Here is a 55,323-nt window from a genome sequence, read left to right as displayed (position 1 = left end):
GCCCAAATCAAGACGGGCGGTTAGGCCCAGGGCTCGGTACTTCACGGACAGACAAACGGTGTTCAACGTCCGGGCGGTGTCTGCGTAGCTGGCGAGCGAGGAGGCAGGGGCAGTGCGGGTGCGCGGGGAACGCGTGTTCGGACGTAAGCCACTGAACTCACGCATATGGATTGTTTTCGATTTTACAGATGCCTATCCATTGGGCCGAGAGACGTCTCCATACGACGAGTGAGCGCGGTAAGTGGCGTGGCATTTGCTTTTTCTCATTGAGTCCTGCCAGTAACTACTAATAAAAGGCGTGGAGCGATGCGTAATATTCCTAAATGGCGACAAGCTAGCTTGGTTGTATTTATCGTTGCGATGGTACTCATCCTTCCGAACCTGACGCGTTTGGTAGGGTGACAACGCAGTACCTCCCCAAAGTCTCATTCGTTCTTGCTTCTCTCGGCCCAGCTGGCGGCTGCCACTCGTGTCGTGTCCGGCAGCATTCCTGACTCTGCGGAACTATCAATCCGCCTCTATTTACAGACGTAGGGTATGCCCGCTTGTGCGGTCGATTTGGCAATGCGTCGAGAGGAGGAGTGATGGACTACGATTGGTCTTTCTGGCTGAACCGAGAATTATGGGTCAATGTCGGCGTCGTGCTGGGCGTTACCGTCATTTGTTACCTGATACTGCGTACCGCTATCGGGGCCATTCAGCGACGTCTGAACGCGTGGTCTGAAGGTAAGCACGGCCGTTTCTACCGACTGGCTGCAGTCGTCGTTGCGAATACCAGCCGTTTGCTTTTGCTGACGTTCTCACTGATGGTCGGCCTGCGTCTGGTTGAGTTGTCGCCGCGCTGGGAAGGCGCGATGGCGCACGCGTGGTTCATCGTTCTGGCGCTGCAGATCGCATTCTGGCTGGACACTGGCGTCCGGCTGTGGACGTCGAGCACCGTGTTCGGAGAGGGGAGCATTCCACGAAATCCCGTCACGACGGTCATCATTGCCACCATGGCGCGGATCATGGTTTGGTCCGTGATGCTGCTGTCGATTCTTGCAAACCTAGGCGTGAACATCACCGCATTAGTGGCAAGTCTTGGTGTGGGCGGTATTGCCGTCGCGCTCGCGGTGCAAACGCTGCTCAGCGATATCATTGCCTCGCTGTCGATCGGTGTGGACAAGCCGTTCGAGACGGGTGACTTCGTCGTTTTCGGTGCGGTCGCGGGGACAATCGAACATATTGGGCTGAAGACGACACGCATCCGCAGCCTCAGCGGCGAGCAAGTCGTTTGCTCGAATACTGATCTTCTTCGACAAACGCTGCACAACTACAAGCGTATGGACACCCGCCGAATCGTGTTCAAGTTCGGCATCACCCAATCCACGCCAGTCGATAAGGTGCGCGAAGTTTCGACGCTCGTACGCACAATTATTGAAGGCATCGACAAGGTGCGCTTCGACCGCGCTCATTTTCTGGCTTTCGATGACAGCCAGCTGACGTTTGAAGTCGTCTACATCGTGCTGAGCTCCGATTACAACGCATATATGGACATTCAGCAGGAGATCAATCTGCAGCTGCTCGATGGCTTGCGCAAGTTGAATGTGCACATCGCGCGACCGGCACGCAGCCTCGAATTCATTGGCGGGCGTTTCCCGGAGATCAGCGTCGCGGGCTTGCCGCAGTCCGATGAGGCCGCCAACAGTGAACGTGCCGCGCGTAGCCAGTCGCGCTGACCATGGGCGTGGTCCGTGCTGAACCCTCGGCACGGGCCGACGTTCTATAGCCATGAATGCCAGCGAACACCGTTGGTGCCATAGCTTGCAGGAGACCGATCATGGAGCTACCGAACAAAGACCTAGGAACCCTTTTCGAGCAGCTAGGGCTGCCTGCGGAGCCTGCTGATATCGATGCCTTCATCGCCCAGCATTACCCCTTGCCGGATGATGTGAAGGTGTCGGAGGCTCCCTTCTGGAATGCAAGCCAGGCTGCGCTATTGAAAGAAGAAATCCTGGAAGACGCGGAGTGGGCGCCCGTTGTTGATGAGCTCAACGTACGTTTGCACATGAACAAGCCGTAGTTACCTACGCTATGCAAAAAGCCGCCGAATCGGCGGCTTTTACCGTTGGGTTATCTCGATGCAGTAAAACCGACCCCTCATACTGATCGCTGGCGCTATCGTTAATTGCCTATTTATATTGCAGCGAGGCTACAATCATGGCCTATCGCCGCATTATTTTCGTGCCCTGGTATCCGACAGCAAGCGGAACCGAACGTGGAACACTGGGTCATTCCCATTCTCGGTGAACGCGGCATGGCACACGCCGAGCGTCAGTAAGGTTGTCTGGAGACTCGATGAGCGAAAACGTATCCGTTGGCCTAGTGAGGCGTTTCGAACCCAATTTGCATGGACGCGACTTCACCGTCGGAGATGTCCACGGCCATTTCGAATTGCTCGAGGCATTGCTACGTCGCCTCCGGTTCAACACGAAGCGAGATCGACTTTTCCCGGTGGGCGACCTGATTGATCGGGGGCCTTATTCGTCGGGCGTTCTCGAGTGGTTGGGCAAGAGCTGGTTCCATCCCGTTCGGGGCAATCACGAGCAGATGCTGATCGACAGCGTGCTCCACGACGAAGACCCCAAGATGCATCGACGCAATGGCGGCGAATGGGCCTACGGCATGCATGAGGACCAACGCCGTGAGATTGCCGAACGGTTGCAGGAACTCCCCATCGCGATCGAAATTGGCTTGCCTGACGGGGGCGTGGTGGGTGTCATCCACGCTCAGGCCCCGTTTCTGAACAAGAATGCGCCATGGTCCATGGTGATGGAGTCACTCGAAGGGCAGCACGGGCGGGCGATCCAGCAGGTCGCGGTCACGGAATCGTTATGGAGCCGTAGCCGTATCCAGAGCCAGGACCGGACGCCGGTCGAAGGCGTTCGCACGGTGTATGTTGGTCACAGTAGCGTTCATGACGTCATGCAATTGGGCAATACCACCTACATCGATACTGGCTGCGGGTACGATGGCGGCAAGCTGAGTGTGGTGGAAATTGCCTCCAACGCGGTGGCGTCCGTCGAGGTCGAATGAGCCGGGATCGCTAGGCACCGTTGCCTTCAAACATCTCCGCAACCTTTACGTAATGCTGCAACGTGAATCCATGATCTTGCTATGGTCAGTGGTTCGTCCGTCGCGCGTTCACGGCCACGCCTCTCCCGTCTATCTCGTTAGGAGCCCTGCATGATCCATGAGTCAACTACTGCTGCGCCTTTAGATCTGAGCGCTCGCTACACGGCGGCCAAGTGTATCGCCCAAGAGGCGGCGAATCGGGGTATGGATTACTACCGCCGTCGAGAGGAGCTGACCGTTCTCAATAAGAGCGAGGACGCCACTGACGTTGTGAGTGTTGCGGATCGCGATCTCGAGGACTTCATCCGTCAAGCGCTGACCACGCTGTTTCCCGAAGACGGTTTGCTCGGTGAAGAGCGCGGGTCAGAAGGTCTCGACGCGCAATGTGTCTGGGTCATCGACCCTATCGATGGCACAGCGTGCTTCGTCAACGGTTTGCACAATTGGTGCGTGTCCATTGGGCTGCTGGTGGATGGGGAACCGGCCCTGGGCGTGATTGCCGACCCTAATCATCACGAGCTTTTCCACGCGCTGAAGGGGCAGGGCGCCTTCGTGAACGATTCACCGCTGAAGCCTCATAAAGCGACGCACGTACGCGAAGGCTTGGTGGGTGTCGGCACGACGCACCGCCCTGGCAAAGCGCATTTCCTGCCGTTTTTGACGAAGCTACTCGAAGAAGGCGGAATGTTCTTTCGCAGTGGCTCCGGTGCCTTGATGACGGCGTACGTCGCCGCTGGCCGCCTGTTGGGCTACCACGAAACGCGTCTCTACGCGTGGGATTGCCTAGCCGGAATCGTAATGCTGAACGAAGTAGGCGGGCGCACCAACGACTTCTTAAGGGGCAACGCCTTGCTCGAAGGCGGTCCGTTCCTCGCCGCTTGTCCGGGTGTTTATGAACAGCTCGAAGCCATGACCGGCAACTGGATTCACGAGGACGCCTGAGCCCGGTATGCCCGTGCGGCCCGCGTAGGGTGGATTGGCCACACCGTGGCGTAATCCACTGTTCACCTCGTTTGTGTATTCCCCTGTGGGAGCGGGCCATGCCCGCGATGCGCCTTTTGTACTCGCATTTCGCTGCCCACAAACGAAAAAGCCCATCATTCGATGGGCTCTTACCGGATCGGCTGCCGTAGCAGTGATCGGATCAGTCCTGGCGGCTAGTCACTTCCAGCAGGTGGTAACCGAACTGGGTCTTCACTGGCCCTTGGACTTCATTGACCGGCGCGCTGAACACGACTGTGTCGAATTCCTTGACCATCTGGCCTGGGCCGAAGCTGCCGAGGTTGCCGCCATCGCGGCTGGAAGGGCACGACGAATGTTGCTTGGCCAGCTCGGCGAAGTCGGCGCCGCCTTCGATGGCGGTTTTCAGTTCGTTGCACTTCTCTTCGCTGGAAACCAGGATGTGGCGGGCAGTGGCACGTGCCATGTCGAATACCTCTTTACGGGAAAGCTTGCGAGCCTACCTGAAGCGCCTTGCGAGTGGAACCAAGACGGCGCGAAGAAGCGGCCGGTCGCGTTGCCGGCGGCAGGTCCACGGATGCTTTACCCATCAATATAGGTGATCACTCACAGAGTTGGGTCATTGGGGGCATGACCTAATTGCACAGGCGTGCCAGAGCAGTTCTCTTCCGCACAATCTTTACAAGATGAAACATGGCACCGTTCGATACGCCAGGTTTCTGGGCGTCCGCGTCACGCAGAACCTTCATAAACTGAACATAGCCTGTCCGAATCGACATTTTTTACGCGTTGTCAGGGACTTAAACCGATAGCGTGTGTCACATCCGCTCGAACATCATTGGAGAGTACCCCCGTATGGATTGGTTACAGCTGGTCGTTTTGTCCATCATTCAAGGCATCACGGAATTTTTACCCGTTTCGTCCTCCGCTCACCTCATCCTGCCCAGCCAATTACTCGGTTGGGATGATCAGGGGCAGGCGTTCGACGTCGCCGTTCATATTGGGACATTGCTGGCTGTGGTCTATGCGTTCCGCCACGAGGTGCGTGCCGTCGTTTCAGGTTGGACGCGAAGCGTAGTGCGGCGCGAGCCCAATGCCGAAGCCCGTTTGGGTTGGCTCATCATCCTCGCGACGATCCCGGCCTGTATCGTGGGCCTCGTATTCGAACACCAAATCGAGCAATACACGCGTTCCATGCTGGTAATCGCATGTACCACGATCCTGTTCGGTGTAGTGCTTTGGTACGCGGACGAAAAAGGACGCCGTATCTTGCCGATGGAATCGATGACCTGGCGACAGGGGCTGCTAATTGGTCTGGCCCAAGCGTTAGCGTTGATCCCAGGAACATCGCGCTCCGGCATCACCATGACCGCCGCATTGCTGCTGGGCTTCAATCGTCAGGACGCGGCGCGTTTTTCATTCTTGCTTTCGATACCGCTGATTCTTGCCGCTGGTGGGTTGAAGACGATCGACCTGATCGCCACTGGCGCAGATGCGCATTGGAGCGACATGCTTTGGGGCATCGTGCTGTCGTTCGTGTCCGCATTTCTGTGCATCAAGCTGTTCCTCAGTGCGCTGGACAAGATCGGCATGCTGCCATTCGTGATCTATCGGTTGCTGCTGGGCGCCTTCCTATTGTTCGTCGCTCTGTAGGTTCGAGCGCACCGTTACGTTCGTCGGGTCGTTAAAACTTCGCGCTGACCAGCGGGATCACAATTACGTAACCCATTGGAAGTGAGGTGTTTCATGAGCAGCGCAAAAGACAAGATCAAGGGCCATGCGAATGAGGCTGTCGGCAAGGCGAAAGAAGGCCTTGGTCGTGCAACCGACAACGAGCGCCTCGAGGCCGAGGGTGATGCACAGCAAGTAAAAGGCAAAGCCCAACAGGTCAAAGGCGAAGCCAAAGACGCCGTCAAGAAAGGCATCGATCGGACCTGAGTCCCATCGAGTCGAAAAAGCCCGGATCTTTCCGGGCTTTTTTGTGGTCGTTGGTTTTCTTCCAAGACCTGGAGTGGATTTCATCGTAGACGTTTTTGCAGCGACATCCTCGGTGCTACTCGACCATTCGTCATCGTGTTAAAAAGATCTTTTGTGTGGGTTGTGAACTGAATTTTTGCACGCGTAGAATCGGCGCCGACCACGACCGCTCAAACCCTATTTACCCGCATTCAGACACCTACCTTGCTCCGCTCAGGACGCGAGGGATTTGTGCTTTGGATTCGTCAGTGAGGGGCTTCCAATAATTTCAAGAAGAGCGCGGGCCTCTTGTTTCGATGGCTTGCACACGGTCGCTTTTTGAAATTTCTCACGCGCGGGCCATCGCCATGACCACACAAACGCAATCACCCGAAGGCCGCTGGATCAGTGTCATTGCACTGGCCCTGGCCGCCTTCATCTTCAATACGACCGAATTCGTCCCGGTCGCGCTGCTGACGGACATCGGCAAGAGTTTCGCCATGCCAGCAGCGCAGGTTGGCCTGATGTTGACCATTTATGCCTGGGTGGTTGCGCTGGCCTCGTTGCCCATGATGTTGCTGACGCGCAACGTGGACCGACGCACCTTGCTCACTTGTGTGTTTGTCGTATTCATCGCCAGCCATGTGCTTTCCGGCATGGCCTGGAATTTCACCGTGCTGGTCATTAGCCGAATTGGAATTGCGCTGGCGCACGCTGTGTTTTGGGCGATTACCGCGTCGTTGGCCGTGAGGGTCGCGCCAGCGGGTAAGCAGACTCAGGCGTTAGGGCTTTTGGCCACGGGCAGTGCGCTGGCAATGGTCATGGGCATTCCCCTCGGGCGGGCCATTGGCGAACTACTAGGCTGGCGCACGACGTTTACGCTTATTGCGGTGATTGCGGGCCTGACGGTCTTGTGTCTACTAAAGACGCTGCCCCGGCTGCCAAGCCTGAACTCCGGGTCGCTCAAGAGCTTGCCGATGCTATTCAAACGTCCGGCACTCGTCGCCGTTTATGTGCTGACGATGCTACTGGTAACCGCACATTTTACCGCCTACAGCTATATCGAACCTTTTGCGTTGTCGATCGCAGGCCTGGATGGCGGGCAGATTACTGTGCTGCTGTTGTTGTTCGGCGGCGCCGGAATCATTGGTTCGATTCTGTTCGGTCGCTACAGCGGACGTTTCCCCAAGGGCTTCATCGTCACGGCGATAAGCGTGTTGACCTTGTGCCTTTTGTTGCTCTTGCCTGCCGCGATGGAAGACGCCTATCTGGGAACGCTGGCCGTCGTCTGGGGCGCTGCGATCATGTGCTTTGGCCTGATGATGCAGTCGAGGGTGCTGACCTTGGCCTCGGATGCCACCGATGTCGCAATGGCGCTGTACTCGGGAATTTTCAACATCGGTATCGGCGGCGGCGCGCTTCTGGGCAGCCTCGTCAGCGACCAGCTAGGCGTTGCGAACGTTGGCTTGGTCGGCGGTATGTTGGCATTTGCCGGCTTGGTGCTGTGCGTCTTTACCACCTACAACTTTGTCCGGCCGGTCCGCATCAAGCAGCACTGAGGCAAACGGCAGGCGCGCGATGAACCAAGGCAATGCGCGCCGTTGCCGACGTACGGCGCCCGCTCTTAGGCGATGTTCCGCCAGCGGGCGATGTCTCGCGCCGGCGGCGCACCGAACTGCCGTGCGTACTCCCGGCTAAACTGCGAAGGGCTTTCATATCCGACGCGGTATCCCGCGGCGGCGGCTTCCAGGCCGTCGTTGATCATGAGTCGGCGGGCTTCCTGCAAACGCAGTTGCTTTTGATATTGCAAAGGACTCATGGCCGTAAGTGCCTTGAAGCGGTGGTGCAATGACGACGGGCTGAGGTTCACCCGTTGTGCGAGCGCATCGATGCTTAAAGGCTCATCGAAGTGCCGGTTGATCCACTCGATCGCACGGCTGATGCGATGGGTCTGACTGTCGGCAATGGCGACGTTCCTCAGCAGGTAGCCATAGGCGCCGCGCAGCACTCGGTAGAAGATTTCACGGATGGCCAGCGGCGCGAGTACGTGTGCGTCGCGCGGGGAATCGATCAACCGCATCAACCGAACAACCGCATCGAGCAATGGCTCGCTGATGTCGTCGACGAATAAGCCGTGGGGGTCCTTTCCGGACGGGACGCTGATCGGTCCGCAGGTATCGATGAGACTGGCGATGGTCGCTGGGTCGATATCCAGCTTCAGACTAAGGTACGGATGCTCGGGAGAGGCGTCGATAACCTGGCCTGAAACCGGCAACGTTACGGAGGCGACCAGGTAATTGAGCGGGCCATAGACGTAGGTTTCTTCCCCTAGCCATACCTGTTTGCGCCCTTGCACCATCAAGCACAGGCAAGGCTGGTATAGGGCGGGCATAGGCAGGCTCGGGCCGGTGCAGCGCGACACGCTAAGTGAGCTGATGACAGTTTGATGGGTTCCATCCACGGGCGCGGCGCGTGCAATCATCGCGGACAATTCAGCCCTCAGTGCTTCGGTTTGCGTCATGGGGACAGTCGACATTGGGTGTCGCTCCTGTTGGTCGTTTCAAGCCACTGCACAGAGGTCGCAAGCGTGCTTTTGGGCAAGCGAAAAGCCATAGCCTGATCCTGCCATTCACTTGCCTGATCCTGCACGCATGACCGGCATGGGACAATTCATGTCAGTATGCGCTGGCCATTGAGTGGCGAATTGCGGCATGTCGTCTCAAGTAATCTTAATCTGAATGTTTATCAGTGCAGCTTTGGGCAATCGATCAGGAGTATCTGGCTAACCGGTATTCAGTGCGGCGTTTTAGCCTAGTGATGTGCAAATAAAGCGTGCTCTCGTCGTGAGACCGATGAAAGACGTTTCCTAAGCCGCTAGGGAGAACATGCATGAGTAGCTTGACCCTTTTACGACTTCAGCATGAGAGGCATCGCCGGCTTGTAAAGCCGTTTCCCAGTGTCCGAACCCAGTTTCATCCGCAAGGTGGTTCGGCCATGCCACCGGTGTTGTGCTATCGCTTCCATCTCCGGGCTCGGCGTCCTGTCGAGCTCGAGCGCCAACTGAAGCGGCTGGCGATGCGGCACCGCGATGTGATCGGCGTTACTTTTCACTATCGCCCAATGCCGGAGCAGCGTGACCAATGGCAGCTGCAGCTTATGTTTCGGGCATCGACCCCGCGCGAAATGCGCGCATCGCTCCTGGAAACCGTGACTCGCGAGTTGCTGCTGGACGGATGCCTGCGCGAGCTCGATATGCGCGTCTATGCCTGCATCGAGCAGGTATGTCGGCCCGAGCAGGTCGACAGCATGCTGCAAACATTCCACAAGCGTTCGGTTTCTTGCATGCAGCACGACGTTTAGTGTGCACGGGAGCATCGGGAAGCCGTTGCGTGGCAAGAGAAGAAGTAGCGGCTATCGCCGGAAGGCTGCGCAAAGATTGGCAGGCAGAGACGGAATGGAAAGGATCACGTGGGCAGGGTCATTGTGATCGTGCCCACGTGTGTATGTCAGCCCGGCTGACCGGTCAGAAGCGGGGCAGTACCTTTTCCGCTTGCAGGCGAGTAAAGAGATCGAGCAGCGCCGCTCGCGTATCTTGCGTGACCTGGAAGCCGAAATCGCGGCTCTTGTTCATGTCATTGACGCACTCAAGCTCGCGTCCGAGGTCCGCGTCGGTGTGCCACCAGGACACCAGCTTATCGACATCACTCTCTACTAGACCGTGCGCCTTCGCCAGGCTCGCCCAGCGTGTTTTCGCATCGGTCATGCGGGCATCGAGAGGCGCAGGCTCTTCCGGGCAACCGCCGTTTTCGATGCCGAAGAACTGAGCGATTTCGTCCCACATCCAACGCCAGCGGAAGGTGTCGCCGTTTACCGTATTGAACGCCTGATTGGCAGCACCGGGAGCGGTCGCAGCCCATTCGATCTGGCGGGCAAGTAACGTCGCATCGGTCATGTCGGTCAGCGCATTCCATTGGAGCCGTGAACCGGGAAACACGAACGGCTCGCCAGCGGCCTTGCACAACGATGCGTAGACGCCAAGCGTCACACCGATGTTCATCGCATTACCGCGGGCGTGGCCAATGACCGTATGTGGGCGATGAACGCTCCAGTTCAGGCCGCGCTGCTCGGCGATCCCATACAGAATGTCTTCGAGGCTGTAGTAGAAGTTAGCACCCGGCTGGCGAGGTTCGCTCTCACGGAAAGGCGTTTCTGCCTGGCCACTGCCGTAATTCTCGAAGGACCCTAGATAGTGCTTGGTCCCCGTGACGAGGGTGGCATGCACCAGCGGCGCATCGGTAAGCGCGGAAAACAGGTTGCGCATCATCGTGCTGTTCGCTTCCACGTTTTCCTGCTCGGTGTCGCGTCGGGTCCACGTGCAGAAGAACACATGCGTAACGGGCAGTCCGGAAAGCGCGCTTTCCAGCGATCGTGCATCGAACAAATCCGCTGCTACCGGAATGTACGATGCTTCGGTGGCAGGCCGTCGTGATAACCCGTACACGGTCCAGCCATTGGCAATGAGCTGATTGGAAAGATTGCTGCCGGTGATCCCGGTAGCGCCCACGACGAGTGCAACGCCTTTACGCATGATAGGGCTCCAAATGTAGAAGTGGGGACTAGCGTAAGAGCCTCGCTTTATTGTCACAATCGGCATACCCGCAAAACATTATTGCCGTGAGCGCAACATGGAACTGCTAGCACTACGTTTGTTCGACCACATCGCCGACACCGGGAGCTTCACGGCAGCAGCGACGCATTTTCGCCTCGCGGTCTCCACCGTGTCGCGGCAGATAGGAGCGCTGGAAGAGGAAATGGGCCAGCGGCTGTTGTTTCGACACACACGCGCCGTGACGCTGACCGAGGATGGTCGCCAGTTCCATGAGCAGGTGCGGGATATTCTCAACCGGCTCGATCAGGCGACTGAAGCGCTCACCAGCGTGGGAGCGTCGCCAGCAGGGATACTCAAAATTAACGGCCCCGTGGCGTTTGGGCGGCGCCACATCGTACCGCTGCTGAGCGAATTTCAGGCGGCTTACCCGGCATTGCGGGTGGAACTGACGCTATCGGATGCCTACGGTGATCCGGTGCAAGGCGGGACGGACGTGACCTTTCGCATTGGCAGCCTTTCGGATTCGAATCTCGTTGCACGCGAGTTGGCGCCGATGCGGTTTGTCGTGTGTGCGACACCCGCCTATCTGCAGCGCGCGGGCGTACCGTCGTCACCGGACGCGCTCAAGGACCACAACTGCCTCGTCTACCGCGGCGCTCGAGGGTTGCAGTACTGGTACTTTCGTGGAGCACAGGAGCGTGACTGGCATGAGCTGGCAGTGGCCGGTGATCTCTACTGCAATGACGCCGACGCGTTATTGGCCGTAGGCCTGCTTGACCGTGGCCTGATGTTGTTTCCTACGTGGCTTGTGCACGAAGAGCTGGCGGCCGGACGCCTATGTACGGTACTCGATAACTGGGAAGCGAGCATCGAGCCGACACGAACGGCCATTCACCTGGTCTTTCCCAGCAGCCGGTTGCGATCACCGAAGGTGTCGCTTTTCATCGACTACATTCGCGAGCGGGTGGGAAGCCAACCCTATTGGGATCAAGAGCGGCTCAACGCTGTCTAGCGGTGAGCGTGACTAGGCGGGTGACGACGAGCGCCACGTACATCACGCCTGCAAATTCCTCGAGCATCACGATCGAACGTGCGACCGGCTGTAATGGCATCACGTCACTTAGACCTACTCCCGAGAGAGTCGTAAAGCTCAGGAACAGCAGCTCCATCCAGCTGCGCGGCTGATCAGGGTTCAGCGCGGCAGTGAAGCTCTGCGGCACCATGATCTGGCAGGCGGCATAGGTGTGCGCGAATGCCCAAGCCAATAACGTGAAGGTTGCACCGACCGCGAACAGTTCGTCAGTCGTCGCGCGCATGTCTTCCATCATGTAGGCGATCAGGCTGGCCGCTGCGTAGAAGTAAAACAGCGAACTGAGCGCGTGAAGCATCAGGGTGATGGTCCGGCTTGGGTGCGTTTCGGCGGCAATGGTCAGGATCAAAATCAGCGCCGCATGGATAAAGGCCGCCCAGTGGATGGTTGGGCTTTGCCGCACCATGCGCAGCGCGGTTGCGAGCACCACGATACCGAAGGCGCCAACGATGGCGCGCCCGTGCTGGAGATGTTCAACAAAAGGGTAGAGGACGATGCCCAGTAACTGGATGAACAGCAGGTTTGCCGAAGGGTAGCGGATCAGGTAGGCAATGGGGCCGTTCATAGCGGTTCACTGGTAGCAAGGGGTTGCAGCGTAACCGCGACGGTAGCGAGAGGCTATCCCCAAGATGCGCCGCTTTCCGGCGGTCCAGCGTCTAGACGCAAAACCCGCTCACACCTCTATCGCACCGACCTGCATGTTCAACGCGAGGAATATCAACAAGCTGAACGCGACGAGTGCCAGATACCAGGCGGTATCGTCGTCCACGCGATGAAGCTCGCCATTCTTGCGCATGTAGATTCCACCCGTAATCGCGATGAGTATCGTCAGAGGCGCGCAGAGCGGTAACGTGCAAAGCACGAACCATAGCCGCCGGTATAACGGGACCTGTCCGTCGCGAGTCACCGCGAACGGATCCTTCGAAAAAACCATAACGCTCCCCTGCGTCATCAATCTAGGTAACAGCCGCTAAAGCTCTCGGCCAATGACTCGCCCTGGATGTCCGCGTTGCTCATCATCGTGGCGCTCATGCGTGTACGGCGTAGCCTCCACAGGACCTGACAAGATTCCCGTATTCGCCATCCACTGTTCGCGCGTGAGCTGCCAGACCTGCGTTTCAAGGCGGCCGGACACATATTCGCTGAATGTCGTTTCAACAATGTGCATGCCTTCACGCACCGACAAACGGCAAGAGCCACGGTTGGCGATCGCCTTGGGTACCTGCATGACGGGACGGCCAAGCGTTTCGAACCAGTACCGATTGATGCACTGGCAGGCCTCGCCCATCAAACCACGCTTCTGCCACTCCGGCGCTAACCACAGCCCGCGGTTATTACCAGGCGTATCGAACAGGCTGACGACGCCGATTAGACGGGCAGGCGCGGTGTGAAGGCGTAGTGACCAATGCCATTCCGTTCCGGCGTCGATGGCAGGAAGTACGCTGTCTGTCAGGTGCCGCAGCGCCCCGTCGGACGGGTAGGGCCAGGGAACGTGCGCGTTCAGGTATCGCACAATCTCCCAGCGTGGAAAGGTTTCCTGAAGCGCCTGGGCGTCTGCTAACTCCAGCGGTTTGAGCAGTAGCCGCGAGGTCGACAGTACGGGCACAGGGTGGACGAGCATTACGGGCTCCTGTCGTTTATAGGCCCCGGCATCCGAGCGTCATGGCGGGATCGGTACCGTAAGTGAGCGCGTGTTACGTGCGTTTCGCACCGCAGACTAACAGCTGTTGGCCATCATGGGGCGTGCGAGGGAGGATAGTTGAGCGGGCGGGTCAGCGCTGTGCGGGTGTGATGTGGGAACTTAAGAGTGCCCACGCTTACGCGGAGGCGGATAGGATCGCGCTTAGCGCCGCTGTCCGGTCCGCAACAACAGCTTGCCGCTGTGGGAGACGACGCTGTTCACCAATAGATTAAGTCGCAGCGCCAGCGGAAGAGGGAGATCGAGATGAATTTGTCAGCGCAAGCCGGCAGGTAACGGCGTTTGCTACCTGCCGGATGGATCAACATGTCTAGCGGCCGAATACAGTCTTGAGGTGTGCTTGGTAACGGGCGATATCCGCCTCGATGTTCGGCGCCTTGATTACATCGTTACACAGGAAAGTGGGAAGCGCTTCCATACCAAGGAACTGGTGTGCCTTGTGAAATGGAAAATAAACGGCATCGACACCTTCGCCTTCAAAGAAATCTTCGGGATCTTCGAAGGCGGAAACGGGGGCATTCCAGGTCAATGAAAGCATGTAGCGCTTGCCATGAATCAAGCCGCCACTGCCGTAACGGCGTGATGGATCAGATCGGGTCCGGCCGTCGTTTGCGTATAGACGGCCATGCCCTTCAGTGAAGACTTCGTCGACGTAGCGCTTGACGGTCCATGGTGCACCCATCCACCAACCTGGCATTTGATAGATGACGGCATCGGCCCACAGAAACTTTTCGACCTCTACGGCCGGTTCGTAGCCTGCATCGATATCCGTTGTCTGCACCTCGAACTGCTCACGATCGAAGAACGCAACGGCTTCGTCGTGCAGCGTATGGTTAAAGCGCCCTTGGGAATGGGCGAAGGTTTTCGCACCGTTCAGCAGTAGGATGTTTTGCATGACACCTCCAAATTTGATGACGCAATGCTAACGCCCTGTCATTCGTGCAAAAAGAAGACACTCGACAAAATATATTTGCATTGAAGGCAATTATGCGTACGACGCGTTCGGTAGCTGTTGGCTTTTGAACAGGGGAGTGGAACACTGCGCCCCTCGTGCCGACGACGATGTAGACGTTGGCTTCAGGCCAATTCCGCCCACTGCACGTGGGCTATCGCTCAGCAGGAACTAGCGTCGTGAGAAAGAAAAAAACCGTTGACCCCGTTCGCCAGGCGCAGAAGAACCAGGCGCACCGAATCGGTTGGGCCATCGCGGCCGCGGGTATCGCGGTAGGGTTCCTGTTGATCATGATCAAGCCGATCGGCTGAGCGTCTGCCCTTCAGGTAGGCTCCCATGTTCTGCCGTGGAGACGCCCAATGGTCCAGCATCACCGCGCGTTACCGCGGTGCTGAGTCCGAAAGGTGAATCCTCTACGCCAGAGCACTCATGGCGTAGAGGTCAGTTTCAATTCACGAAGATAGCGCCGCGAGGCGCTACGAAGATCGAGTAGAGCGAATGACTGCTAGCCATGAACAGGCGGTTGCCTTGCGGGCCACCGAAGCACAGGTTCGCGCAGCGCTCCGGTAGGTGAATATGCCCGATCGCCTTGCCTTGGGTATTGAAGATCCGTACGCCATCCAGCTCTTCAGGCTTTGCCTCGGGCGAGCCCGAGCTGCCCCATCCGCACCACAGATTCCCGAACTCATCGCACTTGATACCGTCCAGCCCACCGAATCCGGTCGCTTCGATGTGTTGCTTGCGTTCGCCAAGCGTGCCGTCGTCGTTTACGCCGTAGGCCCATACGAGACGATTGGGTTTGGCGCGGCCCTCGACGACGTGCAGCGTCTTCTCGTCTGGCGAAAAGCACAATCCATTTGGACCTGCGATGTTATCGATGACGCGTGAAACCTTTAGGGTTTCTCCGTCGATACGGTAGACGCCGTGGGGCAGTTCGGTCTGGATCTTGTAGCCTTCATAGTGCCCGCCGGCTTGGAAGGGGGGATCGGTAAACCACACCGAGCCATCGCGCTTCACCACGACATCGTTGGGCGAATTGAAGCGCTTGCCCTCGAAATTATCCGCCAAAACGGTAATCCGCCCATCATGCTCGGTTCGGGTGATGCGCCTGCCCATTCCCTGAGTCGTCGAGCCTTCGCACGCGATGAGGCGGCCTTGCCAATCCCGCGCCAGGCCATTCGAAAAGTTGGAGTGTTCTCGGTACACACCCATCGTTTGGCTGATCTCGTCCCAGCGAACGATCCGGTTGTTCGGAATATCGCTGAGCAATAGATAGTTGCCGTCACCAAACCATACCGGGCCTTCGGCCCAACGCAGACCGCTCGCGATCTTCTCGACGCTGGCGTTGAACAGGCGCAGCTCGAGAAAGCTGTCATCGAGAATCTCTACGGACGGATCAGGGTAGCGGGTATTGATGGGTTCGACGGCGCGGGCCAACGAAGGAAGAAGAGAGCTCGCAGCGATCGCGGTGGAATACACCATCGACTGCTTCAGGAAGCGGCGGCGGGATGCGGACTGGGTGTGCTGTTCATCGTGCATTGCGTTTCCTCTTGTTGTTTTTATTCATATAGCGGGAAACGAACGCTACAAGATGTACGACGACTTGAAAAGTGTGTGTGCGCGGGAATAGGTCGAAGACGCGCTTTTCAAGGAGTGGGGGTTATTAAGATCACGCGGTTGTCTGATGACGGCATCGGATTTGGAGAGGGGAACAATCACCGTAAAAAGGGTTCCCGTTGGCCGGGAACCCTTTTTGTGGCGTTACAGCACGAACGTCAGGAGCAGGTTGAATATCAAGGCGGCGACGAAGCCGATCGGCGCGGCCTTGAACAGCAATTGCGGGAACAACGTCGAGCGGCTTTGCTCCGAGGTGCAGGAACCGAGGATCAAGCTACCGCCAGACGAGAACGGCGAAATCGAAGTGGCTTGGGCACCGGCGACGATCGCGATGAACAGGATCATCGGGTCCAGGCCGAGCGACGTCGAGATCGGCAATACCATCGGGAAGAGCGCGGGAGTCACGACACCCAGTGTGCTGGAGAACAGCGACATGAATGCCGCCACGATGCCGAACACGACCGGTACCAGTACAGGCGGAATGCTGCTGCCGATCCAAGACGCGAGGATGTCGATGGTGCCGGCCTTGATGGCGACCGAAATCAACATGCCAACGCCGCAAATCATGATCAACGTGCCCCAAGGAACTGACGCCATGGCCTTGCGCTCATCGCCCAGTTTAAGCAGCAGGGCGATGACGGAGAAAATGCTCGCGATCAGGCCGATATCCATCTTCGAATTGATGAACGTGATCGTAGCGTTGTCTGGCAGCGCAATGTGCGCCACCGGTGCGGCAAGTACGATCGCCATCATTGTCAGCGTCAACCAAAGCGTCGTCTTTTGTTGGCTGTTCAGCGATTCCGGACGCGTTGCAGCGAACGCTGAGGCCTTCAGCGCTTTGCCATGACCGGCGAGAAAGACGAAGGCGGCAATCACGATGAGAGGAATGACCAACGTACTGACGAAGATACCGAACGCGTTGATGAACGCATCGTTATCCGAGACACCGGCATTGGTCATCAGCCCACGGAAAATGATGCCGCTCTGACTAGAGACGAAGTTCGCTCCGCTCAGTGCGCCGTAGTTCACTGCCATACCGCCGACGATCAGGCTCATGCCGGTACGTTGGCAAAGGAGCAGGGTGATGGGTGCCATGAATGCCAGCACGGTGTAGTAGCCGGCACCCATCGCCGAAATAACCGTCGCGGCGAAAAAGACGGCGAACGGCAACAGCTGTGGCACGGTCCGGCAGTGGTAGATCAGGTGCTCGGCCAGCTTTTCAAGCGTGCCGTTGACGGTGGCGAAGCTATAGAACAGGCAGACGGAAAAGATCACGAAGAAGATCTTTAGCGGCCACATGTTGATGATTTCGGAGGGGCTCAAACCCATGCCGAAGCAACCGATGAGGTAGGCGAAAGCGATCGCGAAAAGACCAATGTTGATCTTGGTCTTGTAGCCGAGGGCAACGGCCGCGACGATTGCCGCGACGACGAGCATGCTCATCATGATGAAAGTGTCCTGTTGTTGTTCTTGATTAGCGGGATGGCAGGAAGCCAAAGAGCTTCGATGGGTTGTCCAGCAGCACCTGCGCGCGTTCGTCTGCGTCTGGCAGCAACGCTTCAATGAAGGCGAATTGATCGGCGTAGCCTGTCTGGTCTTCGAATTGGGTGTGCGGCCAATCACTGCCCCACAGGAAATGACTAAGGTCGCCGGCCGCTTCACGCACCTGTTCCAATAGCGTTTGGGCTTTTGTGAAATCGGAACCGCTGCGGTAGGCCGCTGACAGTTTCAGCCACACTTTGGGCTCAGCCAGCAGGTGCAGGAAGGTCTGGTGGTTGGGCTTGCTGGTGTCGATCCCCTCCGCGGGTAGACCGAAGTGATCGATCACGACATCGACACCGCATGCCAGGATGGCCGGCACGATCAACGCGAGGTCATCGATACCGCGCTGAATCTCCACCTGCCATTTGCGCTCGGCCAGTCGCTTGAACAGCGAGGTCCATTCCGGCCCGGCGTAGTCCTGCAGGTTCTTGCCGATCAGGTTCAGCCGAATGCCGACCACGCCAGCGTCTCCCAGGCGATCCAGTTGGGCATCGGTGATGCTGGCATCTACGACCGCGACGCCCCGTAAACGCTGCGGATAACGGCGCAGCGCATCGAGCATGAAGCTGTTGTCGGTGCCGAGAAAGCTAGGTTGGATGAGCACACCATGGGCAAGCCCGTGTCGGTCTAGATGCGCCAGATAGGCATCCACCAAGGCGTCGTAATCCGGGCTGTAGCGACGATTCGCGACCATGGGCAGATCTTGGCGAAAAACGTGCGCGTGCGTATCGATCCCACTGAGAGGGGACGGGCGAGTGCTGGTCATGAAGATAACCTAGGTCGATTGTTGTCGTGGTCAGCAGGCGAATCATTAAATTCGCATCGAGGATCGGCGAAGATCCTTGCCCCACATTTTTATACAGACATGCAGTCATATATATGAATGAATGACGATATATTTGGCGCGATGTATCTGTCAATTGTCACGCCGGTGATAAAGTGGCTCGCTGCCGCCGCAATTGGATGAACGAACACATGAACAACCCTGCGCTCGGATTCGACGAACGCCTGCCGCTTTACCAACGATTGCGTGAAGAACTGTTGGCGAGGATTGCCGCCGGTGAGTGGCGGCCAGGCGAACCCATTCCGACTGAAGCCGAGCTCACGAAGCGTTATGGCGTTGCGATTGGGACCGTTCGCAAAGCCGTGGATACGCTGGTCAACGAAGGGTTGCTACTACGCAGCCAGGGTCGAGGGACCTTCGTACGACGCCCAAATTTCGAGGCGTCCCTGGCGCGGTTTTTCCGCCAAGTGAATGCGGCGGGCGGTAGTCAGATTCCCGAGAGCCGAATTCTCGTGAAAACGCTACAGGAACCCTCGCCGAACGTGGCGGCTGCCCTCGGTCTCGATCGGGGTGAAAACGTCATCTACATGGAGCGGTTGCGGATTATCGAGAAACGCACGTTTTTCCATGAGGACATCTGGCTTCCGGCGGCGAGGTTTGAAGCCCTGATGGACATTTCATCCGAGACGTTCGACGACTTGCTCTACCCCTTCTACGAAAAGCGCTGCGGTCAATGCATCGCGTCGGCCAGGGAGACGTTGACGGTCGGTGAGGCGAGCGCTGACGTTGCCGCGGCCCTCGCCATCAAGGAAGGCGCACCGATTGTGGTTATCGAGCGTACGGCGCTCGGTTATGACCGCCGTCCCCTGGAATACCGTTTCTCCCGTGCCGCTGCGGATACCTTCCGCTATCAGATCGAAATCTCCTGAGTGGCGCAGGCGTGTCTGCGTTGACGGCTGTCAGCGCTTGCCCATCGACCGCCGTGTTCCCCGCGGGGCCGGACCAGGGCGCTTGTCGTGGTTCGACTTATTCCCCTTCTGATGCCATGGCTGGTCATCTTTCTTGCCTGGTGCATAGGCATCGGGTGAGAACGGGAAGGTAAAGGCGGGAATCGCGCGTTCGACAGCGGGGCTCGTGTCTTCTGATTCATTCGCCATGGGCGTATTTTCCGGCGTTGCGTTGGGTTTGACGGTCATGGCGAACTACTCGCAGGTATCAAGGCGGCGCGAGTATACCCGGCTGCTACCGGTATTCTGCATATACCCGCCGAGAGGTTGGCTTTGTACGAAAAGTGCCTGCGCTCGGTAATGCTGCGTTGAAATTGCTCTCAGAATGCTCATTTACTACACGTAAACTGCGCTTCTTCGAGCAATTTCGCCTTGCCTGACCTTCGCTCGACTACTTTTCATACAGAGCCTGGATATCTTTTCAGGCAGCGCCCATGGATATCACGTTATCCGCGAGGCGGATGCTATTTCGGCCCCCTCGCTTGGATTCATAAAGCGCTATGTCACCGCGTTCAATCAGCGCCGCCAGGTCGGCGGGGGGCTGTTCGAACACGCTCGCGCCGATACTAAGGGTAACTGCTTCGGGGGTGGCGACTTGCAGCGCAACGACACTTTGGAATTCGGTGCGCAACGCGTCGCCTAACTGCAAGATGTCCTCGCTCGATGCGTTGCTCAGCAAAATGATGAACTCATCACCCCCTAAACGCGCGGCCAAAGCGCCCTCGGGTAGGATCGAAAGGATGGTCTCTCCTAGCGTCACCAGTACTTTGTCGCCCGCCGCGTGGCCATGGAGGTCGTTGACCTGCTTGAAGTTATCGATATCGATCAACAACAGTGCCCCCGGGCTCGCCGGGGAGATGCCACTCAGCAGGTGCGGCGCTCGTGATTCCAATGCGCGCCGGTTGTATAGCGAGGTTAAAGGATCGCGAGAGGCCAATCGTTCGATACGTTTCTCGCGGCGGTAACGCACCGTACCCGTCATGGACAGGGCAATCAGCATCAAGGCCATGACACCCTCGACCAAAGAAATCTGAATGATCTCGCCACGAAAGGCCGCAAGGTCGATCAGCGTGCCGGGCACCAGCGCGGGAATGGTCTTGCACAGGTAGAAGATGCCATGCCCCAGCAGCACGACGCGCAGCTGTGCGGCCCCTTCACCCAGGGACTTGGCCTTGGGCCGTAAGAGCAAACTGGCACCGATCGCCAACGCCCCGACCAAGACTGAATTGACGACTAAAAAGGTTTTCGACCAGGCCTGATCGCCCGGCAATAGCAATAGCGCTGCCCAGATGGCGAAAACCGAATACCAAACCTTGCGAATCGGCGTTTCGGTAAAGCGCGCCACGCCGTGCATGAACATCCAATGCGCCGTGACGAGAAGGCCATTGGCGAACCAGATACCAATTAGCAACAGCCCGCTTCCACGCAAGAGCGCCAGTGTCGAACCGACGGAGACCAGCGCAAAGCCTGCGCTCCAAAACAGCAAGCACGGTTCGCGGACGACGCGCCATTCGACCGCCAGATAAAGCGCGGCCGCGGCCGCCAAGGCGATGGTGATCGTCAGCATGGTGAGGGGATCGAATGCCATATACCGATGAATCCGGGCGATTACGGTAAGGGAAGAGGCGGGAACTGGAAGCGCGCCTAACGTTAACGTCGTTTTATCGGCGCCAATTGTATGTCCTTGAACAAATATCGCGTAGGCAAATGTCAGTTGTTCGGCTGAAAGGTAGGGAGCGACTTGGCGCTTTTAAAAAGCATCGCGGGCATAGCCCGCTCCCACAGCGATTATCTCCTCTGTGGGAGCGGGCGGGGCGGCCATCCGCCATGCCCGCGAGACGGAATTTGACTTGAACGTGTTTCTGCTAGGCGGACTGCCGATCAGGCCTATGTGCGGTTAGGCGTCGGACGAGGCTTTAGCGTATGCCCGGTAATCGTTCTGCTGAGCGATATGGTCCGCAATGTATTTTGCGTCGTGCCAGACGCCATAGATGAACGATGACGCTCGGTTGACCAAGTTGGGCAGACCGACGAAGTAGATTCCACTCTCAGCCGAGATCCCACGCTTATGGAACGGAAGACCATTCTCATGAAATGCATCGACGTTCAACCAGCTGAAGTCGAATTGGAAGCCGGTCGCCCAAAGGACCGTGGTAACACCCGCCGCTTCGGTGTCGAGCGTCAGGATTGGATTTTTGAGGCAATCCGGGTCTGGCAGCAGCGTCCAGGCATCCGGTTCGGGAGGGAATGGAAGGCCATTGCGCTCTATGTAGGCATCCGCGTCACGCAGTACATCGAAGTAGGCCTGATCGCCCTGCGCGACGTTTTCCGCCAAACCCGCTTGGAACGTTAGAACGCCGTCATTCCAAGACTGGGTTAAACCAACCAGCGTGATACCCATATGGGCTAGACGTCGGAAATCGACAGTCTTGCCACCTTCGTAACCGCTGACGGCGAAGGCGACGTGCTCCTTCTTGGGCTTGATCTTGACCTCATCCCACAAACCCAACGCGCCCAGCCACCAGCAGTAGTCCCGACCACGGTAAGCACGCGGTGGACGATAATGCTCTCCCACGGATAGATAGACCTTTTTGCCGGCTTTGCACAACTCTTCGGCAATCTGCGAGCCAGACGCGCCCGCGCCCACCACTAAAACAGCGCCATCTGGCAATTGCCCGGGGTTTTTGTAGGCAGACGAGTGCAATTGATGAATCGGGCTACTTTCGGGAACGATTCTCGGATAAGCGGGACGCTGGAAGGGCCCGGTCGCCGCGACTACATTTTCCGCTTCGATCACGCCGTCCGAAGTGGTGACCTTGAAACCTGGACGCCCCACATGGCGCTCCACGTGCTTGACTTCGACCCCTGTGCGAACAGGTGCGCCCAGCATCTTCACGTATTCCTCGAAGTACTCGGCCATGCGCTCCTTTGGCGGAAACGCTTCTTGCGAGATACCCTCGAATTTCAGTGTCGGAAAGCGATCGTGCCAAGCCGGTCCGTTGGCCACCAGTGAATCCCAACGCTCCGAACGCCAGCGCTCAGCGATCCGACTGCGTTCCAGTACGACATGCGGAACGCCCATGAGAGAAAGGTGCTCACTCATCGCAATTCCGGCCTGACCGGCACCGACAACCAGGGTGTTGATTTTTTCCACTGACATTTGGGTTTCCTAAGGGCAGCCGACTCGAAGAGAGATTCGTCGACGCCCGAGCGTCGACCACACGATGGAGGAGGCTAGGCATGACGCCGTATTGCTCCTCAACAGTGGGAAGTCTGATCAAGCCTCGGCTATCTGAAAATCACGCTTTTTGAACGCAGAGATTCGGAAAAAACAAAGCGCTTCCCGTCGTCGTTCAAGGCCGATCTGACCACCTGTTTTCGGGGCATGAAGAAAGAGAGCCGTTTAGAAGTGCGGGCGCGGACGAACGCGCCCGCTCCAGTTGCTGGAGTAAGCGCGTATGGATGTACGTCGATCGGCTGAAGGTGCTGCCGTCGAGGGCGGATCAGGCGCTCGCGGGGCGTTCGCTCTGGCTGTTCCCTGATGGAACAGGCGACTCTCTACGAAGGAGCTCTGTCAGACGGCCGAGCATGGCATCGCAGGCGTGAAGCTGAGCGATACTGATGAACTCGTCTGGTTTGTGGCCTTGATCCATGCTGCCGGGGCCACAGACCACAGTCGAGATTCCAATCGCATCGAACAAACCGCCTTCGGTGCCGAACGCCACTGTGGTGAAGGCGTCGGACCCGCAGATCCGGGCGATCAGTTCGGCAGCCTGACTTCCGCTGTCGGTCGCAAGTCCCGGGTAGGCCGATAATTCCGAAAACCGAATGTCACTGCTCGCATCGACTTCGCGCATTTTCGGCAGCACGTGCTGCTGGGCGTAGCGCATCAGTTGCGCCGCAACCTCTGCCGGATCTTGTGCCGGAAGCGCCCTGATCTCGAAGTCGAAACGGCAGTCGGCGGGGACGATATTCAAAGCCTTTCCACCGCTGATCACGCCGGTCTGCACCGTGGTGAAGGGCGGGTCGAAACGTGCGTCGCACAGGTGCGCTGCACGTAGCGTCGTACCGATACGCTTGAGTTCGCCAATCAAATCCGCGGCGTACTCGATGGCATTGACGCCCAGAGGCGCATAAGCCGAATGGCAAGCCGCGCCCTGAACGTCGCAGCGCATACCCAATTTGCCCTTATGCCCCAACACCGGTTGCAGTTGGGTGGGCTCGCCGATGATGCAGAGCAATGGTTTGTGCAGGCGCTGCTCGAGTACCGCAAGAAGGCCGCGAACGCCCAGGCAACCGACTTCTTCATCATAGGAAAGCGCAATGTGCACCGGCACTTGTAGCGGCTCTGCCAGCAGGCCCGGCACCGCCGCCAGCACGCAGGCGATGTAGCCCTTCATGTCTGCGGTTCCACGCCCATATAGCTTGCCGTCAGCCTCGCTCAGCACGAACGGCGGGAAGGACCATGCTTGCCCGTCCACCGGTACGACATCGGTGTGCCCGGACAGCACGATACCCGGCCGGTCCGTAGGGCCGATCGTGGCGAAAAGATTGGCTTTGGTGCGCTCGTCGTTGTAGACCAGTTCGGACGGCACCTGCAGATTCTCCAGGTAGTCACGGACGAATTCGATCAGTTGCAGATTGGATTCCCGGCTGGTGGTATCGAACCCAATCAACGCGGCTAGGAGCGCTTTGCTGTCCATCATTCGTCTCCAGGCACGCCATAGCTGGGCGCCTTCGTCGGATCCAGCGCGCGCGTAATGTAATCCTGCATCTGCGGTCGGTAGTCCGCCCAGAGTCGAGCCAGCTGGTCGATAGGACGTTCGTCAGCCCAATCCACCCGCAGGTTCACGATAGGCCATGCCTGCTCCCCAACGACCACCAAGGCCGCAGAATGCACGGGGCCGGCTTCCCCACCTGCAGCTATCGCGGCTTGCATGGCCGCGATCAGGCGGTCGGCCAATTGCCCACTGCTGGTTTCGAAGCCCTGCACCAGCGCAGCGATTACGGATTGATCCGAAAGCATGTTGCCGGCACCGACACATTGCTCACCCGACAACGCGTGATGGCAGCCCAGGGTCGCACTACCACTGAAATGGGCCGTCCGGCCCAGGTGATCAATCGCGGTTAATTGCCGGTATTGCGAATAGTTGTCTTCCTTTAGCGCAAGGTCCAGCGCTTCGGCAGGCGCCAAACCCTGCGCCAACCGATCCAGAACGCTGTTACCCAACGCCGGAAGGGTCACGTTCTGTGTCGACACTGCGCCAACGCCCGGTCGTAACCAGGGGCACCGGGCACCCACGGCGATGCTGGACGAACTGATGGCGATGCCCATTTGCCCGGTTTCGGCACAACGGCCGACGATGGAAAACGTCATATCTAGGATCCTTTATCGTCTGAGGCGTCGTTTTCCTCGTCAGTGGCCAGAGAGAAAGACAACGGCAGTGATCGTTTTTGGTGCTTATGGAAGAGCAGTGGGCAATCGCGGTGCGCAATCGTGGTGCAAATCGCCGCGAGAACGGTCAGCGTCCCCCTTCGACATTGAGGATGCGACCCAGGCCCAGGAACCGATTGGCGAGCGTCAGCAGGATCGCGGTCGTGGCGATGTACATGACGGAAAGTGCGGCAAGCGTCGGGTCGGCGAACTCGCGCACGTAGTTGTACATGGCGACGGGGAGCGTCTGTGTGGCTTGGGTCGTCACGAACAACGAGGCCGTGAATTCGTTGAAGGACAGGATGGCCGCGAACAACCAGCCGCCGAACAAGCCGGGAATCATCAACGGAATGGTGATGGTCCACACGACGCGCAACGGCGACGCACCAAGACTTGCGGCGGCGAGTTCGATGCGCTGTTCCAGGTTGTGCAGTGATACGTACAGGCTGCGCAGGACGAATGGAAGCACCAGCAGGATGTGACAGAAGATCACCAATGGGTAACCGCGGCTCAGATCCAGTTGTGCGACCAGCATCAATAAACCCAATCCGATGGTGAAGTGCGGAATGAAAAGGGGCGACAGCAGCACGCCTTCGAGCAAACGCTTGAAGCGGAATTCATAACGCTGAATGGCGATTGCCAGGGTGGTGCCGATCACGACCGCCAAGGTCGATGCCCAGGCCGTAACGATCAACCCGGCATAGAACCCGTTACTGAAGTCGTCGTAATTCAAGGCGCGTTCGAACCAGCGTAGCGACCAACCCTTGGGCGGGAAGAAGAGTACCGACGTACTACTGAACGACGAGATGATCACGACCACCGTCGGTAACAGCACGAACAGCAGAATGAGTGCTACAGCGAGCCGGCCGGCATAGCCAAGCCATTTGTCACGATTGGATCGAGTCATATCAATGGGCTCCGGCGCCTTGAAGGGAGCGTGTCATGCGCTTGAGCGCTGCGAGGAGTAACAGGGTCAGTACCAGCCCAGCAACGCTCAGGGCGGCGGCAAAGGGGAAGTTCAGCGACGAAAACCCGAGTTGGTAAACCAAGGTAGCAACGGTGCTGACGCGGCCGCCGCCGATCAGTTGCGGTGTGGCGAATGCGCTGAACGTCCAGGCAAATGCGGTAGTGAGGCTCGCGACGATCCCAGGCAGCGAGAGGGGCAGCGTCACGGTGGTGAATGCGCGAATGGGGCCGGCGCCGAGGCTGGTAGCGGCTTTTTCGTACGCGGGGTCGATGTGCGAGAGGCCGGTCGCAAGCATGAGCACCATGATCGGCATGGTGACGTGTACCAACGCTAGCACGACGCCCGTCTGGGTGAACATCAACTGCAAAGGCTTATCGATCAGACCGATCGCAAGTAGGACGCTATTCAGAAAACCGCTATTGCCCAGGACGATGATCCACGAATACGTCCGTACGACCTCGCCGAGAAACAGCGGCGTGATCGCAATGATGAGAATGCTCGACTTGAGCCAGCCCGATCTGGTCCGGACCAATGCATAGGCGAGGGGATAGCTCAGCAGCAGGCCGAACAACGCGGTCTTGAAGCTCAGCGCCACGGTGTTCAAGAACGCCTGCGCATAGAGGGTTTTGAACAGATCCTGAAAGTTGTCGAGGGTGAAACCACCCACATCCAACGAGCCGGGAACATAGGCGCGCACGCTGTACTGCAAGACCGTCAGCATCGCGATCGCGAGCCCCAGTGCCGTGAGCACCGAGGGCAGCACGAACCACGGGACAAACCTGGGATTTCGAGTCATGGGTGTTTCCGTTTAAAGCGGTCGGAAAGGCTTGATGCGGAGGCAGCGCGTTTACGAAAGCGGGCACGAAGCAACCTTCGCGCCCGCGCTTCGCTTAGTGCGCCATGATGTTTTCCGAGAACCACTTACGCCATTCGGCGGTTTTCTCGGCGCGCAGCTTGGGGTCGGTATCCAGGGTCGCGTCCCACTGTTCGGCGGTGGTGAGCATGCCTGGCAGTTTGGCGATCTCCGGGTCGACGGTCGCGTTAGTCACTACTGGGCTGCCGCGATTGATCTCGGCGATCTTGGCTTGCACCTCGGGCGACAGCGCGATGTTCATGAAGGTATAGGCAAGGTCGACATGCTTGCTGCCTTTGTTGATACCCATCGCATCCACCCCAAGCACCGCGCCTTCCTTAGGCATGGCGAGCTTAATATCCACGCCTTCTTCCATCATGTGGTAGGCGTTCATGGAGAGAATCACCTGCACACGCGTTTCGCCGGTAGCGATAAGCTGTTGGCTGTTCGCATCGTTGGTGTAGTACGACTTGATGCTCGGAATCAGCGCTTTCAGCTTGTCCTGACCTTTTTCCCAATGCTCGGCGTCAGCGCCCGCCAGCTTGGCGGAGACGGCGATGATGTGGCTTGGGTCCCAGTCCGGCAGGGCCAGCGTGCCTTTCAGTTCAGGCTTCCACAAATCGTTCCAGCTCTCGAACGTTTCCCCTTCCGGCACGAGGTCCGCACGATAGCCGATGGTGTAGACGTAGCCCCATACACCGATATGGCTCGGGCTCAATTCGGCCTGGTGAACCAGGTTCGCCGCGTTCGGAATCTTCTTCATGTCCAGCGTTTCGAAGAGGCCGTCGTTCGTGTACATCCAGCCGACGTGGGAGGTCGTGAACGTGAGGTCAGTTTCCGCTGTGCCTGCGAGTTTGGCTTTGTTCAACCGGTCGATCGTTCCGCCGGTGACGTATTCGACTTCGACGCCCGTCTGCTTGGTGAACTCCTTTCCAATGGCTTCGTCGATCAGGTCCCGGAAGCTTCCACCCCACGTGCTGACAACCAACTTGTCAGCGGCCTGAGCACTTGCAGCGGCCAGTAGGCTGGCGCTCAACAGGGTCAACGCAATGGTTTTACGCAGCATTTTTCTGTTCCTAATGGTGGATCGAAGTGGGCTATGGGGGGCTGTCATCGACCGCCACATCCGCAGCGCGCTTAGGGGCGAGCGAACGTCGTCTTGACGTGAATCAATAATGGGGCGCTGTGGGCGATGCGGTAAAACAGGCTTTGCCGTGCTTCTGCGTAGGAATTTCTGATGCAGCGGTCCGCGGCGTTCGCGGGAGGCATTGAAGGCGGCGTACCGGGGTACGTCGAATGAGCGGGGCGCTCTTTGGCAAAGCCTAACCATGGCTATGGCAAACGCTCATTTAAGGAGTAGAGGGAAAGGTCGATCCTCGCCCCTGGCACTGGGCACGTTCCGTGCATTGCCCTATCGACATCGCCCCCTTGGAGCCCTCGGCTCCTGACCTTTATCGCTGGAGACCCCCATATGCTCAGTCGAATCACACAACGGCAGCTGGAGTACTTTGTCGCCTCGGGTGAAGCGGGGAGCCTTCTTGGCGCATCCGAGCGTCTGCACGTGTCTTCACCTTCGATATCGGCGGCAATTACGCATATCGAGTCCGAGCTGGGCGTGCAGTTGTTCGTCCGCCACCACGCCCAAGGCGTATCGCTGACCGCCATTGGCCGCCAGGTGCTAACAGAGGCGAAACTGATCCTCGAACAGGTGAGCAACCTCTATACCATTGCGTCGGAGTCTCTCAATACCGTCCGCGGGCCATTGCGAGTTGGTTGCTTGGGCTCACTGGCGCCAATGATCACGCCGGATTTGGTGTTCGGGTTCGGACGGGCGTTCCCGGGCGTGCGCATCAGCCAGTTCGAAGGCGACCACGAGCAATTGCTGAGCAAGTTGCGCAGCGCGGACATCGACATCGCGCTGACCTATGACCTGGCGACGAGTGACGACATCGAATTCCAACCGCTGGCGCAGCTACCGCCGTATGTGATGGTCGGCGAGCACCACCCGTTCGCAAACCTGCCCGCGGTGACGGTCAATGATCTCGAGACGCATCCGATGGTGCTGCTGGATATGCCCTGGAGCCGCGAATATTTCCTCAGCTTGTTCATGCCTGCCGGTGTCACGCCGAACATCGTCATGCGGTCGAGCAACCTGGAAGTGGTGCGGGCCATGGTCGGTAATGGCGTTGGTTACTCGATTGCCAACGTCCGCCCCAAGGCTAATCTTTCCCAAGACGGCAAGCGCCTGATTCGGGTTCGGCTGGCGGGCGAGCATCGACCGATGCGCTTGGGTTACGCGGTCGCGAGAAACACACAACTGTCGCGGGTCGTAGGGGCGTTCGCCGAACGGTGCCGAATGTTCGTGTCCGACCAGTACATCCCCGGCATGGCGGCACCGAGCTTTTTCGATCCGCATTCGGTGCCGATGCTCAAAGGGGTAAGTTAGCGATTTCGACGAGGGCCGATGCGCCCGTTCAGGCTGTTGGGTTAGCCCGCAGTCGTTGAGCGTTTGATCCGTAACACCGGTTTCGAATTGTCCATCGCTACGCGGCTAAAGCCGCCCCTACAGCGTTCCTCATGTGCCACCCAATCACCACAAACAGCCTCTCCTGTAGGGGCGGCTTCAGCCGCGTGCGGTGTACAACGTAACCCCGTAGCACCCGGGTTTCACCCGGTCTACGAGTGCTACGAGTACGCCATTCCGGTATTGCGATAACTGTGGGAGCGGGCCATGCCCGCGATTGTCGTCGGGCGGGTGCCAACCCGCGTGCGATGTTCCGCATACCCCTCCAGCACCTGGGGTCCACCGGATTGATCAATATCCGCGGGCAGGATCGACTCTATGCAACACAGCCTCGCCGCGCGTCAGGCGTTGGATGTTGTCGGCGATCTGTGCGGCAGCGGAGGCAGGAATGGCGACGGACGCCAGGTGCGGGGTGATGAGCACGTTATCCAGTCCCCACAGCGGATCCTCCGGGGGCAACGGCTCGCGATCGAAGACATCCAGCGTTGCTTCGGCGATCCGGCCGCTGGCCAGTGCCGCGGTCAACGCGTGCTGATCGACGACCGCGCCGCGCGATACGTTGATGAACGATGCGCCATTTGGTAATAGCCCTAGCCGTCGCGCATCCAGCAGGCCACGGGTCTGCGGGGTCAATGGCAGCATCACCACCAGGATGTCGCTGCTGGCGATAAAGCTGTCCAACTGTTCCATGCCGTTGACGCACTTCACGCCATCCAGCGATTTAGGCGAACGCGACCAGCCACGAACGTCCAGGCCCTGCCGAGCCAACTCCAGCGCGGCGTAAGTACCCAACTCTCCCAGTCCAAGCACCCCGACCCGTATGCTTTCTGGCAGGCGCGGATGCAGGTAATGCCAACGTCGCTCGCGTTGGGCGCGCTCGAGCGCCGGGATATCACGCGCATAGCGCAACACCGCGAACAGCACGTAGCTTGCCATCATCCGCCCCATGTCAGGGTCGGATACACGCGTGATGGGAATGTCAGGCAAATCATCGCGGCCAACGAGTGAATCCACCCCCGCGCCGAGGTTCACCAGCAGCTCAAGGCTGCGATAACGGGCGAAGAAACCTTGCGGTGGTTTCCAGGCTAATGCGTAGCGCACGTCGTCCGGATCGACGACATCCTGCTCCTGACAGATATGGACACCCGGCAGTAAAGGGGCCAGCAAATCGCGCCACTCATCGAAACTATCGAATTGGCTGTAGAACACCAGAATCGGAGTCATGCCGGCTGCTCCAGCAACTCCGCCACAGCGTCGAGCGCCAAGCGATAGCCCAATGCACCGAGGCCCGCGATAACACCGGTGGCGGCTTTGGAGACGTAGGAATGGTGGCGGAAGCTTTCGCGCTTCCAGATGTTGCTCATGTGCGCTTCGATGATCGGTCCGTCGAACGCCATCAAGGCATCGAGAATCGGCACCGAGCTATAGGTCAGCCCCGCGGCATTGATGATGATCGCGCTGGCATTCAGCCGGGCTTCCTGAATCCAGTCCACCAGCACACCTTCGTGATTGCTCTGGCGAAATTCGAGGTTCAGACCCAGTGCCGCTGCATGCGTTTGGCAGCGCTGCTCGATGCTGGCAAAGCTCTCGCTGCCGTAGGTGCCACTTTTGTCCAGGCCGTAAAGGTTGGCATTGGGGCCGTTCAGGAAATAGACAGTATGGGGCATGGTGGGCTCCGAACACTCAGGCGAAAGGGCGGGTGGTGAGCATGGCGGGGTGCTGATCGAACGTATCGAACCAGGCACCTGCGGCGGGATAACGCGCGCGCCACGAGAGATCGGGAAAGCGGAAATCCAGATAACCGAGGCCGCAACCTAACGTGATCAGGCCGATATCGTCCGGCGTCCGGCTGAACCCGGCGGCCTGCTTTTCAATCTCGGCCAACGCGGCGTCAACTTTGCTCAACTGCGCGCTGATCCACACGTCCCACTGCTTGTCCGCCGGGCGGGCCGTGGTTTCGTAACGCGCTAGCAAGGCCGCGTCGAGTAATCCGTCCCCAAGGGCTTGGCGCGTGAGGCTGGTCCATCGCGCCTGTCCTGAAGACGGAAAAAGGGCACCGCCGGCATAGGCGTTCAGGTACTCGCAGATGACGCGGCTGTCGTACAACGTCAGACCATCGGCTGTCTGTAGCGCGGGTACCTTCGCCAGTGGATTGAATCCGGCGATACGCTCGTCACGGTTGACAGGGTGAGCGGCGGAATCGAGTTTTTCGATCTGTTCGGTCAAACCCAACGCGTGGGCGGTCGCCATCACCTTGCGTACGTAGGGTGAGGTCGACGCGAAATATAGTCTGAACATGAAGGTCGCTCCTGGGCGTGTCGCGGTGGCGGGGCGGTCAATGGCGCCTAAACAGGTAAGTTTTTAACGCTTCCTAGGGCTCACTGATGCTGAGCAGCACTTTCCCGACATTGGCATTGGCTTCCAGCAAGCGATGGGCTTCTGCTGCTTCATGCAGGAGAAGCCGTGCGTACACGATCGGACGGACCTTGCCCGCAGCGATCCAGGGAAGGAGCCCCTCGCGAACGGCGAGCGCGAGCCGTGCTTTCTCTTCTTGGCTTTTGGGTCGCAAGGTCGATGACGTGAGGTGCAAGCCCTTGCGCATCACCAATTGCAGGTCCAGCTCGACGGTTGCCCCTTGCATGAAGGACAAGCTGACGTGACGCCCGCCGGCCGCCATCGCTGCCAGATTTCGGGCGAAGTATGGGCCGCCGACGTTATCGAGTACCACGTCGACACCGCGACCTTCGGTGCAGTCGGCGATGACCTGAACGAAGTCGTCACTGTGCCGATCTACCGCACGCCAGACACCGAGCTTCTGCAACGCCGAGACCTTTTCCTCGCCACCTGCTGTGGCAATGACCTTGGCTCCCGCCGCGTGCGCACACCCGATGGCGAAGGTGCCGACGCCACTTGCTGCGCCGTGAATCAGCACCGTGTCGCCGGCTTGGAGGCGACCCAATTCGAACAGGTTATGCCATACCGTGAACGCTGCTTCGGGTACGCCAGCGGCGTCCTCTAGGGACAACCCCGTGGGAATGGGCAGGCAAAGCGCGGCACTGGCTAGGCAGTATTCGGCATAACCTCCGCCATTGAGCAACGCCATGACCCGGTCACCAATACCGATTCCGTCGACCTGCTCACCAACAGCGACGACCACGCCCGCAGCTTCCAGACCGAGTACATCGGTGGCACCGGTTGGCACTGGCATGCCACTACGTTGCATCAGGTCCGGGCGATTGATACCTGCGGCGACTACACGGATCAGGACTTCACCCGCTTGTGGCCGGGGCACGGGGCGCTGGATTCGTACCAATACGTCGGGACCACCCGCTTCGCGGGCGATGACGGCATTCATTGTTTCAGGAAGGGCGCTCATGACGGTGGTAGCTCCACGTCGAGGGATAGCGGCGCACTGGCGTCGGTTAGGTGCCGGACGCCAGTACGAATAGGGGCGTGCAAGAAACAGCGGTGTTCAATGGCGCGCTTCGACCGGTGTTGGAAAGGCACAGACGCCCTCGTCGTCGAAATTAAGTCCGGCGACGGCGCCGATGGGCCAGCGCGTCAACGCCTCGAGACCCGACTGACGTACGAACACGCGGGTTTGTCCGAGGGAGGGCACGTCCAGATGGATGTCGACGTGATCACCCTGAAAAACATGATTGACCACCGTGGCACTGAGCGCGGAATTCGGTCCTAACGGGACCAGGCGGATATTCTCTGGGCGTACGTACACGTCCAGGCGCGCGCCTACGTCGGCATGCACCCGACTGGCCGGCAGGCGTAGCGTGCAGTCACCCAACTCGATCATCGCCTGATCATCCCGGCTCAGGTAGCGGCCAGGAACGACGTTGGCGTCACCGACGAAGCTCGCAACGAACGGATCTTCTGGGCTCCGATAGATCGCATCGGGCGTGCCGATTTGCCGGATGTGGCCGGCCGACATGACGACGACGCGGTCGCTCATGCTCAGCGCTTCGCTTTGGTCATGCGTGACGAAGACGGTGGTCACGCCAAGTTTGCGCTGGATTTCCTTGAGCTCGATCTGCATCGACAAGCGCAGGTTTTTGTCCAGGGCGGAAAAGGGCTCGTCCAGCAGCAACACTTTCGGCCGGATCACAAGGGCGCGGGCGAGGGCGACGCGCTGCTGCTGGCCGCCGGAGAGTTCGCGCGGCTTGCGCTCGCCATAACCTTGCAGTTTCACCAGTGCCAACGCCTGATCGACGCGTTCTTCAATCTCGGCCTTGGCCACCCCACGCATGCGCAGGCCGTAACCGACGTTTTTCGCGACCGTCATATGCGGGAACAATGCGTAGTTCTGAAATACGATGCCGATCTCGCGTTGGTAGGGCGGCGTTTCCGTTACCAACTGGCCATCAATGAAGATCTCGCCCGTGTCGGCGTCGGCAAAACCGGCCATGAGGTTGAGCAGGGTGGTCTTGCCACACCCGGACGGTCCCAGAAGCGTGACGAACTCACCCTCTTGGATCTTCAACGACACCTTTTGCAGCGCAATCGAGTCGCCGAAGCGCTTGAGCACGCCGTCGAGCTGGACGGCTGTGTTGATGCGCGGCTTATCCGCCGCAGCGCTAGGCTGTACGGCAGGCGTAGACGGCTTGATCTGTGCAATCGCCATGAGGGCTCCGATAAAAAGTTAGGCCGGCGTTTCAGCGTGCGGACACGTCATCTGGAATGACGGCGATGACATCGATTTCCATGAGCCACTGGGGTTGGCCGAGGGCCGATACCACCAAGCCAGTCGAAATCGGAAACACGCCTTTGAGCCATTTGCCCACTTCCTGGTACACCGGCTCGCGATAGCGCGGATCGATGATGTAGGTGGTGGTCTTGACGATGTGGGAAAGGTCGGAGCCTGCTTCTTCCAGCAGTTGCTTGACGTTCTTCATCGCCTGTTCGGCCTGCGCTCGTGGATCACCCAGCCCGACGAGATTGCCGGAGAAGTCCGTACCGACCTGACCGCGCACGTAGACCGTATTGCCAGCGCGTACCGCCTGGCAGAGATCGTTGTCCAGCGATTGGTTGGGATAGGTCTCTTTGGTGTTGAACATGCGAATGCGGGTATGGGTGGGCATGCTTGGCAACTCGTGAATATTGGAATGAACCAAGCTTCACATTGCCCGCCGTCATGGCGAAACCAACATTTGCGTAGGGTAGTGCTTAGGAAAAGCTGAAGCCTGCTTGCCATGGGCTTTCTATAGGAGGGAGCGGGAGCCTAACGTGTGACGATGGGGCTTTCAGGCAAAGCGTGTGCGTCGCGCAAGACGCACCTCGTATCGATCAAAACAAAGGACCAGACCGCGTATTGTTGCCTTTCGCCAATCGGTCGTAGAGCACCACATTGACCGTCGCGGCTAAGTTCATGCAGCCATTGGTGGGGATGTAGACGACGTCCTCGCACCAGTCGCGGATTTCCTGGCTGAGCGAGCCGTCTTCGGCGCCGAAGATATAGAGGGCCCGATCAGGATGCGTGTACTCCGGCAACGCCCGTGCGCCTTCCACCAGCTCGACGGCAACCGGAACGCAGCCCAGTGGAAGAATCTTGCGCAAGTCGTCGATGTTGATCAGTGGAATGTCCTGATGCACCTTTTTCGTATCGGTGACGAAGTCCTTGGCGCGGTCGTAACGCGTACCGGTGTAGAACACGGAACTGACGCCGTAGCAGCCGGCGGCACGCATGATCGAGCCGACATTGGAGGGGGACTTCGGGTTGCTCAGGCCGATGCAGGCGTATCGCTTACTGCTCAAGGGGATCTACTCGCCGGAAAAAGCGGGCAGTATACGGTGTCCCCGCAGGGGCCGAAGATTTAGCGGCTTGCCTGGGGGGCGGATTCCAGGCGGCCCATTCGGGCGAGGGCAAACAGGCAGAGAATGACGATCGCTGCGCCGTAGCCGTCGGTTGTCGCAATCACCCCAAGCTCCCGAGCGACGAACCCCGCTGCCAGTGCGGGCACGCAGAACGCCAGATAGCTCAGCGTATAAAAGGACGCGAGCAACCCCGCGCGTTCGTGCAAATCGGCGAGGGGCATCACGGTGCGCACCGCCCCCAGAAAACCTGCACCGAAACCAACACCTGCGGTCAGGGTACCCAGCACGATGATCTCGGGACGCGAGAGGTGCATGCCTGATAGAAAAACCAGCAGCCCGCCCAGCAGGAAGCGTGTACCAAGACGCAGAGTCCAGAGGGGAGGGGCTTCACGCAGACAATAAATCGCGGTAGCGCCCGGTAGTGTCAATGCGGCCACCAATACGCCGCCTAACAGCATCGAGCCATTGCCCGTCGCGTCGCGCATGACGGTTGGCGCCAGCGACAACGTGAAGCCACCCATCGCCCAAACGGAGGTGTTGACGGGCAGTACCTGCCACAGCGCGCTGCGGGCCTGGCACGGTATGGACAATTGCGGACGTAACGACGCGAGCGCGCCGGGCTCACGAGAAACCGTTTCTCCCACCCAGACCAGTGACACGGCTTGCAGCACGAATACGCCAAGCAGTACGGCGTACACCAAATGCAGCGGTTGCGGCGCGTATTGCGCTAATAGCCCGGAGCCAAGCGCACCGCATGCCATGCCCAACAACGGCGAAAGACTATTGAGCAGGGGGCCACGCTCGCGGTCGGTGTCGATGAGCGCCGCACCGATCACACTGGTTGCGACACCCGTCGCCACACCTTGCAGCAGACGCGCGGCGATCAAAAGAGGCACGTCATCGGCCCATAGGAAAAGCCCCATGCTCAACGCCTCCAGCACCAACGCAAGCGCCAGCACGGGGCGCCTTCCGACGTGATCGGATAGTCGGCCCGTCGTCAGCAAGGCCGCCAGTAAGCCGAAGGCATAAACGGCGAACACCACCGTCAAAATTGCGGAAGAGAAATGCCATTCCTGTTGGTACAGGCGGTAGAGCGGTGTAGGCGCGCTGGATGCTGCAAGAAACGCCAGCAGAACGCTCGCGAGATAAGTCAAGCGAAGTCGCGGCGTGAAATTGAGCATGGCAAAAATCCTTAAAGCAAATATGTCGCGTTAGCGGGGCAGTCTGTTCCTCTTCTACCACTAACGCAAATTCTTTGTGTTAACGTCGCCGCCATGGCCATCAAAACGTCCCTTCGCCCCGGCGGTCGCAGCGCCCGCGTTCAAGATTCTGTCCATCAAGCCACCCGCGCGTTGCTGGCGGAGCTGGGGCGAGATGCGATCAGCTTGCCATTGATCGCGTCCCGAGCCGGCGTCACGCCGTCCACGCTCTATCGCCGATGGGGCGATCTATCGAGCCTGTTGGCCGACGTCAGCCTGGCGCGCATGCACCCTGATGCGGACCCGGTCGATACCGGCAGCCTGCGGGGCGATTTGCTTACCTGGAGCGAGCAGTACTTCGATGAAATCAACTCGGTGCCAGGCCGCGCGATGCTGCGTGATGCGGTGGCGAGCGACTGCACGAATCGCTGTTTGACCATTCTCCTGGGGCAATTGCAGACGATCCTCGAACGTGCGGCTTCGCGGGGTGAGGCGACGCCCAGCGCTGAGCATCTGGTCGATCGGGTGATCGCTCCTGGAGTTTTCCGGATCCTGTTTGGCGAGGGCGCGCCTGGCGAGCACGAAGTGAACGCGTGGATGGATCAGGCGCTGGGCTGAAGCGCCGGACGTGTCGGCAGCTGTAGTCGCCACTACTTTCCCTGCGCGTGTAGGACTATGATGCGCGCCCTCGACACCGCTGCTGGAAACCTAGGTCGTCATGTCAGGCAATGCCCTCTACACCGACCTGTCGGGTTATTACGATCTGATGTGCGCGGACATCGATTACCACGCTCAGAGCCATGCGGTGCAGCGACTGCAGCGATTATTCGGCAACGGTGGCTTCAGGCATCTCGATCTGGCCTGCGGCACGGGCCCACATGTTCGCCATTTCCTTGATGCGGGTTATCAGAGCAGCGGGCTGGACATCAATCAGCCTATGCTCGACCAGGCACGCGTTCGTTGCCCCGAAGCGGAGTTCATCCTGCAGGACATGTGTCATTTTTCGGTCGAGCAGCCTGTCGACCTCATTTCCTGCTTTCTGTACTCCATCCATTACGCCGCCAGTGTCGAACGGTTGAAACGCTGCATCGGCAAGGCCCATGACGCCTTGGCGCAAGACGGGCTCTTTTGCTTCAACGCGGTTGATAAAGGCCGGATCGACAGCGGGGCGTCCGTCAGTCACAGCGCCGAGCATGCGGATGCTTCGTTCAGATTCACGTCGGGATGGTCCTACCCGGGGCATGGCGAACGGCAGTGGTTGAAGCTGCGTATCCAACGATCGTCCACGGACGTGCATCAGGAATGGGCCGATGAGCACCCCATGGTGGCGGTCACGTTCGCGGAATTGAAAGCGCTGCTGGACCCCTATTTCGAGGTGCAGCTGTTCGAGCATGATTACCAACGAATCCTTCCTTGGGATGGCGCTAGCGGTAACGCGCTATTCGTGTGCGTGAAACGCTGAGCGTCTAAATAAAGATTCGCCCGCGTCCGGCGGAACCCTTTACCGACAATATGCCGATTACCCACGTAGAGCGCGCTGTTCTTTACGCGGTTTTTTGGGCGCCACCAGCCGTTTGGACGGCGCGGCGCTACCCCGTTGTCGAGCCTTGACCTCGGTGCTAAGTTTTCTGAGCGTCGCTCGACGGCGCTCGACAATTAGCCTTGTGAGGATAAGAACATGAACGCCGAATCTGGTGACAAAACCACTGGCGGCTGCCCGTTCGGTCACGGCGCAGGCGCATCCCGTGGACGCCCGGTCAACCGTGACTGGTGGCCTGAAGCACTGAGTCTTACATCACTTAACCAACACTCACCCCGGTCTAATCCGTACGGTGGGGACTTCAACTACGCGGCGGAATTCGAAAAACTCGATCTCGATGCCGTCATCGCCGACCTCCATGCGCTAATGACAGATTCCCAAGACTGGTGGCCTGCGGACTTCGGCCATTACGGTGGCCTGTTCATTCGTTTGGCCTGGCACAGCGCTGGTACCTATCGCATCACAGATGGCCGAGGTGGCGCTGGCGGCGGTCAACAACGCTTCGCGCCTTTGAATAGCTGGCCAGACAACGCTTCCCTGGATAAAGCACGGCGGCTTCTGTGGCCGATCAAACAGAAATATGGCCGCCAGTTGTCCTGGGCCGACTTGTTCGTGCTTACCGGCAACGTGGCCCTGGAATCCATGGGCTTCAAGACGTTCGGTTTCGCCGGCGGACGTGCGGATACCTGGGAGCCCGAAGAATTGTTTTGGGGCCCCGAAGGGACCTGGCTGGGTGATGAGCGCTACAGCGGCGAACGCCAGCTCCACCCTGGATTGGGCGCCGTGCAGATGGGCTTGATTTACGTGAACCCGGAAGGGCCGAACGGCAATCCAGATCCCAAGGCTTCCGCAGTCGATATCCGGGAGACGTTCGCGCGGATGGCGATGAACGATTACGAAACCGTGGCGCTGATTGCCGGCGGCCATACTTTCGGTAAAACCCACGGCGCGGGTGATCCATCGCTCATGGGGCCCGAGCCGGAAGGCGCGGTGATCGAGGACCAAGGATTGGGCTGGCGCAGCAAGTTCCAGAGCGGTATTGGCGCCGACGCCATCACGTCCGGGCTCGAGGTTATCTGGAGCCAAACGCCGACGAAATGGTCGAATAATTACTTCGAAAACCTCTTCAATTTCGAGTGGGAGTTGACCAAGAGCCCGGCAGGCGCTCATCAGTGGGTGGCGAAGGACGCCGGCGAGATCATTCCGGACCCGTTCGACCCGAGCAAGAAACGCCGACCGACCATGCTGACATCGGACCTGGCGCTGCGTTTCGATCCGATCTACGAGAAGATTTCACGCCAATTTCTGGAGAACCCCGATGAGCTCGCGGATGCCTTCGCGCGCGCCTGGTTCAAACTGACGCACCGTGACATGGGCCCTGTCGGTCGTTATCTGGGGCCTCTAGTGCCGACAGAAACGTTGATCTGGCAGGACCCCATTCCAGTATGCGATCACCCTGTAGTCGACGACGCGGACATTGCCGGCCTCAAGCAGAAGGTGCTGAGCACGGGATTCTCCGTTTCGGACTTGGTGTCGGTCGCCTGGGCATCGGCGGCCACCTACCGCGGTTCCGACAAGCGCGGTGGCGCCAATGGGGCGCGGATTCGTTTCGCGCCGCAGAAGGATTGGGAGATCAACAAGCCGGCGCTGGTGGGCGAGGTGCTGGAGAAACTGACCGCCATCCAGCAAGACTTCAACGGCTCGGCCAGCGGTGGCAAGCAGGTGTCCATGGCTGACTTGATCGTGTTGGCCGGATGCGCCGCGATCGAAAAAGCCGCGGCTGATGGTGGGGTCAAGGTCACCGTTCCGTTCACGCCGGGCCGTATGGACGCGGAGGAAGAGTGGACCGATGTGCAGTCGTTCGAAGCACTGCGGCCGTTGGCGGATGGTTTTCGCAATTACTATCACGAAGCCCACTTCATGGCGCCCGAAGAAGCACTCGTCGACAAAGCGCATCTGCTGCGTATTAGCGCACCCGAGATGACGGTGCTGGTCGGTGGCATGCGTGTATTGGGGACCAACGCGGACGGCGGCTCTGAGGGCGTCTTCACCCATCGCGTCGGTACGCTGTCGAACGACTTCTTCGTGAATCTGCTGGATATGAAAACCGAGTGGAATGCGACCGAGCACAAGAATCGCTTTCAGGGTGTCGACCGTGCCACACGCCAGCCGACCTGGACGGCAACACGTGTGGACTTGATCTTCGGTTCTCAATCCGAACTGCGGGCGCAGGCCGAGGTGTACGGCATGGCCGATGGCAATGAAAAGTTCGTGCATGACTTCGTCGCCGCGTGGGAAAAAGTCATGAACGCGGACCGGCTCGACATCGGCAAACCGGAAGATATTTTCAGCCAGAAACTGTCTGCGTAACGGTACGGCGGCGTCCTTCGGGACGCCGTCACGGCTCGCTTATCGAACCTATCTTCAGACTGCGCGGCTCAGGTGCTTGTGCATGAAGCTCTGGCACACCTCGGCATCGAACCACCATGGCGCGAAGCGTCTAGGATCATCGAACGCATTCACGATATGCGCAGCGATGCCTGGCGCGTGCGTGGCCGTCCCGAGAACGTCGAGAACATGCGGCGGAAGCGGGGTGAGCAAGCTGTTGGTCCAGTTCACCACGTGCCTTGCGTAGTCCCAATATTGCGCAAACGTTTCTTGCATCCAGTCCGGCGTGAATGTCGCGGCACCTCGCGCGAGAATTGCGTCCAGGTAGACCTTGCTGCACTTGGCTGCGCTATTTGAACCTTGTCCAGTAATAGGGTCGTTCACCACCACCGCATCGGCCATGCCCAGCACCAAGCGCCCGGAAGGCAAACGCAGTACCGGCTGGCGCACCGTAGGCGTGAAGCGTCCAGCAAGTACGCCACCGGCGTCCGTAAGCTCTACGTCACGGCAGCGTTCGGCTTCCCACGGGACGAAGCGACGCACGATATCCAGGCTACGTTCCAGGTGTTGCTCCGGCGATGTGATGTCCTGCCAGCAATCCATAGGCCCACCGGGAACGCCTTCGAAGACCATGATTTCGCAGGGGCCGCTCAGGGTCAGGGCTGGAAACACGAAATATTCGCCGACGCCGGGAATGAGGTTGAACGCGACCTGAGGGTAGGGCGATCGCGGCGTCATGCCCTTTACGTAAGTGAGGGCCAAAGCCCGTTGTGGCTGCGAGAAAACCGTGCGCTTCGCGTCACGTTCAAACAATCCAACGACGTCGCCTTTCCCGGCAGCGAGCACGGTCAGGTCATGGCTGCCTGCCAGGCGTTCCAGCTCGGGCAGGCCAATCCGGTCGATCATCAATTCACCACCTCGGCGCTCGAATGCCTGCATCCAGGCCGGCATCTTCAAGCGTTGGTCCACCGCCTGAGCGTAGCGATCCAGGCGCGCGCTCCAATGGAACGCAGGTTCTTTTGGATGGCCGGGGTTCGGCACCGCAAGACCGATGCCTTCCACGACGGGACAAGCGTCCTCCCAGAAATTCAGGCCCAGGTCTCGTTCGATCTGAAGTGCGGTGTGGAACATGCACTGGCTGGACATGACCTTGCCATCGCGAACCTGTTCCGCGGTGCGATCCGTGACGAGCGTGACGCGATAGCCGTGGGTGAGCAGCCCGAGGGCTAATTGCAGGCCGGCCTGGCCGGCGCCAACGATGGCAATACGACGCATGGCGTACTCCAAGAATCCCGCCCGCGCAGGGTCAGGAAAGGGTTGATCTAGTGTTCGAAGGCTGATCGTTCCGTGCCTGAGTTTCAGGACGGATGAAAATCGCGCATTCGTCGACGTTCAGCGAATACGCATGCTGGTGTGCTAGTCGACCGAGCCTATGGGTGCTGCATGGCCCATCGATCGACCGCCACGGTGCAGTTATTGGTCGATAACCGGCGAAGCGTTCCGGCCTGCTCATGCAGGCCGGGCAGTGAAGGGTTGGCCGTAGGAAAGTGGCGATACCGGAGCGCTAGTGGCACGGTGCAATCGTTTGTCTATTTTTCGTGAAGATTCGCAAGTTCGTCATGCGTAGCCAATAGACTTACGTGCTGATGCCGGTGGCGCACCGGGAACGAGGGTCCGTTTGGAACGCGTTCGTTGCGCTTGCAGCCGCACACATCTCTACGTAACCGACGATAGGTAATCCGAATGTCGCTGTTTAGCCCGGCACAGCAGTGGTGGCGCGCGCTCACCGCTACCCAGCGCAAATGTGGCTTGAGTCTCGTTGTTGCAGGCTCGCTGCTTGCTTCGGCGGGTGCCGTGCTGCTGCAACCGCCCGAGATCGAAGACCTGTCCGATGAAAACCGGCATGAATTGCCGAAGCTGAAGGCCCTGTGGAAGCAGGGTAATGTGGTAGTCCTCGTGCGCCACCTCGAGCGGTGCGACAAAGAAGACTATCCCTGCCTGGAGGGCACGGATGGTATCACCGCAAGATCGGTACCCGCAGGGCAGTCGCTCGCCGAAAGTTTCAGTCGTCTGGGCCTGAGCACCACGGACATCTACAACAGCCCGCTGACCCGAACCGCCCAGACCGAAAAGATCGTTTTCAACGACACCGGTGTGGATCAGGACTGGCTCTATCAATGCCGCGAGACGATGCTCAGCGATGCCATTGCGCGTAAGAAGCCTGGCAAGAACCTTGTGCTGGTGACCCACAGTAGTTGCATTTCAGAGTTCGAAGAGGCGCTGGGTTACGACAGTGAAACGCCCGAATACGGCGCTTCTTTGTTCTTCTCAACCGTAGACGAGCCGGGCTCATTGGGCGTTCTGGGTTTCCTTGATGTTGAAGACTGGACCAATGCACTTGGATCGCCGACCCCCGAAGTCGCAAGCCGGTCGACCCGTATTCATGCCGCGAGCCAACCGGTCCAGCCGTAGGTGTGATCCTATGGACGGCAGGATGCGTGGATCACTCCGTCCCTGTTAGCGCTGGAAGATTACCGAGCGGTTGCCCATACCGGTTTGCTCGATGCTCGCCGTGCCGCCGCTGTTGATCACCTGTTGATCCAACGACGCGTAGTTCGCGTTACCGACCTGATTGATGACACCGCTATCACCGTCCGATTCATAGCTGGTTTGCGAGACGCTGATGATGTTATCAGCGCCGTTTTGCAGCAGGTCCAGCGAGTTGTTATCACCGCCCTGGATAATGTCGACCCGGTTGTAGTCGCCGGACGATTGCCCGGTGATACGTCCGCCGCGTATGTTTTCCTCATATCCGACCGCCGATGATCCGTACTGATAGACCATCAATTCGTTGCCGTTTCCGGTTTGCGTGAAATCGAACGACCCGTTGGTTGTGTACAGGGTTAGGTCAGCAATATTGCTCGACCCATTTTGCATCAACGATGCCGTGCTGCCGCCGTAATAGCTAGGGTCCGTCTGGATCACATCAGCACGATTACTTTCGCCGGTTTGACTTATCGAGCCGCTGAGACGCCCATACGTGCTTTGCGAAGAGACAACGGTATTGAATTGACCGTACTGGTCGACTTGCCCAGACGCATTACCGTATTGGCCCACGGTCGCTTGATTACCCGTGCCGTCCTGATTCGCTTGGAGGCTGTTCAGAAACACGGCCTGTTCCAGCGTCAGGGCGTTTGCGTGCCCGAGTTGGTTGAGGGTGGCGTTGTTGTAGTCGGTATCAAGCTGATTTACGGTCGCGGTGTTATCTGTGCCGATTTGGTTGATCGTGGCCTCGGCCCAGTCCATGGTTCGCTGGGCAATGTTTTGAACGTTGCGTTCACCTTCCTGATACGAGTGTACCCAGAGACCGAAGCCCTCCTGATTCGTGTTCAGGGTGTTCGCATTACCCAGTTGCGTAGCCTCGACAATAAGGTTGTAGCCAACTTGTTGGATCGCGACTTTATTGATGTCACCCGTTTGTACGACGTTCGCCGAGACGTATGGTCCGCCTTGCTGGTCTATCTGGGCGGAATTATCGTTCCCGTTTTGTTCGGTGGTCGCTTCAAAGGCCCACTCTTGCGCGTGAGCGGTCAAGGCAAAAGATAGGGTGGCGGCGAGGAGGCTGCGAGCGAACATGTCCTGAATCCTTGGAGATGTGTGGGACCCGGATTGTTGAGCGGTTGCCGGCAACGGCAAATAGATCAACCGGCTACATATCCAGCGGAGCGGGATTAATCCTCATACCGGCAGTCGGAACAGACGCCCGGCGCTTTTGTAGGCGCGGCCTTGCCCGCGATGCCGTTAAAACCTATTGCCGATAAACCATGCCATCGCAGCCGTATCCATCAAACCGGGCCGGGCAATCCATTGCGAAAGTGCTCGCTAAGGTGCTCGATCCAGGCGCGCACCGCGGGCAGCATGCCGCGCCGATGAGGATAGACGGCTTGCAGATAGCCACCGGGCAATGACCAGTCTGGCAAGAGCTGCTGCAACCGACCGTCCGCCAACTCCTGCTCGCAGTACATCAGCGGCAGCGTCGTATAGCCAAGGCCGGCCAACGCCGCATGCTTGCGCGTGCCGAAGTCGTCGATGCCGAGCCGCGCCTCCAGTACCAATTCTCGCTTGGCGCCGGTGTTGTCCAGCATGCACAAATGAACCTTGCGGTCGAGTTCCAGCGCGCCGAGTAACGGCACCCCGATCAGCGATTCCGGGGTGTCGATGCGGCGATCGCGCAAAAAGCCGGCTGTCGCAACGAGCACACCCTGAGCATGGTGCAAACGACGAGTGATCAGGGCCGGGTCTTCGTCGCCCGGTTCGCGTACGCGCAGCGCGACGTCGATGCCTTCGTTGACCAGATCGACACGCCGGTTGACCAGCAGCATCTCCAACTGCACCAGCGGGTATTTCTGCAGAAAACTGGAAATGATCTCTGGGAGATAATTGTGTGCAAGGCCGGTAGGCGACGACACGCGTAGCGGTCCGCGAGGCTCGCTTGACATGCTGGCCACCGCTTCGTCGGCCATCTCCGCCTCTGCCAACATTGCCTGGCAATGCCGCAGGTAGCGTTCACCGATTGCCGTCAATGAAAGCGTGCGCGTGGTGCGCTGCAACAGGCGGGCGCCAAGCCGCTCTTCCAGCTCGGCCAGACGTCGCGACAATCGTGATTTCGGGATGCCGAGCACACGCCCTGCGGCTGAAAAACTGCCGGACTCGACCACCTTGGCAAAGTAGAAAAGATCGTTCAGATCCTGCATGACATTCGCTCTTCGTCCTATGGGTGGGACGAACTATCACATTTTGCAGGGCTAATCGGCCATTGGTTTGTTCGATAGGATGATCCGCACCTACCGACCCAAATCTACTTTCAACCAATTGGAGACATCCCATGAACATTCTGCATATCGATTCCAGCATCCTGGGTGGCTATTCCGCTTCTCGTCCGCTGACACAAAAAGTCGTTGCTGCTTTGAAAGCCGCTAATGGTGACGCTGAAGTGAGCTATCACGATCTGGCAGATGACAGCCTGGGCCACTTCTCTGCCGCAAGCCTCTCCGCAGGTCGTACCGCTGAAGAAGCGCGGGATGACGAACAGCGATTGGAGGCCGCGCGCAACGCCAAGGCGTTGGAGGAGTTTCTCGCTGCCGACGTCGTGGTCATCGGAGCCCCGATGTACAACTTCACCATCCCGACGCAACTGAAGGCATGGATCGACCGCATCACCGTCGCCGGTACTACGTTCCGTTACACCGAAGCGGGTCCGGAAGGCCTCTGCAAGGGCAAGAAGGCGGTCATCGTGTCGACGGCAGGCGGCATCCACGCCGGCCAGCCCACGGGCATCGCTCATGAGGATTACCTCAAGCTGTTGCTGGGCTTCCTTGGCATCACCGATGTGCAGGTCATTCGCGCACAGGGGCTGGCCTATGGCGATGACGCTAAAGAAGCCGCGTTGCAGGATGCTGACAAGCAGATTCGCGCGCAGTACGCGTAACGTCGGCCTCGCGCTGGCCTTATCGGTAAGCGGCCACCCTTCGCCAAAAAGAACGCCCAGGCATGATCAGCCTGGGCGTTTCGCTTCGTGACGAGAGGGGATACGCGGTATTGGTCCGCGCTCGCGCTAACGGGTAATAGGAAGATCGATCAGGTTCGGTCGGCCCGATCGGATCCCGTCCTGCACAGCGCCGTAGATGTCGGCAGCGCGTTCCACGCGCCGCGCTGCTACGCCATAGGTCTTCGCCAACGCAACGAAGTCGATTCGTGGATCGACAATGTCCATGCCAATGAAGTGCTCGGCCTTGGCGCTGCGATAGTGCGATTGCGCACGAATGTTGTTCTTCAGAATGTTGTACTCGCCATTGTTCATGACGACGAACGTCACCGGAAGCCCCATATGAGCGGCCGTCCAAAGCGCTTGAGGTGAGTACATCGCCGAGCCATCGCCTACGAGGCAAACCACCGGGCGACGCTCAAGGCCAAGCGACATTCCAACGGCTGCTGGCATCGCCCAGCCAAGAATGCCGCTGCGCGTGAAGGTGTACTGCCTGGACGAAGAAGAGTCCAGGCAATCGCGAACATGGATGATCGTGGCCGGTGCCTCATCGACGATAGGTATGTCTCCGCCGACCGCCCGTAGGGTTTCGTACGCTGCCACCAATGGGGACGTTTCAGGCGCATCGAATTGATCTGCGGCACGCGCGGAAACATCCGATCGCAGGGCGTCGCGTAGTTGCTGCGCGCGTACCTTCAAGGTCTCGATTGCGTCCGCGCGCGGCGCGCACTTTTCCGCCAGGATCGGAAGGAGTGTTTGCAGGGACAAGCGCACGTCGCCGACCCATCCAAACGTACCGTCATAGAAGCGACCGAGCTGATGCGCGTTGCTCGTCAGCTGGATGACGCGACGCCCCGCGGGAATGGGTAACCCATCGGAGTACTGATAGCTCACCAGCGAGTGCCCGCCCAGCAGTAGGACAGCGTCGAAGGGTTCGAGAATGTCCCGAATCGCGGCCGCTTTGGGCGGCAAAATCCCGCGCCATTGTGGATGCGCGGTGGGAAACGCCGTGCGGCCCAGGGAAGAGCCGCCTAGGACCGAAGCCCCCAGCAACTCGACGAGCGCGACGGATTCGCTACCGGCGTTCGTCGCGCCGACTTCTTCGCCAATCACCACGGCAAGTCGGCCCGGTTCGATGTTCGCCAACACCTCGGCGAGTTCGCCGAGATTGCTGGCGATGGGGGTGCGGTCGATTCGCGATGGTGTGCCAACGTCAACGTCGGTGTGACGCTCCATCGTATCGATGGGCAACGACAGGAACACGGGGCCAGTCGGTTGCGTTTGGCAGTCCTGGAGTGCCCGACGCAGCAGCATGGGAATGTGCTCCGGATGGCGGATTTCCTCGACCCATTTCACATTCGGACGCGCCATTGAAACGAGGTCGCCATATAGCAAGGGATCGGTAACGGTGTGCCGCGAATCTTGCTGGCCTGCCGTAATGATGAGAGGCGTGTTCGCAATTTGTGCACTGACGATCGCGGCAATGCCATTGCCTAGACCCCCGGACGTGTGGAGGTTCACGAACCCCGGCTTTCCCGACGCTTGCGCGTACCCGTCCGCCATGGCGACGACAGACGCTTCTTGCAGACCAAGCACGTACTCGATGTCCGGCGCCGCGGTCAGCGCATTCATCAGTGGAAGTTCGGTCGTGCCGGGGTTACCGAATATGTAATGGACCTGCTCGCTGCGCAGCACGTCCAAGAACAGATCTGCGCCGCGGCGCTTTTCGGTTGAAGAGGAGGCTGGCTTCGAAGGTGCGGCCATGCTCGAGCTCCTGTCTGAGGCTATTGATACACACAAGGCGAGGAAGGTTATCCGGCATGATCCTGCGACGAGGATTGATCATAGTCGCCGAGGTATCGAGGTCGCGGTGCATTGCCCTGTCTGTGGATCGCTGCTTCTTAACGGTTCCAAATGACGGGCAGGCACGCGTCATTCGGACTGGCGGCGCCCATCGAAAGCAACGGCGAAAGGTCAAAACCGTACGAGCCACTCAGGGCTCGATGCGAGGTGAGAGATGGCTGGCGAAGACGAAGTGCTCGAGACCGAACAAGACAGCGAGTTGGACACTCCTGAGACCGATGTACCCACAGACGGCGATGCGGGAGAGGCTGCGCCGGATGAAGCGGAAGTGACCGAAGAGGACATGGAAATGTTCGAGGACGACCCGAACATTCCTACGGAGTGATCACTTGAAAGCCCTGCGATTGCGTGACGCTGCTTGCAACCGCGGGGCCTTCTGTTTCAGCCATCGTGACGTCCGCGCGCGGACGACTGGATCAACGCAACGCCGCCAACAGGTCTTTCAGCGTGCGCTGCGCTTCCTCCTCCAGCGGGAAGACCGGTAGCCGGGGATCGCCTACCTCTAGACCGGTGCTGCGCAGACCCGCCTTGATGGTCGCGGGCAAGCCACCTTTCAGCATGAAGTCCAACAGCGGCAATTGGCGGTAGAACAGGTCGCGTGCCTGCGCGATATCCTTGTTCAGCACCGCTTGATAGAGATCCAGATTCAATTGCGGAATCAGGTTCGGCGCTGCTGTACACCAGCCTTTGGCCCCTGCCACGAACGCTTCCAGCGCTAGGGGGTTGCAGCCGTTGTAGAACGGCACCAGGCCTTCGCCCAACACGTGGAGCTTGTGCATACGCTGAATGTCGCCGGTGCTTTCCTTGACCATGGTCACGTTTTCCACTCCTTTGACGATGCGCAGAATCAGGTCGACCGACATGTCCGTGCCGCTCGTGGCCGGGTTGTTGTAGAGCATGATCGGGACGCCGACGCTCTCGCCAATGGCGCGATAGTGGGCGTAGATCTCGTCTTCCGTGAGCTTCCAGTAAGACGCCGGCAGCACCATCACGACATCGGCGCCGTGGCGTTCGGCGAAGCGTGCCCGGCGCACGGCCTTAGCGGTCGTCAGGTCCGAGACGCTGACGATGGTCGGGACCCGGCGGTTCACCTGTTTGATGCTGAATTCTGCAACTTGGTCCCATTCGGCATCGCTCAGGTAGGCACCTTCGCCTGTGCTGCCCAAGGGCGCGATGGCATGGACGCCACTTTCAATCAGGCGATCGATGGAGCGGCCCAGCGCGTCCAGATCAAGGTCCTGACCCTTGGCCGAGAAGGGCGTAATGGTGTAACCGATGATGCCGTGGATCGTTGAAGTCGACATGAGATGCCTCCGATAAGGGTGGGGTAGATCAATTCAGGCAATCGGCGTGGTGACGCAGATTTTGCCGGGCGTAATAGTTGAATGCGGCGGCATGGCGCTTTGGCTTGCCGACCCAGTCGTGCGCTTCACGGCCCAGTTCCGGGCGGATCGGTTTGATGGCGCCCGCCGACATCGCCAGTAACTGCAGCTTTGCCGCGCGCTCGATCAACTGCGCCAGGACACAGGCTTCCTCGATGGTCGCGCCCGTGGAAAGCTGGCCGTGGTGGGAAAGCAGAATGGTGCGCTTGTCGCCAAGCGCACCGGCGATCAGCTCGCCTTCCTCGTTGCCCACCGGGATGCCCGGCCAGCTCCCCAAGAACGCGCAGTCGTCGTAGAGCGGGCAGAGGTCCATGTGGGAAACTTCAAGCGGCACCTCCAGCATCGACAGTGCCGCGACGTGTGTCGGGTGAGTGTGGATGATGCAGTTCACATCGGGACGTGCACGGTAGACCCAGCTGTGAAAACGGTTGGCCGGATTGGCCATGCCGTGCCCTTCGAGCACCTCGAGGTCCTCGTTGACCAGCAGCAGATTGCTCGCGGTGATCTCATCGAAACCCAAGCCGAGTTGCTGCGTGTAGTAAGTGCCTGGCGCTGGGCCTCGGGCGGTGATCTGCCCGGCGAGCCCCGAGTCATGCCCGTTTTCGAACAGAATCCGGCAGGTGAGCGCCAGCTTTTGTCGATCAGTCCACGTATTATCCGCCAACGTATTTTGCATCTGGGTCAGTGCCTGCTTGACCAGTTGCTCTTTGGGTATCGCTAATGTCGTTGCCACTCGAATGTCCTCCAAATCCTGGATTTGCCGGGCGTCGTGCATTCACCAACAGCGGCTGACAAATGACACAAATAATCCTATATGACACAATGTGTCATTAGCAAGGACAATTCGCCGTAGTCTTGCGAAAAGAAGCTTAATAATGTCTATCCGATTGAAATTACTCAGAAAAAAACTAGGAGTAACCCTTGAGCAATTGGCGGACACGTCTGGCCTGACCAAGAGCTATATCTCCAAAGTCGAACGAGGCCTGAGTACGCCTTCCGTTGCGGCCGCGCTGAAACTAGCGAAGGCACTGAATGTAAAGGTCGAAGAACTGTTCACGGAAGAGAAGGCTGATGTCGACAGCTACAGTCTGGTACGGGTAAGTGAGCGCCAATCGCTGACGACCGATCATCAAGACTCCGGTTACGCCGTGCTCGCTCACCAGGCGAGCCAGCGCGACCTGCTGCCTTTCATCATCTATCCCCCCAAGGAATTCATCGACCGGGCCTTCAAGGAGCACACCGGAGAGGAGTTTCTCTTCGTCCATGAAGGCCAGGTGGAAGTGGACTTCATGAGCGAAAGGGTCCTGCTGAGCCGTGGTGATGCGCTCCATTTCAATGCACAGAAGCCGCACCGTTTGCGCTCCGTGGGCGAGGCGCAGGCTCAATTGCTTGTGGTCGTGCGCAGTGCCGACGAAGATTGAAAAAGATGGCGCGGACAGATCGGGGCACTGGGATTCATAAATGACAGACACTGCTCCACTTCGCGGCTCGTTCAACGGGCTAATCGCCTTTTTCGCAGTCGCGCGCGAGAAAAGCTTCACGCGAGCCGGCGCCCATCTGGGCATTTCGCAAACGGCCGTCAGCCATTCCGTACGCGCGCTGGAAAAGCGACTCGGCGTTCAGTTGCTCGTCCGCAATTCACGTACGGTTTCGCCAACAGCGGCGGGCGAGCGTCTCTTGCGTTCGGTCGTACCATCGCTCGAGGAAATCGACGCGGAACTGGAGGCGCTTTCGGAGCTTCGTGAAAGCCCGACAGGTACCTTGCGCATCACGGCATCCGATCATGCGATCCGTGAAGTGCTGGCCCCCAAGCTGAAGAGATTCTTGCCTCGATACCCTGGCATCAAGGTCGAATTGTTCGGAGATAGCAAACTCACCGATATCGCGGCAGACCAGTTCGACGCGGGGGTACGTCTTGGTGAGTCTGTCGCCCAGGACATGATCGCCGTGCGCATCGGCCCTGACGTCCGTTTTGCCGTCGTCGCGACCAAGCGTTACTTCGCCGAGCATCCGATCCCAACGACGCCGGAAGAATTGACCGGGCACAACTGCATCAACATCCGCCTTTCGACTTATGGCGGCTTGTGGCCCTGGGAGTTCGAGAAGGACCAGCAAACGGTCAATGTACGCGTCGACGGGCAGCTGACGTACAACAGCATCTATGACTGTCGCGATGCGGCGGTCGCAGGGCTCGGCGTTGCCTATGTGCCGCAGGAGTTGGCGCTGCCGTACGTGAACAGCGGGCATCTGATCAGCGTGCTAGAGGACTGGTGTCCGCCGTGGGACGGGTACCACCTTTACTACCCCAGCCGCAGACAGGCCTCCGGGGCGATGTCGCTTCTTATCGCCGCGCTTCGTTATGAAGAACCGGTTTCTTGAATAATGCCATACCCTGAGATTGATCAATCCTGTTCATAGCCCCTTACGCTTTATCCCTCTTTTTAATAATGGGTCGACTCCTTAGTTTGGAAACGTAGTGCCTTTACAGGCGTTTTCCGTTGTAACAGGAGTACCGCATGACCGTTAAAGCGTATGGCGCCCACGCAGGCGACAAACCACTTGAGTCCATCGACATCATCCGCCGCCCGGTTGGGGCTCACGATATTCAAATCGACATCGCATTTTGCGGTATCTGCCACTCCGATCTGCATCAGGTTCGGGGCGAATGGGCCGGTACGCAGTTCCCATGTGTGCCTGGCCACGAGATCGTCGGCCGCGTCGTTGCCGTCGGTGCGCATGTGACCGAACACCGTGCCGGTGATCTGGTTGGCGTAGGGTGCATTGTCGATAGCTGCAAGCACTGTGGGGACTGCGATGACGGCCTCGAGAATTACTGTGACGGCATGATCGGCACCTACAACTTCCCGACACCGGATGCGCCCGGCTGGACCATGGGCGGCTATTCGCAGCAGATCGTCGTTCACGAACGCTATGTGCTGCGTGTCCGTCATCCCGAAGATCAACTCGCTGCCGTGGCGCCTTTGCTATGCGCGGGGATCACGACCTATTCCCCGCTGCGGCATTGGCAAGCCGGCCCAGGCAAAAAAGTAGGCATCGTCGGAATTGGCGGTCTAGGGCATATGGGCGTCAAACTGGCCCATGCCATGGGAGCCCATGTGGTGGCGTTCACCACCTCCGAATCCAAGCGGGCAGACGCGAAGGCATTGGGAGCCGACGAGGTCGTGGTGTCGCGCAATGCCGAAGAAATGGAAGAGCATGCGAGCAGCTTCGATCTGATCATCAATACCGTCGCCGCGCCGCACAACCTGGACGCCTACCTGGCGCTGTTGAAGCGTGATGGCGCGCTAACGTTGGTGGGTGCGCCGGCTACCCCGCATCCTTCCCCCGAAGTGTTCAGCTTGATCTTCAAGCGTCGCACGCTGGCGGGCTCGATGATCGGCGGTATTTCAGAGACGCAGGAGATGCTGGATTTCTGCGCCGAGCACGGCATTGTTGCGGACATCGAGCTGATCCGGGCCGATGAGATCAACGCGTCCTACGAGCGCATGCTCGAAGGCGATGTGAAGTATCGGTTCGTCATCGATAACGCGACGCTGGCAAGCTGACTCCCAGGCCGTTACTGGCGCGGTAAACGCTGCGCTAAAAGCGCCATCAGAGGCCTGCATTCGCGGGCCTCATTCAGATTGAATCGCTCTTCGTCACGCCACCGTGTTTGCTGTGCCGATCAGCTTTCATCCCGTCATCGCTGGCACTTCATCCTGCGCGTGGCGGATGGCGACGCGTAGTACGATGCCGTCAAGAATCACCGGATACGCCCATGCCACGTGAACACTACAGCGAACTCCTCGTTTTCATTGCGGTAGCGCGGGAGCGCAGCTTCACGCGAGCAGCAGCGCAGTTGGGTATGTCCCAGTCGATGCTCAGTCACACCATCCGTGCAATGGAATCGCGCCTGGGCGTTCGGCTGCTGACGCGCACGACACGCAGCGTCTCGGTGACCGAAGCAGGGGAGCGGTTGCTCAACGTAGTGGCGCCGCGGTTCGCCGACATTGCGTCCGAACTGCGCTCCGTTGCCGAACAGGGCGGTGCTCCGTCCGGCACCTTGCGTTTCACCGCATCCGATCACGCCATCGATACGCTGCTCTGGCCGAAGCTTGCGGCTGTGCTTGCCGAGCATCCCCAGATCAAGATCGAAATGCATGCCGACAACGCGTTGGCAGACATTATCCAGGGACGCTACGACTTCGGTGTACGCCTGGGGGATGGGCTGGCTAACGATATCGCCTCCGTTCGTATCGGGCCCGACCTGCGCTTCATGGTCGTGGGCGCGCCTTCCTATCTCGCCAGGCATCCTGCGCCAGATACGCTTCAGGACCTTGCCGTCCATGACTGCATCAATCTGCGGCTACCCACGCGCGGAAATCTCTGGAGCTGGGAACTCAAGAATGGCGAACGCACCACCAATGTGCGGGTGAATGGACGGCTGGTGTTCAACGGGATTTACCAGACCGTCAACGCCGCGGTTTCCGGCCATGGTCTCGCCTACATACCCGAAGACCTGGCTCGGCCGTACCTGGAATCCGGAAAACTGGTTGGCGTGCTGGAGCCATGGTGGCAGCAGTTCCCGGGTTACCACCTGTACTACGCGAGCCGCCGCGAGACGTCTCGGGTGATGCAGGTGGTGATCGATGCGCTAAGGCAGGACGACGCCTAGCGCTTCGAGAACACGTCCTTGGCGACGGGCATCGCTGAGAACACATTAGGCCAGCCGGCATAGAACGCGATGTGAGTCAGCACCTCTGACGCTTCGGGCTGTGTCAGCCCGTTATCCATTGCGCGATTCAGATGGTAGGGAATCTGCGCCAACTGCCCGGAAGCGATCAGCGCGCTGACTGTTACGAGGCTACGGTCCCGGGGTGCCAGACCAGGCCGAAGCCATAGATCCCTGAACAGGAGGTCGGTCGTGTTCTGCACGACACCCGGCGCGACGTCGCCGAAGTTCCTGCTTACCCCTGTGGCGCGCGCTCGCTCAGTGACTTCGTCAATTGGCAGGTGCGTTACCCGCGCAGTTGGCAGCGCCTTCTCGTCAATTCCACGCTCCTTAAAAACGGGCGCGATCACCGCAACGGCGGCCATGGCATTTCCCCAACCCGCATAGAACGCCAGGTGAGTGACCGTTTCTGAAATTTCCGTAGCCGTTACGCCGCTGTCGAGCGCACGCCGCACATAAAACGGCAGCTCTGCGGGTTGGTTACGGGCAATCAAAGTGGAAAGTGTGACGATGCTTCGGTCCCGCGCGGACAGTTCAGGACGGCTCCACTGTTCCTCGAGAAGCATCTGGTTCGTATAGCGCTCCAGCGCGGGAGAGACGGCGCTGATACGCGTGGGGTCGGGTTGCACAGGCGTAGATTCAGTCATCGAACGTGGGTGCTCCAGTTGCGTACAGGCGGTGAGCATGAACATCGAAACCGCCGTCAGGGCTGATCTATTCATCAGGTGTTCCTTGGTGTGAGCGGAAGGACGGCAATTACCTGGGAGGCGTTACCTAGGAAGAGTTAACTGGGAAGGTAATCCGCGTCGGCAACCGGCTCCTGCCACGTCACTGCGCTTTCGTCCTTGAGGTAGGTGATCGCGATATGGCTCATACCGGTTTTGTCAGTCGCGCCGTGCCAGTGCTTTACGTCCGCCGGAATCCACACCACATCGCCCGAATTGATCTCGCGTCGCTCGACGCCATCCTCCTGCACCCAGCCCCGGCCTGCCGTCACCACGAGTAGCTGCCCAATTGGATGGGTATGCCAGACGGTACGCGCACCCGGTGCGAACGTTACGAGGCCCGTCGAGGCGCGGGTTTCTTCCGATACCGCTGCCATCGGCGTGATCACGGCATGGCCCGTGAAGTTATCCGGCGCACCGATGACCGCGGCTGTGGAGCCGTTCGGGATGATGTTGATGTTCTCGGCACAAGCGGATGACGCAAGGCCGGAAAGAACGGCAGACGCGATGAGTTTCTTCACTGTTGATCCTCGGCTGGGAATGGATGTGAGCGCAGCCTTTGGCGTTTAAGGGCCTGCTGGCTGCGGCGCGAAGTCTTGGATTTTTTAGCAGAAAAGATCGGTGGTGATCAGGGGCGGGGAGGTAATGCTGTTATGAGCTCGATTGATTAATACGGCGCTGAAACTAGCGCCAGGCAACGTTACGGGGGCGGGGCGATCGGCCAGACACGGTGAGCGCTCGGCGTTGGCGCTCCAATTCAACGAAGCGGGTGTTCGAACGGCCGTGGCCGGCCAATGAGCGTTGCGACGAAACCGTCGGAATTCGTACCCGCCTGGCAAGCCTACGATATGCGAATGATGCTGCGGGCCTTCCAGCGTGAGGGCCTGTTTACCCAGCCGGCCGCAGTGGCCCGGTTGGAATCCATGTTGGGTCGACCGCTGCGCCGCTATCGCGACTTCGTACAGGAAACGGTGGCAACCTGGTAAGCGTTGCTACGCCGAGTTTGCGCTGTAGGGTG

The 55,323-nt window shown here is 59.0% G+C and carries 56 protein-coding genes and 1 pseudogene; 23 read left to right on the top strand and 34 right to left on the bottom strand.

All coding sequences use genetic code 11. The annotated features are described in order from the left end of the window. The first annotated feature begins 584 nt into the window (after window positions 1-584). From IEY47_RS17985 to IEY47_RS17970, 4 genes are all read left to right on the top strand, one after another. A complete protein-coding gene (locus IEY47_RS17985; RefSeq protein WP_188985242.1) occupies window positions 585-1,718 on the top strand; it encodes a mechanosensitive ion channel family protein in 1,134 nt (377 codons plus the stop codon). 101 nt (window positions 1,719-1,819) lie between these two features. Beyond that, on the top strand, window positions 1,820-2,062 hold the full coding sequence (locus IEY47_RS17980) for a DUF2789 domain-containing protein (RefSeq protein WP_188985241.1): 243 nt from the start codon (window positions 1,820-1,822) through the stop codon (window positions 2,060-2,062). 275 nt (window positions 2,063-2,337) lie between these two features. Next, window positions 2,338-3,075 (top strand): metallophosphoesterase, encoded by a 738-nt coding sequence (locus tag IEY47_RS17975; protein ID WP_188985239.1) that lies wholly within the window; start codon window positions 2,338-2,340, stop codon window positions 3,073-3,075. 150 nt (window positions 3,076-3,225) lie between these two features. Beyond that, window positions 3,226-4,056, top strand: a complete 831-nt coding sequence (locus tag IEY47_RS17970) for an inositol monophosphatase family protein (RefSeq protein ID WP_188985237.1) — start codon at window positions 3,226-3,228, stop codon at window positions 4,054-4,056. Window positions 4,057-4,258: 202 nt separating this feature from the next. On the opposite strand, the pseudogene IEY47_RS17965 reads toward IEY47_RS17970, so the two are convergent. Continuing rightward, window positions 4,259-4,543 (bottom strand): annotated as a pseudogene (locus IEY47_RS17965) (peptidylprolyl isomerase); the annotation flags it as partial. Window positions 4,544-4,929: 386 nt separating this feature from the next. On the opposite strand from IEY47_RS17965, the gene IEY47_RS17960 reads away from it, so the two are divergent. The 3 genes from IEY47_RS17960 to IEY47_RS17950 all read left to right on the top strand — a co-directional run bounded on the left by IEY47_RS17960 (window position 4,930) and on the right by IEY47_RS17950 (window position 7,589). Further along, the gene (locus tag IEY47_RS17960) at window positions 4,930-5,727 is read left to right on the top strand and encodes an undecaprenyl-diphosphate phosphatase (RefSeq protein ID WP_188985233.1); all 798 of its coding nucleotides are present in this window, start codon (window positions 4,930-4,932) and stop codon (window positions 5,725-5,727) included. A 93-nt stretch (window positions 5,728-5,820) separates the two neighbouring features. Further along, complete coding sequence (locus IEY47_RS17955; protein ID WP_188985231.1) at window positions 5,821-6,012, top strand: CsbD family protein; 192 nt, start codon at window positions 5,821-5,823, stop codon at window positions 6,010-6,012. Between the two features lie 386 nt (window positions 6,013-6,398). Beyond that, window positions 6,399-7,589, top strand: a complete 1,191-nt coding sequence (locus IEY47_RS17950) for a sugar transporter (RefSeq protein ID WP_188985229.1) — start codon at window positions 6,399-6,401, stop codon at window positions 7,587-7,589. 65 nt (window positions 7,590-7,654) lie between these two features. On the opposite strand, the gene IEY47_RS17945 is transcribed toward IEY47_RS17950, so the two are convergent. Next, entirely contained in the window at window positions 7,655-8,566 is a 912-nt protein-coding gene (locus IEY47_RS17945; protein WP_188985227.1) for an AraC family transcriptional regulator, read from the bottom strand. 458 nt (window positions 8,567-9,024) lie between these two features. On the opposite strand from IEY47_RS17945, the gene IEY47_RS17940 reads away from it, so the two are divergent. After that, the gene (locus IEY47_RS17940; protein WP_188985226.1) at window positions 9,025-9,390 is read left to right on the top strand and encodes a hypothetical protein; all 366 of its coding nucleotides are present in this window, start codon (window positions 9,025-9,027) and stop codon (window positions 9,388-9,390) included. A 163-nt stretch (window positions 9,391-9,553) separates the two neighbouring features. Here the strand turns inward: IEY47_RS17940 and IEY47_RS17935 are convergent, their stop codons facing one another. Then, complete coding sequence (locus IEY47_RS17935) at window positions 9,554-10,618, bottom strand: SDR family oxidoreductase (RefSeq protein WP_188985224.1); 1,065 nt, start codon at window positions 10,616-10,618, stop codon at window positions 9,554-9,556. Between the two features lie 97 nt (window positions 10,619-10,715). On the opposite strand from IEY47_RS17935, the gene IEY47_RS17930 reads away from it, so the two are divergent. Beyond that, window positions 10,716-11,651 (top strand): LysR family transcriptional regulator, encoded by a 936-nt coding sequence (locus IEY47_RS17930; protein WP_188985221.1) that lies wholly within the window; start codon window positions 10,716-10,718, stop codon window positions 11,649-11,651. On the opposite strand, the gene IEY47_RS17925 is transcribed toward IEY47_RS17930, so the two are convergent. The 4 genes from IEY47_RS17925 to mdaB form a co-directional block, all read right to left on the bottom strand. After that, window positions 11,638-12,294, bottom strand: coding sequence for an ion channel (locus tag IEY47_RS17925; protein ID WP_188985219.1), 657 nt, complete (start codon window positions 12,292-12,294; stop codon window positions 11,638-11,640). The genes IEY47_RS17930 and IEY47_RS17925 overlap by 14 nt on opposite strands. Before the next feature lie 108 nt (window positions 12,295-12,402). Beyond that, window positions 12,403-12,663, bottom strand: a complete 261-nt coding sequence (locus tag IEY47_RS17920; RefSeq protein WP_188985217.1) for a hypothetical protein — start codon at window positions 12,661-12,663, stop codon at window positions 12,403-12,405. A 36-nt stretch (window positions 12,664-12,699) separates the two neighbouring features. After that, window positions 12,700-13,350, bottom strand: coding sequence for a GNAT family N-acetyltransferase (locus IEY47_RS17915; protein WP_188985215.1), 651 nt, complete (start codon window positions 13,348-13,350; stop codon window positions 12,700-12,702). 388 nt (window positions 13,351-13,738) lie between these two features. After that, a complete protein-coding gene (gene mdaB / locus IEY47_RS17910) occupies window positions 13,739-14,323 on the bottom strand; it encodes an NADPH:quinone oxidoreductase MdaB (protein ID WP_188985213.1) in 585 nt (194 codons plus the stop codon). A 236-nt stretch (window positions 14,324-14,559) separates the two neighbouring features. On the opposite strand from mdaB, the gene IEY47_RS20605 reads away from it, so the two are divergent. Continuing rightward, window positions 14,560-14,691: a hypothetical protein gene (locus IEY47_RS20605; protein WP_268240489.1), complete on the top strand. Its 132-nt coding sequence runs from the start codon at window positions 14,560-14,562 to the stop codon at window positions 14,689-14,691. A 136-nt stretch (window positions 14,692-14,827) separates the two neighbouring features. On the opposite strand, the gene IEY47_RS17905 is transcribed toward IEY47_RS20605, so the two are convergent. From IEY47_RS17905 to IEY47_RS17895, 3 genes are all read right to left on the bottom strand, one after another. Continuing rightward, window positions 14,828-15,919, bottom strand: a complete 1,092-nt coding sequence (locus tag IEY47_RS17905; protein WP_188985211.1) for an SMP-30/gluconolactonase/LRE family protein — start codon at window positions 15,917-15,919, stop codon at window positions 14,828-14,830. Window positions 15,920-16,141: 222 nt separating this feature from the next. Further along, window positions 16,142-17,443, bottom strand: a complete 1,302-nt coding sequence (locus IEY47_RS17900; protein WP_188985209.1) for an SLC13 family permease — start codon at window positions 17,441-17,443, stop codon at window positions 16,142-16,144. A gap of 28 nt (window positions 17,444-17,471) precedes the next feature. Continuing rightward, window positions 17,472-18,305: an amidohydrolase family protein gene (locus IEY47_RS17895; protein ID WP_188985207.1), complete on the bottom strand. Its 834-nt coding sequence runs from the start codon at window positions 18,303-18,305 to the stop codon at window positions 17,472-17,474. A gap of 209 nt (window positions 18,306-18,514) precedes the next feature. Between IEY47_RS17895 and IEY47_RS17890 the strand changes: the two genes are divergently transcribed. Next, window positions 18,515-19,252, top strand: coding sequence for a GntR family transcriptional regulator (locus IEY47_RS17890; RefSeq protein WP_188985205.1), 738 nt, complete (start codon window positions 18,515-18,517; stop codon window positions 19,250-19,252). Between the two features lie 30 nt (window positions 19,253-19,282). On the opposite strand, the gene IEY47_RS17885 is transcribed toward IEY47_RS17890, so the two are convergent. From IEY47_RS17885 to IEY47_RS17850, 8 genes are all read right to left on the bottom strand, one after another. Then, complete coding sequence (locus IEY47_RS17885; RefSeq protein WP_188985203.1) at window positions 19,283-19,519, bottom strand: hypothetical protein; 237 nt, start codon at window positions 19,517-19,519, stop codon at window positions 19,283-19,285. 232 nt (window positions 19,520-19,751) lie between these two features. Beyond that, the gene (locus IEY47_RS17880) at window positions 19,752-20,918 is read right to left on the bottom strand and encodes a GGDEF domain-containing protein (RefSeq protein ID WP_188985201.1); all 1,167 of its coding nucleotides are present in this window, start codon (window positions 20,916-20,918) and stop codon (window positions 19,752-19,754) included. 309 nt (window positions 20,919-21,227) lie between these two features. Further along, window positions 21,228-22,490 carry a flavin-containing monooxygenase gene (locus IEY47_RS17875; RefSeq protein WP_188985199.1) on the bottom strand — a complete coding sequence of 421 codons (1,263 nt, stop codon included), beginning with the start codon at window positions 22,488-22,490 and terminating at the stop codon, window positions 21,228-21,230. A gap of 343 nt (window positions 22,491-22,833) precedes the next feature. Next, window positions 22,834-24,036 (bottom strand): acetylornithine deacetylase, encoded by a 1,203-nt coding sequence (argE, locus tag IEY47_RS17870; RefSeq protein ID WP_188985197.1) that lies wholly within the window; start codon window positions 24,034-24,036, stop codon window positions 22,834-22,836. Beyond that, window positions 24,033-24,707: a DUF1028 domain-containing protein gene (locus IEY47_RS17865; RefSeq protein WP_188985195.1), complete on the bottom strand. Its 675-nt coding sequence runs from the start codon at window positions 24,705-24,707 to the stop codon at window positions 24,033-24,035. Before IEY47_RS17865 ends, argE begins: the two co-directional genes overlap by 4 nt. A 145-nt stretch (window positions 24,708-24,852) precedes the next feature. Beyond that, the gene (locus tag IEY47_RS17860; RefSeq protein ID WP_188985194.1) at window positions 24,853-25,671 is read right to left on the bottom strand and encodes an ABC transporter permease; all 819 of its coding nucleotides are present in this window, start codon (window positions 25,669-25,671) and stop codon (window positions 24,853-24,855) included. A gap of 1 nt (window position 25,672) precedes the next feature. Then, the gene (locus IEY47_RS17855) at window positions 25,673-26,527 is read right to left on the bottom strand and encodes an ABC transporter permease (RefSeq protein WP_188985192.1); all 855 of its coding nucleotides are present in this window, start codon (window positions 26,525-26,527) and stop codon (window positions 25,673-25,675) included. A 94-nt stretch (window positions 26,528-26,621) separates the two neighbouring features. Then, window positions 26,622-27,650 carry a polyamine ABC transporter substrate-binding protein gene (locus IEY47_RS17850; protein ID WP_188985190.1) on the bottom strand — a complete coding sequence of 343 codons (1,029 nt, stop codon included), beginning with the start codon at window positions 27,648-27,650 and terminating at the stop codon, window positions 26,622-26,624. Between the two features lie 405 nt (window positions 27,651-28,055). Between IEY47_RS17850 and IEY47_RS17845 the strand changes: the two genes are divergently transcribed. Next, complete coding sequence (locus tag IEY47_RS17845; protein WP_188985188.1) at window positions 28,056-29,030, top strand: LysR family transcriptional regulator; 975 nt, start codon at window positions 28,056-28,058, stop codon at window positions 29,028-29,030. Between the two features lie 369 nt (window positions 29,031-29,399). On the opposite strand, the gene IEY47_RS17840 is transcribed toward IEY47_RS17845, so the two are convergent. The 8 genes from IEY47_RS17840 to IEY47_RS17805 form a co-directional block, all read right to left on the bottom strand. Then, window positions 29,400-30,332 carry a 2-hydroxyacid dehydrogenase gene (locus IEY47_RS17840; protein ID WP_188985186.1) on the bottom strand — a complete coding sequence of 311 codons (933 nt, stop codon included), beginning with the start codon at window positions 30,330-30,332 and terminating at the stop codon, window positions 29,400-29,402. After that, complete coding sequence (locus IEY47_RS17835; RefSeq protein WP_188985184.1) at window positions 30,329-30,775, bottom strand: type II 3-dehydroquinate dehydratase; 447 nt, start codon at window positions 30,773-30,775, stop codon at window positions 30,329-30,331. Before IEY47_RS17835 ends, IEY47_RS17840 begins: the two co-directional genes overlap by 4 nt. A 16-nt stretch (window positions 30,776-30,791) precedes the next feature. Beyond that, complete coding sequence (locus IEY47_RS17830; RefSeq protein WP_188985182.1) at window positions 30,792-31,406, bottom strand: glutathione S-transferase; 615 nt, start codon at window positions 31,404-31,406, stop codon at window positions 30,792-30,794. Between the two features lie 73 nt (window positions 31,407-31,479). After that, a complete protein-coding gene (locus tag IEY47_RS17825; RefSeq protein ID WP_188985180.1) occupies window positions 31,480-32,484 on the bottom strand; it encodes an NAD(P)H-quinone oxidoreductase in 1,005 nt (334 codons plus the stop codon). A gap of 96 nt (window positions 32,485-32,580) precedes the next feature. Next, window positions 32,581-33,741 carry an ABC transporter ATP-binding protein gene (locus IEY47_RS17820; protein ID WP_188985178.1) on the bottom strand — a complete coding sequence of 387 codons (1,161 nt, stop codon included), beginning with the start codon at window positions 33,739-33,741 and terminating at the stop codon, window positions 32,581-32,583. Window positions 33,742-33,772: 31 nt separating this feature from the next. Continuing rightward, on the bottom strand, window positions 33,773-34,198 hold the full coding sequence (locus tag IEY47_RS17815) for a RidA family protein (protein ID WP_188985176.1): 426 nt from the start codon (window positions 34,196-34,198) through the stop codon (window positions 33,773-33,775). A gap of 205 nt (window positions 34,199-34,403) precedes the next feature. Then, window positions 34,404-34,871 (bottom strand): RNA methyltransferase, encoded by a 468-nt coding sequence (locus IEY47_RS17810; RefSeq protein WP_188985174.1) that lies wholly within the window; start codon window positions 34,869-34,871, stop codon window positions 34,404-34,406. Window positions 34,872-34,930: 59 nt separating this feature from the next. Beyond that, window positions 34,931-36,112 carry an MFS transporter gene (locus IEY47_RS17805; protein WP_188985172.1) on the bottom strand — a complete coding sequence of 394 codons (1,182 nt, stop codon included), beginning with the start codon at window positions 36,110-36,112 and terminating at the stop codon, window positions 34,931-34,933. Window positions 36,113-36,205: 93 nt separating this feature from the next. Here IEY47_RS17805 and IEY47_RS17800 point away from each other — a divergent pair, with 93 nt between their 5' ends. The 3 genes from IEY47_RS17800 to katG all read left to right on the top strand — a co-directional run bounded on the left by IEY47_RS17800 (window position 36,206) and on the right by katG (window position 40,040). Continuing rightward, the gene (locus IEY47_RS17800; protein ID WP_188985170.1) at window positions 36,206-36,748 is read left to right on the top strand and encodes a TetR/AcrR family transcriptional regulator; all 543 of its coding nucleotides are present in this window, start codon (window positions 36,206-36,208) and stop codon (window positions 36,746-36,748) included. A gap of 100 nt (window positions 36,749-36,848) precedes the next feature. Next, window positions 36,849-37,592, top strand: coding sequence for a class I SAM-dependent DNA methyltransferase (locus IEY47_RS17795; RefSeq protein WP_188985168.1), 744 nt, complete (start codon window positions 36,849-36,851; stop codon window positions 37,590-37,592). Window positions 37,593-37,808: 216 nt separating this feature from the next. After that, window positions 37,809-40,040 (top strand): catalase/peroxidase HPI, encoded by a 2,232-nt coding sequence (gene katG / locus IEY47_RS17790; RefSeq protein WP_188985166.1) that lies wholly within the window; start codon window positions 37,809-37,811, stop codon window positions 40,038-40,040. Between the two features lie 54 nt (window positions 40,041-40,094). On the opposite strand, the gene IEY47_RS17785 is transcribed toward katG, so the two are convergent. Then, a complete protein-coding gene (locus IEY47_RS17785) occupies window positions 40,095-41,333 on the bottom strand; it encodes a styrene monooxygenase/indole monooxygenase family protein (protein WP_188985164.1) in 1,239 nt (412 codons plus the stop codon). 468 nt (window positions 41,334-41,801) lie between these two features. Here IEY47_RS17785 and pmrG point away from each other — a divergent pair, with 468 nt between their 5' ends. Beyond that, a complete protein-coding gene (pmrG, locus tag IEY47_RS17780; protein ID WP_188985162.1) occupies window positions 41,802-42,530 on the top strand; it encodes a lipopolysaccharide core heptose(II)-phosphate phosphatase PmrG in 729 nt (242 codons plus the stop codon). Window positions 42,531-42,575: 45 nt separating this feature from the next. On the opposite strand, the gene IEY47_RS17775 is transcribed toward pmrG, so the two are convergent. Together IEY47_RS17775 and IEY47_RS17770 are read right to left on the bottom strand one after the other, a co-directional pair. Further along, on the bottom strand, window positions 42,576-43,694 hold the full coding sequence (locus IEY47_RS17775; protein WP_188985160.1) for a hypothetical protein: 1,119 nt from the start codon (window positions 43,692-43,694) through the stop codon (window positions 42,576-42,578). 209 nt (window positions 43,695-43,903) lie between these two features. Then, entirely contained in the window at window positions 43,904-44,812 is a 909-nt protein-coding gene (locus IEY47_RS17770; protein ID WP_188985158.1) for a LysR substrate-binding domain-containing protein, read from the bottom strand. 131 nt (window positions 44,813-44,943) lie between these two features. On the opposite strand from IEY47_RS17770, the gene IEY47_RS17765 reads away from it, so the two are divergent. Continuing rightward, window positions 44,944-45,546 (top strand): FMN-dependent NADH-azoreductase, encoded by a 603-nt coding sequence (locus IEY47_RS17765; RefSeq protein WP_188985156.1) that lies wholly within the window; start codon window positions 44,944-44,946, stop codon window positions 45,544-45,546. Window positions 45,547-45,672: 126 nt separating this feature from the next. On the opposite strand, the gene IEY47_RS17760 is transcribed toward IEY47_RS17765, so the two are convergent. Further along, on the bottom strand, window positions 45,673-47,367 hold the full coding sequence (locus IEY47_RS17760) for a thiamine pyrophosphate-binding protein (protein ID WP_188985154.1): 1,695 nt from the start codon (window positions 47,365-47,367) through the stop codon (window positions 45,673-45,675). Between the two features lie 253 nt (window positions 47,368-47,620). Between IEY47_RS17760 and IEY47_RS17755 the strand changes: the two genes are divergently transcribed. After that, a complete protein-coding gene (locus tag IEY47_RS17755) occupies window positions 47,621-47,791 on the top strand; it encodes a hypothetical protein (RefSeq protein ID WP_188985152.1) in 171 nt (56 codons plus the stop codon). A 91-nt stretch (window positions 47,792-47,882) separates the two neighbouring features. Here the strand turns inward: IEY47_RS17755 and IEY47_RS17750 are convergent, their stop codons facing one another. Both IEY47_RS17750 and IEY47_RS17745 read right to left on the bottom strand, forming a co-directional pair. After that, on the bottom strand, window positions 47,883-48,770 hold the full coding sequence (locus IEY47_RS17750; protein ID WP_188985150.1) for a dihydrodipicolinate synthase family protein: 888 nt from the start codon (window positions 48,768-48,770) through the stop codon (window positions 47,883-47,885). Window positions 48,771-48,798: 28 nt separating this feature from the next. Then, window positions 48,799-49,581, bottom strand: a complete 783-nt coding sequence (locus IEY47_RS17745) for an aldolase (RefSeq protein ID WP_188985148.1) — start codon at window positions 49,579-49,581, stop codon at window positions 48,799-48,801. 142 nt (window positions 49,582-49,723) lie between these two features. Here IEY47_RS17745 and IEY47_RS17740 point away from each other — a divergent pair, with 142 nt between their 5' ends. From IEY47_RS17740 to IEY47_RS17725, 4 genes are all read left to right on the top strand, one after another. Further along, on the top strand, window positions 49,724-50,269 hold the full coding sequence (locus IEY47_RS17740) for a helix-turn-helix domain-containing protein (RefSeq protein ID WP_188985146.1): 546 nt from the start codon (window positions 49,724-49,726) through the stop codon (window positions 50,267-50,269). A 40-nt stretch (window positions 50,270-50,309) separates the two neighbouring features. After that, entirely contained in the window at window positions 50,310-51,227 is a 918-nt protein-coding gene (locus IEY47_RS17735; RefSeq protein ID WP_188985144.1) for a LysR family transcriptional regulator, read from the top strand. Between the two features lie 137 nt (window positions 51,228-51,364). After that, window positions 51,365-52,414 (top strand): NAD(P)-dependent alcohol dehydrogenase, encoded by a 1,050-nt coding sequence (locus tag IEY47_RS17730; protein ID WP_188985142.1) that lies wholly within the window; start codon window positions 51,365-51,367, stop codon window positions 52,412-52,414. Between the two features lie 212 nt (window positions 52,415-52,626). Next, a complete protein-coding gene (locus tag IEY47_RS17725; protein WP_188985140.1) occupies window positions 52,627-53,523 on the top strand; it encodes a LysR family transcriptional regulator in 897 nt (298 codons plus the stop codon). Here the strand turns inward: IEY47_RS17725 and IEY47_RS17720 are convergent. Together IEY47_RS17720 and IEY47_RS17715 are read right to left on the bottom strand one after the other, a co-directional pair. Continuing rightward, on the bottom strand, window positions 53,520-54,302 hold the full coding sequence (locus IEY47_RS17720; protein WP_188985138.1) for a carboxymuconolactone decarboxylase family protein: 783 nt from the start codon (window positions 54,300-54,302) through the stop codon (window positions 53,520-53,522). The genes IEY47_RS17725 and IEY47_RS17720 overlap by 4 nt on opposite strands. Window positions 54,303-54,364: 62 nt before the next feature. Further along, the gene (locus IEY47_RS17715; protein WP_188985136.1) at window positions 54,365-54,826 is read right to left on the bottom strand and encodes a (R)-mandelonitrile lyase; all 462 of its coding nucleotides are present in this window, start codon (window positions 54,824-54,826) and stop codon (window positions 54,365-54,367) included. Window positions 54,827-55,099: 273 nt separating this feature from the next. Between IEY47_RS17715 and IEY47_RS17710 the strand changes: the two genes are divergently transcribed. Further along, entirely contained in the window at window positions 55,100-55,291 is a 192-nt protein-coding gene (locus IEY47_RS17710) for a hypothetical protein (RefSeq protein ID WP_188985134.1), read from the top strand. The last annotated feature ends 32 nt before the right edge of the window (window positions 55,292-55,323 follow it).

It is taken from the genome of Pseudomonas matsuisoli (assembly GCF_014647635.1).
GTDB lineage: Bacteria > Pseudomonadota > Gammaproteobacteria > Pseudomonadales > Pseudomonadaceae > Pseudomonas_P > Pseudomonas_P matsuisoli.
The sequence above is the reverse complement of the archived record's forward strand: the minus strand, read 5'-3'. Positions and strand labels throughout refer to the sequence as shown.

Excerpts from the sequence above, each read along its gene's own strand:
- IEY47_RS17920 (WP_188985217.1), bottom strand. The coding sequence starts at position 12,663 with ATGGTTTTTTCGAAGGATCCGTTCGCGGTGACTCGCGACGGACAGGTC.
- IEY47_RS17950 (WP_188985229.1), top strand. The coding sequence starts at position 6,399 with ATGACCACACAAACGCAATCACCCGAAGGCCGCTGGATCAGTGTCATT.
- IEY47_RS17970 (WP_188985237.1), top strand. The coding sequence starts at position 3,226 with ATGATCCATGAGTCAACTACTGCTGCGCCTTTAGATCTGAGCGCTCGC.
- IEY47_RS17785 (WP_188985164.1), bottom strand. The coding sequence starts at position 41,333 with ATGCGTCGTATTGCCATCGTTGGCGCCGGCCAGGCCGGCCTGCAATTA.
- IEY47_RS17860 (WP_188985194.1), bottom strand. The coding sequence starts at position 25,671 with ATGACTCGATCCAATCGTGACAAATGGCTTGGCTATGCCGGCCGGCTC.
- IEY47_RS17850 (WP_188985190.1), bottom strand. The coding sequence starts at position 27,650 with ATGCTGCGTAAAACCATTGCGTTGACCCTGTTGAGCGCCAGCCTACTG.
- IEY47_RS17775 (WP_188985160.1), bottom strand. The coding sequence starts at position 43,694 with ATGTTCGCTCGCAGCCTCCTCGCCGCCACCCTATCTTTTGCCTTGACC.
- IEY47_RS17900 (WP_188985209.1), bottom strand. The coding sequence starts at position 17,443 with ATGATGAGCATGCTCGTCGTCGCGGCAATCGTCGCGGCCGTTGCCCTC.
- IEY47_RS17725 (WP_188985140.1), top strand. The coding sequence starts at position 52,627 with ATGCCACGTGAACACTACAGCGAACTCCTCGTTTTCATTGCGGTAGCG.
- IEY47_RS17820 (WP_188985178.1), bottom strand. The coding sequence starts at position 33,741 with ATGGCGATTGCACAGATCAAGCCGTCTACGCCTGCCGTACAGCCTAGC.
- IEY47_RS17925 (WP_188985219.1), bottom strand. The coding sequence starts at position 12,294 with ATGAACGGCCCCATTGCCTACCTGATCCGCTACCCTTCGGCAAACCTG.
- IEY47_RS17940 (WP_188985226.1), top strand. The coding sequence starts at position 9,025 with ATGCCACCGGTGTTGTGCTATCGCTTCCATCTCCGGGCTCGGCGTCCT.
- IEY47_RS17905 (WP_188985211.1), bottom strand. The coding sequence starts at position 15,919 with ATGCACGATGAACAGCACACCCAGTCCGCATCCCGCCGCCGCTTCCTG.
- IEY47_RS17890 (WP_188985205.1), top strand. The coding sequence starts at position 18,515 with ATGAACAACCCTGCGCTCGGATTCGACGAACGCCTGCCGCTTTACCAA.
- IEY47_RS17750 (WP_188985150.1), bottom strand. The coding sequence starts at position 48,770 with ATGTCGACTTCAACGATCCACGGCATCATCGGTTACACCATTACGCCC.
- IEY47_RS17960 (WP_188985233.1), top strand. The coding sequence starts at position 4,930 with ATGGATTGGTTACAGCTGGTCGTTTTGTCCATCATTCAAGGCATCACG.
- IEY47_RS17730 (WP_188985142.1), top strand. The coding sequence starts at position 51,365 with ATGACCGTTAAAGCGTATGGCGCCCACGCAGGCGACAAACCACTTGAG.
- IEY47_RS17875 (WP_188985199.1), bottom strand. The coding sequence starts at position 22,490 with ATGTCAGTGGAAAAAATCAACACCCTGGTTGTCGGTGCCGGTCAGGCC.
- IEY47_RS17795 (WP_188985168.1), top strand. The coding sequence starts at position 36,849 with ATGTCAGGCAATGCCCTCTACACCGACCTGTCGGGTTATTACGATCTG.
- katG (WP_188985166.1), top strand. The coding sequence starts at position 37,809 with ATGAACGCCGAATCTGGTGACAAAACCACTGGCGGCTGCCCGTTCGGT.
- IEY47_RS17895 (WP_188985207.1), bottom strand. The coding sequence starts at position 18,305 with ATGACCAGCACTCGCCCGTCCCCTCTCAGTGGGATCGATACGCACGCG.
- IEY47_RS17855 (WP_188985192.1), bottom strand. The coding sequence starts at position 26,527 with ATGACTCGAAATCCCAGGTTTGTCCCGTGGTTCGTGCTGCCCTCGGTG.
- IEY47_RS17825 (WP_188985180.1), bottom strand. The coding sequence starts at position 32,484 with ATGAGCGCCCTTCCTGAAACAATGAATGCCGTCATCGCCCGCGAAGCG.
- IEY47_RS17865 (WP_188985195.1), bottom strand. The coding sequence starts at position 24,707 with ATGACGTTTTCCATCGTCGGCCGTTGTGCCGAAACCGGGCAAATGGGC.
- IEY47_RS17880 (WP_188985201.1), bottom strand. The coding sequence starts at position 20,918 with ATGGCATTCGATCCCCTCACCATGCTGACGATCACCATCGCCTTGGCG.
- IEY47_RS17720 (WP_188985138.1), bottom strand. The coding sequence starts at position 54,302 with ATGAATAGATCAGCCCTGACGGCGGTTTCGATGTTCATGCTCACCGCC.
- IEY47_RS17765 (WP_188985156.1), top strand. The coding sequence starts at position 44,944 with ATGAACATTCTGCATATCGATTCCAGCATCCTGGGTGGCTATTCCGCT.
- IEY47_RS17945 (WP_188985227.1), bottom strand. The coding sequence starts at position 8,566 with ATGTCGACTGTCCCCATGACGCAAACCGAAGCACTGAGGGCTGAATTG.
- IEY47_RS17735 (WP_188985144.1), top strand. The coding sequence starts at position 50,310 with ATGACAGACACTGCTCCACTTCGCGGCTCGTTCAACGGGCTAATCGCC.
- IEY47_RS17980 (WP_188985241.1), top strand. The coding sequence starts at position 1,820 with ATGGAGCTACCGAACAAAGACCTAGGAACCCTTTTCGAGCAGCTAGGG.
- pmrG (WP_188985162.1), top strand. The coding sequence starts at position 41,802 with ATGTCGCTGTTTAGCCCGGCACAGCAGTGGTGGCGCGCGCTCACCGCT.
- IEY47_RS17835 (WP_188985184.1), bottom strand. The coding sequence starts at position 30,775 with ATGCCCCATACTGTCTATTTCCTGAACGGCCCCAATGCCAACCTTTAC.
- IEY47_RS17740 (WP_188985146.1), top strand. The coding sequence starts at position 49,724 with ATGTCTATCCGATTGAAATTACTCAGAAAAAAACTAGGAGTAACCCTT.
- argE (WP_188985197.1), bottom strand. The coding sequence starts at position 24,036 with ATGATGGACAGCAAAGCGCTCCTAGCCGCGTTGATTGGGTTCGATACC.
- IEY47_RS17710 (WP_188985134.1), top strand. The coding sequence starts at position 55,100 with ATGAGCGTTGCGACGAAACCGTCGGAATTCGTACCCGCCTGGCAAGCC.
- IEY47_RS17830 (WP_188985182.1), bottom strand. The coding sequence starts at position 31,406 with ATGTTCAGACTATATTTCGCGTCGACCTCACCCTACGTACGCAAGGTG.
- IEY47_RS17930 (WP_188985221.1), top strand. The coding sequence starts at position 10,716 with ATGGAACTGCTAGCACTACGTTTGTTCGACCACATCGCCGACACCGGG.
- mdaB (WP_188985213.1), bottom strand. The coding sequence starts at position 14,323 with ATGCAAAACATCCTACTGCTGAACGGTGCGAAAACCTTCGCCCATTCC.
- IEY47_RS17975 (WP_188985239.1), top strand. The coding sequence starts at position 2,338 with ATGAGCGAAAACGTATCCGTTGGCCTAGTGAGGCGTTTCGAACCCAAT.
- IEY47_RS17760 (WP_188985154.1), bottom strand. The coding sequence starts at position 47,367 with ATGGCCGCACCTTCGAAGCCAGCCTCCTCTTCAACCGAAAAGCGCCGC.
- IEY47_RS17885 (WP_188985203.1), bottom strand. The coding sequence starts at position 19,519 with ATGACCGTCAAACCCAACGCAACGCCGGAAAATACGCCCATGGCGAAT.
- IEY47_RS17935 (WP_188985224.1), bottom strand. The coding sequence starts at position 10,618 with ATGCGTAAAGGCGTTGCACTCGTCGTGGGCGCTACCGGGATCACCGGC.
- IEY47_RS17985 (WP_188985242.1), top strand. The coding sequence starts at position 585 with ATGGACTACGATTGGTCTTTCTGGCTGAACCGAGAATTATGGGTCAAT.
- IEY47_RS17955 (WP_188985231.1), top strand. The coding sequence starts at position 5,821 with ATGAGCAGCGCAAAAGACAAGATCAAGGGCCATGCGAATGAGGCTGTC.
- IEY47_RS17805 (WP_188985172.1), bottom strand. The coding sequence starts at position 36,112 with ATGCTCAATTTCACGCCGCGACTTCGCTTGACTTATCTCGCGAGCGTT.
- IEY47_RS17800 (WP_188985170.1), top strand. The coding sequence starts at position 36,206 with ATGGCCATCAAAACGTCCCTTCGCCCCGGCGGTCGCAGCGCCCGCGTT.
- IEY47_RS17755 (WP_188985152.1), top strand. The coding sequence starts at position 47,621 with ATGGCTGGCGAAGACGAAGTGCTCGAGACCGAACAAGACAGCGAGTTG.
- IEY47_RS17915 (WP_188985215.1), bottom strand. The coding sequence starts at position 13,350 with ATGCTCGTCCACCCTGTGCCCGTACTGTCGACCTCGCGGCTACTGCTC.
- IEY47_RS17770 (WP_188985158.1), bottom strand. The coding sequence starts at position 44,812 with ATGCAGGATCTGAACGATCTTTTCTACTTTGCCAAGGTGGTCGAGTCC.
- IEY47_RS17840 (WP_188985186.1), bottom strand. The coding sequence starts at position 30,332 with ATGACTCCGATTCTGGTGTTCTACAGCCAATTCGATAGTTTCGATGAG.
- IEY47_RS17815 (WP_188985176.1), bottom strand. The coding sequence starts at position 34,198 with ATGCCCACCCATACCCGCATTCGCATGTTCAACACCAAAGAGACCTAT.
- IEY47_RS17845 (WP_188985188.1), top strand. The coding sequence starts at position 28,056 with ATGCTCAGTCGAATCACACAACGGCAGCTGGAGTACTTTGTCGCCTCG.